The organism is Actinocrispum sp. NPDC049592, from assembly GCF_040675465.1.
Classification (GTDB): Bacteria; Actinomycetota; Actinomycetes; order Mycobacteriales; family Pseudonocardiaceae; genus Kibdelosporangium.
The window spans coordinates 114,927-170,969 of sequence record NZ_JBFAPA010000012.1 but is presented as its reverse complement, the minus strand read 5'-3'; the positions used below and the strand labels follow the sequence as shown (position 1 = coordinate 170,969).

The window sequence follows — 56,043 nt, the reverse complement described above, 5'->3', positions numbered from 1 at the left end:
GCAATTAGTCCATTGCCTGAACCAATTAACGGCACGTGGGAGCACGCGTCAAGAGTTGCCCCGAAGTTTCCTCCGGGTTGCCGATTTCGTTCAGCAGCTGAACAAAGTCAGTCCTGAGTGGACTCGAAGGTGCGCAGCGCGGCGCCGGTCGCGGCGGCCACGGTGACCTCGAAGATGGCGTCCTCGCTGTGCCCGGCCTCGCGCAGGGCCTCGACGTCGGCGTCGGTCACCCGGTAGGAGGCGTCGCGAACGGTCTTCGCGTAGCCGCCCCAGACATCGCCGGTGGCCGCGGTTCGTCGCGTTGTCAGATCGGTGACGCCGGGGCCTTCGAAGACCGAGTACCTGAGATCGGCGATCGGGTCGCCCGTCCTGCGGCCGCCTTCGGCGAGCAGGAAGGCGGGGAACCGGTAGCCGAATCGATGCAGGTTCTTCGTGCCGGTCTCCAGCTGGCCCGGCCGCAGCTGGAATCCGAACGCGTTGGCCAGCCGGTTCACGATGCCCCAGACCAGGTTCACCCGCAGCGCCTGCTGAACCGCTTCCGCTGGCAGGTCGGTGTCGGCGTGCCTGCCCTGGTTGCGTTCGCTGAGGAACTTCGCGATGGCCAGGACCTCGGGCCGCTGCCGGTCGAGGCCGATCTCGCCCCGCGAGGCGAGGCCGACCAGGTGAGCGTGCGTGTCGACGCAGAACGGGCACTCGTGGGTACGGGCGATCGACATCGCCAGGAACTCGCGTTCACCCGCGGTCCAGAACGACGGGCCGCGCATCGCGGGCGCGGTCAGGTCCAGCAGCGGGCGGGTCATGAACCCGGGGCGGTACAACAACGTCCGCACGATGTCCGGCGTGTCCACCCGAGACATCGCGGCGGTGGCGCCCATGAACAGCTTCGCCCGCAGCCGGTGCCCGTGGTCGAGGATCTCCAGCCTCATGCGCTGTGCTCGGCGAGGCCGGGGATGCCGGCGACCGGGCGGACCTCGATCGACCCGACCTCGGCCAGCGGACACATCCCCGCGAGTTCCACCGCCTCCTCGAACGTCTCGCAGTCGAGCAGGTAGTAGCCGCCGAGGTGCTCGTGTGTCTCGGTGAACGGTCCATCGGTGACCAACGTCCGCCCCTCGCGGACCGTGACCGTGCGGGCCGTGCGCTCGGCCTCCAACGGGTGCCCGGACACAAACACTCCGCGCCGCCGCAGCTCGTCGGCGTACGAGTTCACCCGCTTGAGCGCCTCCTCGAACCCGGGCTCCCCGGGCTTGGGCGGCTCACAGTTGTAGATCAGCAGCATGTAGTACACGCCAAACCTCCATCCACCAGTACCGGTCGACAGAATGACGATCAGCATCCCACCAACTCGACATCCCGGCTGGAGAAGTCTCACGCCAGGAAGGCGGCGACGGTCTTGTCGGTGAGGCGGTCGAGGTAGCCGGCCGGCAGGGGGGTGTGGATGGCGGTGAGGCGCCAGTAGAGGGGGCCGGCCAGGAAGTCCAGGCAGAGGTCGATGTCGGTGTCGTCGGGGAGTTCGCCGCGGGCGATGGCGCGGTGCAGGAGCTCGGCGGCCTTGGCGCGGCGGGGGTCGCGGACGGCGGAGAGCAGGGCTTCGGCCAGGTCGCCGGCTCGGTTGGCCTCGGCCAGCAGGTCCGGGACGATCTTGGCGACGAGGGGGTGCTGCAGGGCCGCGCGGGCGTTGGCCAGGTACTCGCGGACGTCGCCGCGCAGTGAACCGGTGTCGGGCAGGTCGATGGCGGCGATCGCGACGGCGGAGATCAGCTCGACGGCCATCCGGTCCTTGGAGTTCCAGCGGCGGTAGATGGCCGCCTTGCCCACGCCCGCGCGGCGGGCGACGGCGTCGACGGACAGCCGGCCATAGCCGTTGTCCGCGAGTTCTTCGAAGAACGCGCCTGCGATGGCCTCGGTGACGTCGTCCTGCAGCACCGCGTTGCCCGCCGGCTGTCGTCGAGAGGTCATGAGGCGAGCGTAACAGGGGAACGGAACGGTTGCGTCTCGCCGTCCACCCGCGCTATCGTAAGGACGATACGGTTCCGTTCCATCGCAACAAGTGAGGTCACCATGAAGTTCCTGTTCGACGACGAGTCCTTCTCGTTCGAAACCCTGCGGGCCGCCGGGTTCGCCAACTACGGCGGCGCGGACCTCGGCGAGGTCGTGGCCACCGCCGGGCGCATCCCGGAGGGCGACGAGACCGCCTGGCACCGCGAGTGGAAGGCGACGGCCGGGCGCGCCGAGGCGGCCGGCCGGGATTCGCTCCACAATGGACACTCGGTGAGCGCTCGTGAGGCCCTGCTCAGGGCCTCGAACTACTACCGCACGGCCGAGTTCTACCGCCGGGACGACCCGTTCAACGACCCCGAAGTGGCCGAACTGTCCGGCAAGTCGCGCGAGACCTTCGTGACCGCCGCCGGCCTGTTCGGCTTCGGCTTCGAGGAGATCGAGATCCCTTACGAGGACACGACTCTGCCTGGCTACCTCTACCTCGTGGACGACCAGCCGCGGCCGACCGTGATCTACAACAGCGGCTACGACTCGACCCTGGAGGAGTCCTACTTCGCCATCGCCGCCGCCGCGCTCGCCCGCGGCTACCACGTGCTCGCGTTCGACGGCCCAGGTCAGGGGGCCGCGCTGCGCAAGCAACGCCTGGTGTTCCGGCCCGACTGGGAGGCCGTGATCACACCGGTGCTCGACTACACGCAGACCCGCCCGGAGATCGGCGAGACGGCGTTGTTCGGCTACAGCCTCGGCGGTTACCTCGTCGCGCGGGCCGCCGCGTTCGACCAGAGGCCTGCCGCGGTGATCCTGGACGACGGCATCTTCGACTTCCACGCCGCCATCCGCGACTCCGTGCCGCCTTTCGTGGCCCAGTGGATGAACGAGGGCCGCGACGACGTCACCCTGCCGGTGCTGCAGTTCTTCATGTCGGTCAACACCCAGATCCGGTGGGCGATGCGCAACGGCGTGTGGGCCATGGGAGTGGACACCTACGCCGATCTGGAGCGCGCGTTCAAACTGTACACATTGGACGGTGTGGCCGACCGGATCACCGCGCCGGCCCTGGTCCTCGACGCCGAGAACGACCAGTTCTTCAAGGGACAGCCGGAGAAGGCCGCCGAGGCGATGACCAGCGCCAAGACCACCTTGGTCCGGCTGAAGGAGGCCGACGGCGCGGGCGAACACTGCCACATGGGCGCGATGTCCCGAGCGCACCAGATCATCTTCGACTGGCTGGACGAGACCCTGGCTACTGGTCGACGGTGAAGATCACGGCCCGTCCGGTGCCGGCCACCTGCTCGAAGAACCTTCGCAGATCGACGAAGTTGGTCCAGACGTACTGCAGGTCCTCGGTGAGGTCCAGCGTGACGAGCCGTTGCCAGAACCACTGCTCGGTGAGCGGGCCGAGGGCATGCGCGACGTCCCCGACCTGCTCGGGCGTCAGGTAGCCGACGAAGTAGTCGTCCCCGGCGTCCACCTGCATCCCGCCGAGAATCGCATGGGACAACGGGTAGTCGCCGCCGGTGGTGTTCAGTGTGCCGTCCGACAGGCACCGGTGGATGGTGTCCCAGGCCTTGTCGGTGTCCATCAGGTCGGCCTCCGCCGCACCCTCCTCGATCCGCGCGACCACGTCGAGGACCTCGTCCGGGTCAGCGGCGTCGAGCAACGCGTCCTCCTGCTCGACGGTCAGCGCGAAGTGGACGCCAAGGCTCGTCATGCGCCTATCTTCACCCGCCACAGGCCGATCGGACGATAGACGCGGCATCACATGCACATGCTGAACCGGGACCGTTGTGTTGAGCAGCGGTCCGGCCGGCGACCCGCCAGGGGTTGACGGCTGGAGTTGGCTGGGTGCATGGGTGTCTATCGGCGGGTGGTCCGGCCGGTGCTGTTCCGGGCGGATCCGGAGTGGATCCACGACCGGTCGATCCGGCTGGCGGGCTGGGCGGGTTTCGCTGCCCGCGCGATGGCTCCCTGTTTCGCCACGGATGATGACCGTCTGAAAGTGACAGTCGGCGACCTGCGGTTCAGCTCCCCGTTGGGGCTGGCCGCGGGCTTCGACAAGAGCGCCCGCGCGGTGCCTTTCCTGGCGGCGCTGGGGTTCAGCCACGTCGAGGTCGGCTCGGTCTCGGCCCGGCCCTCGGCGGGCAACCCCAGGCCGCGGTTGTTCCGGTTACCGGCACAGCAAGGGATCATCGTGAACTACGGCCTGCCCAACGACGGCGCCGACCAGGTGGCCACCCGTCTTGCCAAGTCGACGGCACCCGTAGGGGTCAACGTGGTGAACACCAACTACGGTCCCGACGCCCCAGAAGCATCCGACGACGAGATCCTCGACGACTACGTGCACACCGTCACTCGCCTACAGGACCTGGCGGGCTATTTGTGCCTCAACCTGAGTTGCCCGAACACCAGGGATGGCCGAGGGTTCTTCCAGGACCAGGGCCGTCTGCGGGCGCTGCTCGACCGGCTCGCCGATCTCGGTGTGCGCAAGCCGCTGTTCCTCAAGGTCGCCGCCAATGCCGACTTCGACCCCTTGCTCGCCACCGCAACGGAGTTCGGCTTCGTCACCGGCTTCGCCGTCAACCTCGCACCCGGCAAACCGCAGGGTGTCCGCTCCGGCCACCCCGGCGCGGTCTCCGGAAAACCCGCCGAACCCGCTGCCGACAAAGCGATCCGCGACCTCTACCGCCGGATCGACCCCGCCCGCCACACGATCATCGGTTCCGGCGGGGTCTTCACCGCGGCGGACGCCTACCGCAAGCTCCGCCTCGGCGCGACCCTCGTCCAGTTGCTCACATCACTCGTCTACGAAGGCCCGGGGATCGCGCGATCCATTACGAGAGGCCTGCCGGACTTGTTGGCACGGGACGGTTTTCAGCGTGTCTCCGAGGTGGTCGGTGTCGATGCCTGAGCCGCGGCTACGGTGACGCACGGAGTTTCGTTGACGCGCAACGTGAACACGTCGGGCCGGGCGTAGTGGCCGACCGGGTCGAAGTCGAACCGGGCGCGGGCCAGGTCGTCCAGGTCGGCCTCGGCGGTGAGGATGCCTTCGCGGTCGCGTAGTGGTCCGGCGAGGACCTCGCCGAGGGGTGACACGATGACCGAACCCCCGTTGATCAGCACCTCCTCGGGACCGGTGTCCCCGCGCAGGTCGGCGGGGAGGGCGTCGCGGCGCATGAACTGGGTGGCGCCGAGCACGAAACAGCGGCCCTCCAAGGCGATGTGCCGCATGGTGGCCTGCCAGGAGTCGCGATCGTCCACTGTGGGCGCACACCAGAGGTCGACACCCTTGGCGTACATGGCGGTCCGGAACAACGGCATGTAGTTCTCCCAGCACACGGCCGCGCCGATCCGGGCCTTGCCGGTGGAGATCACCGGCATGGTGGACCCATCGCCCTGGCCCCACAGGTAACGCTCGGCGGCGGTCGGCATCAGCTTGCGGTGCAGGCCCTCGTACCCGTTGGGGCCGAAGAACAACGCCACGCAGTACAGCGAGCCGCCGGACCGCTCGACCGCGCCGACCACCGCGTGACAGCCGATCTCACGGGTGACCTCGGCGAGCCGAGCCACCTCAGGCCCGGGAACCTCGATGGCCGCCTCGAAGTACCGGCGGAACAGGTCGCGGCCTTCGGGCGTGCGGTTGCCGACCGTGATCCCGAAGTCCTGGCCCTTCGGATAACCGCCGATGAACGCCTCGGGCAGCACGACCACCTCGGCCGAGGCCGTGCGGATCAAGTCCTCGGCGCGGTCGACGGCGGTTTCGGTGTCGAACAGCGGGGCAGCGGCCTGGACGACGGCGACGGTCACGGTGGTCATGGGAGAAGGCTAGAAATCCCGGCCATCATCCAGCAAACTGAACTTCGCGATGATCGACATCTATGAGACCGAATTCCGGAAGGCCGACCTGAACCTGCTGGTCGTCTTCGCGGCGCTGTTCCGCGAGCGCAGCGTGACCAGGGCGGCCGCGGCGCTGCACCTGAGCCAGGGCGCGACCAGCGCGGCGCTCGGCCGGCTGCGAAAGCTGTTCGACGACGAGCTGTTCACCCGCACGAGGACCGGCATCGAACCCACCCGCCGCGCCATCGACCTGGCCAGACGCATCGAACCGGCACTCGGGATGATCCACGGCGCGGTGACCGCCCAGGAGGGTTTCACCCCGGAGAACGGCCGGTTGTTCACCCTCGGCATGTCCGACGACCTGGAGGCCGCGCTCCTGCCACGGCTGCTCGCCGCGACCGCGGAACTGCCGGGGATCCGCCTCGCGGTCCGGCAGGCCAACCGCAACACGGTCGCCGACATGCTCGACCAGGGCGAGATCGACCTCGGCATCGCCGCCGCGCCCGCGCACGGCCCGGACCACCGCACGCGGACCCTGTTCACCTCCGGTTACAGCTGCCTGTTCAACCCGCGCCTGCTGCCGTTGCCAGTGCCGCTCAGCCTGGACGACTACCTGGCCCACCCGCATCTGCTGATCTCGTTCGACGGCCGTCGCGGCATCGTCGACGACGTGCTCGACCCACGCGGCCTGACCAGGCGGATCATCGGCTCGACCACGCATTTCGCCGGCGCCGCGATCCACCTGTCGTGCCTGCCCGCGCTGGCGACGCTGCCGACCCACGCGGCCGAGGTCTTCGCCGAGGCCATGAACCTGACCGTCGCCGACCCGCCGATCCCGATGCCGGAATACACGGTCTCAACGATCTGGCACGCCAGCGCCTCGCACGACCCCGCGAACACCTGGCTGCGCGAACTGGTTCAGTCGATCCACTGATACTCGTGCTCGGGCCGCCCGGTGGTGCCGTAGCGCAGGGTCATCGTGGCGCGGCCGTCCTGGGCGAGCCCGGTGAGGTAGCGCTGGGCGGTGGCGCGGGCGATGCCCAGCTTGGCCGCGATCTCCGCTGCTGAGGCCGGGTTTCGGTGCTCGCGGAGTTCCTCGGCGACCAGCCTGGCTGTTGCGGACGACCTGCCTTTCGGGGTTTCCTTGCGGTCACGCTCATGCAGCAGGCGAACGGCGCGGTCGATGTCGGCCTGGGTGGCCGTTCGGTCGCTTGAGGACAGTTGAGCGTGGTAGCGGGCGTAGGCGTGCAGCCGTTCTGCCAGATCCTCCGCGTCGAACGGTTTGACCAGGTAGTTCAGCGCGCCCGCGGCGAAGGCGGCGCGGACGGTCGGCACGTCCGAGACCGCCGTCAGCATGATCACGTCCACAGTGGTGTCCCGGAGGAACAGCAGGCCGGACTCGCCGGGCAGATAGTTGTCCAGCAGCACCAGATCGGGCCGGACCTCGTCGAGCAGCGTCCTGGCCTTGGCGGCGGTGTGGGCCATGCCGACCACCCGGAACCCCGGCACCCGGCGGACGAACTCGGCGTGCAGGTTGGCCACGCGGATGTCGTCCTCGACGATCAGCACCCGGATCGTCACAGCCCCTCCTTGACGGCCATCGCCGGTTCGAGCACGTGTGGCAGCTGGGCCAGGAACAACGCGCCCCGGCCGTTCCCGCCCGGGTCGGCGAGCCGGACGTCCCCGCCGAGGCTGCGGGCGGCCTGCAGGGTCAACGCCAGACCCAGCCCACCGTCATCCTTTGTGGACACACCCTCGGTGAACACGGTGTCCTGCAGGCCCTCCGGTACGCCATCGCCGGTATCGGTCACGGCGACGTGCAGGGTGGTGTCGTCGGCGAGCAGGTCGACCTCCACTTCGGCTGGACGCCGTTCGCCGCGCCGGGCGGCTTCGAGGGCGTTGTCGACGAGGTTACCGACCACTGTGGTCACTTCGACCGGAGCGACCACTTTGGACGGTACCCAGCTGCCGCCGCCGACCTTGAGCCGCACGCCCAGCCCGGCGGCGGTGGTCGTCTTCGCACACAGGAACGCCTGCAGGTACGGATCGTTGATCAGGTCACCGGCCGGGCCGAGCATGGTGATCGTGCCCGCGGACATCGCCTTGAGGTAGTCGTCGGCCTCGGTGTAGTGCCTGGTCTGGATCAGGCCGGACAACGTGTGCATGCGGTTGGCGAACTCATGTCGTTGCGCCCTCAGGGCATCGGTGAGCTCACGGGTGGAGTCCAGTTCGCGGGTCAGGGTTTCCAGGTCGGTGCGGTCTCGCAGGGTCAGCACGCCACCCAGGTCGATGCCGTCCTTGCGGACCTCGCGGTAGTTGGCCACCAGCACCCGATCCCCGGCGACCGTGACGAGATTGTCCACGCGCTCACCGGATTCCAGGGCCGCGCGCAGCCTCGGCGGCAGCTGCAGCTCCGCCAGGGGAGTGCCGGCCGCGGCGTCGAGATCCAGCAGGCGGCGGGCCTCGGAGTTGCACACCGAGACGCGGCCCTCGGTGTCGAGGGCGAGCACGCCTTCGCCGATCCCGTGCAGCACGGCCTGGTGCTCCTGCATGAGTTCGGCCAGCTCATGGGGTTCCAAGCCGAGGGTCCGGCGCTTGAGCAGCCGGATCAGCAGCAACGCGCCGCCGACGCCGAGCAGCAGCGCGACCCCGCTGAACCCGATGCCCAGCCACAACTGCTTGCTCTGCGCCGCGTCGATCTCGGCCGCGTCGATGCCCAGGCTGACCTCGCCGACGATCTTGCCGGTGTGGTCGCGCAGCGGGACCTTGCCGCGGGCGGACAGTCCGAGCGTGCCGCGCTCGATGTTGGTGACCTCCTGCCCGGCCAGCGCCGCAGTCGGGTCGGTGCTCACCAGCTGGCCGATCTGGTCCGGGTTGGGGTGCGCGAGCCGGATCCCCTTCTCGTCGGTGACCACGACGAACAGCGCTCCGGTCGCCAGCCGCGCCCGTTCGGCCTTGTCCTGCACCAGCGGCTGCCGGTCGGCGGCCACCGCGTCGCCCAGGTCCACATCGGAGGCGACCACCCGGGCCATGCCCAGCGCCCGCTGCTCGTACTGGCTGCTCAGCTGGCTGCTCTCCAGCCAGACCGCCAGCACCGTGCCCACGCACAACACCAGCGCCAGCAGGCCGATCTGCAGGACCAGCACCTGGCGTAAGAACGGCATCCTTGCCCGCGCCATGGCCAAGACGGTACGGCCTTGCCCGGCCGAACCCAAGATGAGCAAAACGCGCAAAACGAGGAAAACATTCGTTGCGCGAACAACGCGGCAAAGCATTGGGAAGTGACCGGCCGCACATACGGTTCTCGGCCAAGTACCCGTGTCCGCAACCTTACACAACAATGGAGTTGGCCGATGGCACAGGAAACTCCCCTGATCGAGCTGCGGGAGGCGACCAAGCGCTTCCCGACCGGGTCGGGCGGGACGCACACCGCCGTCCGTGATCTCACCCTCAGCCTGCGGCGGGGGGAGTTCGTCGCGGTGGTCGGCCCGACCGGGTGCGGCAAGTCGACCATGCTGTCGCTGGTGTCCGGCCTGGAGCCGGCGTCCGCGGGCCGGGTCCTGGTGGACGGCAAGGATGTCCGGGGCATCCCGGACGGAATCGGTTACATGTTCCAGAACGACGCCGTGCTGCCGTGGCGGTCGGTGCTGGACAACGTCGCCGCCGGGCCGCGCTACCGCGGCGTGGCCAAGTCGGCCGCGCGTGAGAAGGCCCGGGACTGGGTCCGCCGGGTGGGTCTCGGCGGGTTCGAGAACTACTACCCGCACCAGCTGTCCGGCGGTATGCGCAAACGCGTTGCCCTGGCACAGACTCTGGTGAACGAGCCGTCGATCCTGTTGATGGACGAGCCTTTCAGCGCCCTGGACGTGCAGACCCGCGCGTTGATGCAGGACGAGTTGCTGCGGCTGTGGTCCGGCACTGGTGCCGCGGTCGTGTTCGTCACGCACGACCTGGAGGAGTCGGTGGCGCTGGCCGACCGGGTGGTGGTGATGACCAGCAGCCCGGCCACGGTCAAGGCGTCGTTCGACGTGCCGCTGGAACGGCCGCGCCAGGTCGAGGAAGTGCGCCTGACCCGTCAGTTCCTGGACATCTACCGGGAGATCTGGGAGTCGCTGCGCGAAGAGGTCGAGAAGGCAAGGGAGAGCCAGGTGCGCCATGTCGCATGAGGTCGTGGAACAGACGGCGATAACGTCCACAAAGGACGCCGAGGAGCCGGTCGGCCGCACCGCGCGGCAGGCGTGGCGGCGGCGCCGCTGGGCGGTGTGGGCGATCCGGGTCGCGCTGATCGTGGCCTGGCTGGTCAGCTGGGAGCTGACGGCGACCTACCTCATCGACCCGTTCTTCTACTCCAAGCCCAGCGCGGTGTGGAACCGGCTGGTCGAGTGGTTCTCGGTCGGCACGAGCCAGGGCACCATCTGGGACCAGATCGTGGTGACCCTGCAGGAGGCCGTGCTCGGGTTCCTGCTCGGCGCCTTGGCCGGCGTCGTGCTCGGGATCCTGCTGGGACGCAGCCGGTTGCTGGCCGACATCTGCGCGCCGTTCATCAAGGCGGCCAACGCGGTGCCGCGCATCGTGCTGGCCTCGCTGTTCGTGATCTGGTTCGGGCTGGGCATGTCGTCCAAGGTCGCCACCGCGTTCGTGCTGGTGTTCTTCGCGGTGTTCTTCAACGCCTTCCAGGGTGCCCGCGAGGTTGACCGCAACCTGATCAACAACGCCCGGATCCTGGGCGCGGGCCGGTTGCAGGTGCTGACCTCGATCGTCGTGCCGAGCGCGACCTCGTGGATCCTCGCCTCGCTGCACTCGGCGTTCGGGTTCGCCCTGATCGGTGCGGTGGTCGGTGAGTTCACCGGCGCCGACCGCGGCCTGGGCCTGTTGATCAACCGTTCGCAGGGCACGTTCGACGCGGCGGGCATCTACGCGGGGATGATCGTGATCACGGTGATCGCCCTGCTCGCCGAATGGCTGCTCACGTTGGCGGAGAACCGCCTGCTCAAGTGGCGGCCGCCGGCAGCGAGCGCCGAAGTCCAGATCTGACACCAGGAGTTGTGCACATGAGGACACAGACACGAGCGATCATCGTCCTGGCGGCCGCGGTGGCCCTGGGTGTGACGGGCTGCCGTTCGTCGGCTGGTGGCGGGACTGGCGCCCCGGCGTCGAGCGGTGGCGTGACCGACGTGAAGATCATGGTCGGCGGCGTGGAGAAGGTCATCTACCTGCCCGCCAAGCTGACCGACCAGCTGGGCTACTTCAAGGAGCAGGGCCTCAACGTCCAGATCCTGACCGAACCGGCGGGCGCCACGGCGGAGAACTCCCTGATCTCCGGCGACGTGCACGGCGTGGTCGGCTTCTACGACCACACGATCGACCTGCAGGCCAAGGGAAAGTGCATCACCAGCGTGGTGCAGATGGCCGATGTCCCCGGCGAGGCGGAAGTCGTTGCCACCAAACAGGCTTCGACGATCAAGAGCGCGGCGGACTTCAAGGGCAAGAAGCTCGGCTTCACCAGCCCGGGTTCCTCGACCGACTTCCTGACCCAGTACCTCGCGACGAAGAGCGGCGTGGCCACCAGCGAGTACACCGGCGTGAAGGCGGGCGCGGGCCAGACGTTCATCGCGGCCATCGACAACGGCGGCATCGACGCGGGTATGACGACCGATCCGACCATCGCCCAGCTGGTGGACTCCGGCAAGGCGAAGGTCATGCTGGACATGCGAACCGAGGACGGCACCAAGGCGGCCCTCGGCGGCCTCTACCCGGCGAGCTCGCTCTACATGGACTGCGCGTTCGTGGAGAAGAACAAGGAGACGGTCCAGAAACTGGCGAACGCACTGGTGAAGACCCTCGGCTTCATCAACTCGCACACCGCCGCCGAGATCGCCGCGAAGATGCCGCCGGACTTCGCGGGCGGCAACCCGGCCCTGTACGAGAAGAGCATCAACGACACCAAGGGCATGTTCAACCGGGACGGCAAGATGAAGGCCGAGGGCGCCAAGAACGTCCTCGAGGTGCTGGCCCAGTTCTCGCCGAGTGTGAAGCCCAAGAAGGACTCCATCGACCTGACGAGGACCTACACCACCGAGTTCGTCGGCAAGGCGGCCCAGTAGTCCCTTTGCCTGCGCGGTGATCGAGGCCCCGGCCCTCGGTCACCGCGCACCCCTGTCCTGGTTACAACGTGGACAGAGTCAGGCCATAGGTGGAGAGGATCTCGTTGACCGGCTGGAACCAGGTCTGGCCGCCGGAGGAGCAGTTGCCCCAGCCGCCCGAGGTGACGCCCTGGGCCTGGTCACCGGTGATGAACGAGCCACCGGAGTCGCCGGGTTCGGCGCACACGCTGGTCTTCGTGGCCCCGTAGAACGCCCCTTGCTGGTAGTTCACGGTCTCGTTCTTCGCCTGGATCTGGCCGCAGTGCCAGTGGGTGGTCGAGCCGGACCGGCAGACCGAGCTGCCCACCGGCGCCTCCCACGAGCCGCGCACGAGCTGGTCGGGCACCTGGCCCCAGCCCAGCACGACGCCGACGTTCCACCAGCCCCAGCCGGTCCGGATGTAGGAGTAGTCGTTGCCGGGGAAGGACGAACCGGCGAACGTGCCCATCTGCGAGCCGTCCCAGCCGACGACGTTGCTGCCCACACCACCGCAGTGGCCGGCGCTGACGAACCCGCCGACGACCGAGAAACCGATGGAGCAGCGGACGTTTCCGTTGATGTAGTAGGGATCGCCGCCGACCGTCCCGGCCGCGAACGTCTGCGGCCTCGGTGCGGTGGTGGTCTGGACTGTCACCGGCCCAGCGGCCCTGGCTTGCGCGATGAACGTGTCCACATCGGACGAACGGCTGTCGACGGTGACCACGACGCTGCCGGTCCGCGGGTCGGCGTACCAGCTGTGCACCGCCGCGGGCGCCTTTTGCTTGTCTATCTTGGCTTTCACCGAGTCCAGCTGGGCGGCGGACAGCGCGACCGGGACCGTGTCCGCGCCGGTCGCCTGGACCGCGGCCGCCTTGGACTGGTCGGTCAGGCCGACCACCAGGCGGCCGCGGGTCCGGTCGAACCAGTTGCCGCCGAACGCCGCCCCGGCCGCCTGTTCGGCCGTCGGGGCGACGCGTGCGGCAGTGGCTTCCTGTCCGATCAGGGTGCGCGCCTGCTGGGCGGTCAAGCCCAGGTCGTGGACCATCGCGTCGACCAGGCCGGGGGAGTAGTCGCGAGCCACGGCAGGCGGTGTCGCCGCGGCGAGCACGGCGGCGGCGCCGGCGAGCAGCGCCATTGTCTTGCGGAGCCTCATCATCGTCCTCATTCCGTGCAGGGGTGCGGATTGGCAATGATGGTGAGAGCGCTCTCGCTAGCGAGGGTCGGGCACCGTTGAGCGGGAGGTCAAGAACCTGACCGAAAATGATCGGGCGCCGGCCGGGTTCCGATCAGAAATGGCCCGCCGCCCAGCAGGCCGGCCCGCTGTGGCAGTTGATCAACTTGCTCAGACCCGTGTGCAGCTGGCTGAGCCGGTCCGGGCCGAGCGTGCCGGCGATGTTGTTCAGCTCGTGCGGATCGCGGACGAGGTCGTAGTACTCGCGCGATCCGTCCACGTATTCGACGTAGGTGAACGTGTTCGTGCGCATGGCCTCGTAGCTGGGCGGGTTGCCGCTGTTGGGGGCGGGCAGGTCCGGGTCGTCGGCCTGGGTGTCCGGGCCGTGGTGCTCGACCAGGTTCGCGGTCCGCCAGCCGGACCCGCCGTGCAGCAACGGAACCAGGCTGTGACCGTCCACAGTGTCGGATATCGGCGCGTCGCCGAGGTGCTGGAACGTCGGCGCCAGGTCGATGTTGGCGACCGCGGCGTCGCTGGTCGACTTGGCCGCCACCCCAGGTCCGCTGACGATAAGCGGGACCCGGATGTCGGTGTCGAACGCGGTCATCTTGCCGGGGTTCAACCGGTATTGGCCCATGTGGTAGCCGTTGTCGGAGCTGAACACGATGTAGGTGTCACCGGCCACGCCCGCCTTGGCCACCGCCGAGCGGACGGTCGCGATGAGATCGTCGACCGCTTGAACGGCCTGGGCGCGCTTGCGGAACGCGGTGTCGATGTTCTGCTTCTCGGTTGCTGTCAACGGAGTGCGGCTGACCAACCAGGGCGGCGCGTTGGCTGGCAAGGTGTCGAACGCCGGGCCGCGAGGTGCGGTCAGACCGGGGAAGGCGTCGGCGTCCCGGGGCGCGGGCGTGTACGGCGCGTGCGGCGCGAACGTGGCCAGCTCCAGCAGGAACGGAGTGTTGGCCTGCGCCGACCTGGTGATGAAGTCCGCGCCTTTGCGGGCGATCACGTCGGTGAGGTAGTCCTCAGGCGCGTCGCCATAGGGCACGATCTTGTGGTTCTCGTTGAGGTTGTAACCGAACTCGGGATAGCCGTTGCCTGCCACGTCCCACTCCGACCAGCCCGGCGGGACGTACGGCTGCGGACCGCCCTGATGGTCGGCCGGCTGGTAGCCGTTGAGGTACTTGCCCATCATCGCGGTCCGGTATCCCTTGGCCTGCAAGGCGGTCGCGAACGTCGCCGACTCCTCGCCGTGGCCGTGGAAGTAGCCGAACCCGCCGTCGTCACCGCCGTTGGTGAACACGCCGGTGTCGTGCGGGAACCGGCCGGTGAAGATGGACGAGCGGGACGGGCAGCACAGCGAGTCGGTGACCACGTAGTCGTTGAAGGTCATCCCCTCGGCCTGCAGCTTCTGCACCTGCGGCAGGTACTGCACGAGGTTCCAGGACAGGTCGTCGGTCAGGACGAACACGATGTTCGGCGGCTTGGCGGCCACTGCGGTGCCGGCTCCGGCGAGTCCGGCCACGAGGGCGAGACTCAGGCCGACCGAGGACAACGCTAACCGGGTGGAAAGTCTCATGCGGGCCACCGTGGCGGTCGCGCGTTGGCGCCGCGTTCGGGCAATGTTCGGGTTCGGTCAAGAACCCCACCGCATGCTGATGTGCCCGTCCGGCCGGACCAGAAGGGTCGGATGGTCGGACGGGACGGTCTCGATGCGCAACGGCCACGGCGTGTCGTAGTGCGCCCAGCGGGCCCGGTCCGGGGTGAGCAGGGTGAACCATTCGCCGAGGGCGTCGAGGGTGGACCGCCCATCTTTCAACCAAAAGTGTGGCATTCGGTGACCGGGCTCGGCGGTCGGGACGTAGTCCGTGCTGGTCTCGGTGGTGCCCGGCGGGTAGGCCACGCCCAGAACCAGACCCAATTGGGCGAAGTACTCCTCGGACCACGGCAGTTCGACATGCGCTGTGTCGCCCGTCTCGAGCTGCTGACGGCGCAGGACCTGGGCCTCGTTCATGAGCTTGGAGTTGGCCACTGCCTGGCGCAGCATGCGGTGGGCGACGGGGTGACGTTCGGTCTCGTAGCTGTCCAGCAGGCCCGGCCCGGCCCAGCCGCGCAGCACGCCCGCCAGCTTCCAGCACAGGTTGTGCACGTCGCCGATCCCGACGTTCATGCCCAGCCCACCCGCGGGCGGGATCGCGTGGGCGGCATCGCCGGCGAGCAGGATCCGGCCGTGGCGGAGGGTTTCGGCGATGAACGCGTTCACCGCCCAGTGCTGGACCCGATCCACCCGCACGTTCATGCCGAGGACATCGCGGAGCCGTGCGGGCCAGTCGGCGTCCTCGGCGGTGGGAACGATCCAGGCCCAGCCGCCCTCGGGGTAGATCGGTGCGAACGTGCCGTTCGCGGTGACATATACGCCCGCGGGGTCGGAGCTGATGTCGGCGTCGAACACCACCGTCGTGGCGTGTCCGATGACTCCAGGGCCTTCGGTGCCGATCCCCAGTTTCTGGCGGACAGTGGAGTTCGCGCCGTCCGCGGCCAGGACGTACGTGGCATGGACGCGGATCTCTTCGCCGTCTTCGAGGAGGGTGGCGACGACGCTTTCGTCCTCTTCGACTTCGACGAGGTCGATCAGCTCGGCACCGAACCGCACCGGCCCGTCCGCCGCGCTCAACAGCGTCGGTTCGAGCCGGTCCTGCGACGTGACGACACCCATGACCGGGCTCTGCGGGATCGGCGCGTTGACGCCCACCATGCCCGCGCTGGCGAAGTCCGGGCTGGTCATGGTGTCGCGGAAGCGGATCCGGCCGTACTCCGGAGCGAACGCAAGTCTTGCGATATCCGTGTCGAGCCCCAGCTGCCGGAAGATCTCCATCGTGCGCACGTTGACCAGGCGCGACCGCGGGAACGGCGACAGCTCCCGGTACCGCTCCACGACCAGCGTCCGCACACCCCACCGCGCCAGCAACGCCCGGGCCGTGAGCCCCACCGGCCCGCCGCCGACGATCAGCACCGCCACGTCGTCCACGCCCGTCATGAGATCAACTATCCGCGCCACCCGCGCGCCGGACACGCCCTCCAGGGCAGCGGAACAGGCATTCGCCGAGGGGTGGTCGGCGGCAACGGTTGGACGCGGCGGCGCGCGAATCTTCACACCCTTCACACGTCGGGCCGCCGGAGCTTGTGACTGACGGGTAACCGCGCGGAGAGACGAGTCGCACACCCCGGACCGTGGCATTACGGGGGTCTGCCGGGCTCGCGCGCGAGACCGGTGTTTGCCGAGTTCACCGCCGCCGCGGTGAGGCGGTGGCGCCATCGGCACTTGGCGGTTGTCCACAACTTGAGGACCGAACCATGCTCGCTTTCGAGCATTCTCCTACGATCGATTACTGGTAAGGCTGTGCTGGCGCGTCGGGCGCCACACGCATCCGCGCACAGCCAACAGGAGGGTTCGGTCGAGTGTTCAGTCGTGTCGCCATTGTGAACCGTGGTGAGGCCGCCATGCGGCTCATCCACGCCGTCCGGGATCTTGCCGCGGAGAACGGGACACGGATCGAGACCGTTGCTCTGCACACCGATGTCGACCGCACGGCCACGTTCGTGCGCGAGGCCGACATCACCTATGACCTGGGTCCGGCGGCCAACCGGCCGTACCTGGACCTGAAGGTGCTGGAGCGCGCGCTGGTCGAGACCAAGGCCGACGCCGCGTGGGTCGGCTGGGGCTTCGTCGCGGAGGACCCCGCGTTCGCCGAGCTGTGCGAGCGGATCGGGGTCACGTTCGTCGGGCCGAGCGCGGACGCGATGCGTCAGCTCGGCGACAAGATCGGCGCCAAGCTGATCGCCGAGGAGGTCGGTGTCCCGGTCGCGCCGTGGAGCCGTGGCGCGGTGGAGACGCTCGAGGCGGCCAAGCAGTCCGCGGCCGAGGTCGGCTACCCGTTGATGCTCAAGGCGACCGCGGGTGGCGGTGGCCGGGGCATCCGGGTGATCACGAACGAGGACGAGCTGGTCGACGCCTACGAGCGCACCAGCCAGGAGGCCGCGCGGGCGTTCGGCAGCGGCATCGTGTTCCTGGAGCGCCTGGTCACCGGCGCGCGGCACGTCGAGGTCCAGGTGATCGCCGACGGCGAGACCGCGTGGGCGCTGGGCGTGCGCGACTGCTCGGTGCAGCGGCGCAACCAGAAGGTGATCGAGGAGTCGGCCTCGCCGGTGCTCAGCCCGGAGCAGACGGCCGACCTCAAGGGGTCGGCGGAGCGGCTGGCGGTCCGGGTCGGCTACCGCGGCGCGGCCACCGTCGAGTTCCTCTACCACCCGGGCGACAAGCTGTTCGCGTTCCTCGAGGTGAACACCCGCCTGCAGGTCGAGCACCCGATCACCGAGTCGACCACCGGGTTCGACCTGGTCAAGGCCCAGCTGCACGTCGCGTCCGGCGGCAGGCTGACCGGTGAGCCGCCCGCCGAGCGCGGGCACGCCATCGAGGCCCGGCTCAACGCCGAGGACCCGGACCGTGACTTCGCGCCCTCGCCGGGTCGGATCGCGCGGCTGGACCTGCCCGCCGGGCCGGGCATCCGGGTGGACACCGGGGTCAGCGAGGGCGACACCATCCCGGCCGACTTCGACTCGATGATCGCCAAGATCATCGCCTACGGCCGCGACCGCGACGAGGCACTGGGCCGGCTGCGCCGAGCGATGACCGAGACCACGGTGATCATCGAGGGCGGCGCCACCAACAAGAGCTTCGTGCTGGACCTGCTGGACCAGCCCGAGGTGATCGACGCCAGCGCGGACACCGGCTGGATCGACCGCGTCCGCGCCGAGGGCAGGCTCGTCTCGCACCGGCACTCCGCCGTCGCGCTGGCGGCCGCCGCGATCGAGGCGTACGAGGACGAGGAGCGGGTCGAGCGGCAGCGGCTGCTGTCGACCGCGTTCGGCGGGCGCCCGCAGGTGCAGCACGAGAGCGGCCGTCCGCTGGACCTCAAGCTGCGCGGCGCGGGCTACCGCGTGCGGGTGGCGCGCGTCGGTGCGCACCTGTACCGGGTGAGCATCGAGGCGGGCGACGAGGTGCGCACCGCCGATGTCGAGCTGGAGCGGTTCGACAAGGACACCGGGCGGATCACCGTCAACGGCTCGCACTACCGCCTGCTCACCGCCACCCACGGGCCGGTTCACCTGGTCGAGGTGGACGGCGTGACGCACCGGGTCAGCCGGGACGAGGGCGGCGTCGTCCGTTCGCCCGCGCCCGCGCTGGTGGTCGCCACTCCCGTCCAGGTCGGCGCCGAGGTCGAGGCGGGCGCGCCGGTGCTGGTGCTGGAGAGCATGAAGATGGAGACCGTGCTGCGGTCGCCGTTCAAGGCACGGCTGAAGGAATGCGTCGTGTCGGTCGGCAGCCAGGTCGGCACCGGCGCCCCGTTGCTGCGGCTGGAGCCGCTCGGCGACGCCGACGACGAGGACACCGGCGTCGAGGAGTCCGTCGAACTGGACCTGCCGGAGAACGGCGCCGTTCCGCTGAAGCAGCGCGCCGCTCGTGGCCAGGAAGCGTTGCGGGGTCTGCTGCTGGGCTACGACGCGGACCCGCTCGACGAGCGCCGCGTGCTCGACGACTACCTCGCCGCGCGCCGGGAGCTGATCGCGGACGGGCAGCGGCCGCTGGCCGAGGAGCTCGACCTGATCGGCGTGTTCGCCGACCTCGCCGAGCTGAGCCGTAACCGTCCGGCGGGTGAGGAGTCGGGCGGCGACACCCAGGTGCACAGCGCCCGCGAGTACTTCCACAACTACCTGCAGAGTCTGGATGTCGAGCGGGCGGGCCTGCCGGAGTCGTTCCAGGACAAGCTCGCCAAGGCGCTGCGCAACTACGGCGTCACCGAGCTGGACCGCACGCCCGAGCTCGAGGCGGCGGTGTTCCGGATCTTCCTCGCCCAGCAGCGTGCGTCCGCCGACGCCGCCGTGATCACGACGTTGCTGCGGGCCTGGCTGCAGGAGCCGCCGCCGGACGAGACGCTCCGTGAGCCGACCGGTCTGGCCATCGAGCGGCTGGTGGAGGCGACCCAGATCCGCTTCCCGGTGGTCTCCGACCTCGCCCGTGGCGTGGTGTTCGCCTGGCTCGGCCAGCCGCTGCTGCGCCGCAACCGGGCCCGTGTGTACGCCAATGTCCGCAAGCACTTGCGGCACCTCGACGCGTTCCCGCAGTCGCCGGACCGCGCCGAGCGGATCGCCGAGATGGTGCGCAGCACCGAGCCCTTGGTGCGGCTGCTCAGCCACCGCCTGCTTCGGGACAACCTCGACAACACGGTGATGCTGGAAGTGCTGACCCGGCGCTACTACGGCAACAAGGGCCTGACCAGCGTGCGCACCAACGAGGTCGCGGGCTGCAAGTTCGTGGTCGCCGAGCGCGCCGGTTCCGCGGTGGTCTCGGCCGCCGTGGGCTTCGCCGAGCTGGGCAACGCCTTGAGCGGGCTGGCCGAGCTGGCGGGCGGCGGGAACACGGTCGACGCGGACATCTACCTTGCCTGGCCCGAGCAGCCGGCCGACTCGGACGAGATGGTCGCCGCGCTGCAGGAGATCGTCAGCGAACACCCGCTGCCGCAACAGGTTCGACGGCTCACCACCACCATCGCGGGCCGTGGCGGAGCGGTCATGCACCACCACGTGACGTTCCGCCCGTCGACCACGGGGATGACCGAGGAGCGGCTGATTCGCGGCCTGCACCCGTACATCGCGCAGCGGATGCAGCTGGAGCGGCTGAGCAAGTTCGACCTGACCCGGCTGCCCTCGTCGGACGAGGAGGTCTACCTCTTCCAGTGCGTGGCGAGGGAGAACCCGTCGGACGACCGGCTCGTCGCGCTGGCCCAGGTCCGCGACCTGACCGAGCTGCGTGAGCACGACGGCCGCCTGGTCGCGTTGCCGACCGCCGAGGACATCATCGCCACCTGTCTCGACTCGATCCGCCGCGCGCAGTCCCGGCGGCCGTCGAACAAACGGTTCAACACCAACCGGATCGTGGTCTACATCTGGCCGCCGAGCGACATCACCCGCGCCGAGCTGGAGATGATCGTCAAGCGCGTGCTGCCGACGACCGCGGGTGCCGGGCTGGAGGAGATCCTGTTCATCGCGCGGCAGCGGGACCGGGCGACCGGCGAGCTGACCAAGAGCTCGGTGCGGATCTCGTTCGACGCCACCGGCGGCACCGCGCTCACCGTCGGCGAACCGCCGTCGGACCTGGTTGAGCCGCTGGACGACTACCGCCTGAAGGTGCTGCGCGCGAGCAGCCGCAACACGGTCTACCCGTACGAGCTGACCGGTCTGCTCGGCGACTTCGTCGAGCACGACCTCGACGAGAACAACGCGTTGGTACCGGTCGACCGGCCGAAGGGCCGCAACACCGCCGCGATGGTCGCCGGTGTGGTCACCACGAAGACCCGGCGGCACCGCGAAGGCGTCACCCGGGTCGTGCTGCTCGGTGATCCGACGAAGTCGCTCGGCGCGTTGTCCGAGCCGGAGTGCCGCCGCGTGATCGCCGCGCTCGACCTCGCCGAGCGGATGCGGGTTCCGGTCGAGTGGTACGCGCTGTCCGCCGGCGCCCGGATCTCGATGGAGTCGGGCACGGAGAACATGGACTGGGTGGCCGCGGCGCTCAAGCGGATCGTCGAGTTCACCCAGGACGGCGGCGAGATCAACATCGTGGTCGCGGGCATCAACGTCGGCGCGCAGCCGTACTGGAACGCCGAGGCGACGATGCTCATGCACACCAGGGGCATCCTGGTGATGACACCGGACTCGGCGATGGTGCTCACCGGCAAGCAGGCGCTGGACTTCTCCGGTGGCGTGTCGGCCGAGGACAACTTCGGCATCGGCGGCTACGACCGGGTGATGGGCCCGAACGGCCAGGCGCAGTACTGGGCGCCGAACCTGCCCGCCGCCCGTGACGTGCTGATGTCGTACTACGACCACACGTACGTCGCTCCCGGCGAGGACGCGCCGCGGCGGGCGAAGACCAACGACCCGGTCGACCGCGATGTGTCGGACTACCCGCATGTGGTCGCGGGCAGCGACTTCACCACGGTCGGCGAGATCTTCTCGGCCACCGCGAACCCGGACCGCAAGAAGCCGTTCGACATCCGCACGGTGATGCGGGCACTGTCCGATCAGGACCATCCGGTGCTGGAGCGCTGGGCGGGCATGGCGGACGCGGAGACCGCGGCGGTGCAGGACGTGCACCTCGGCGGCATCCCGGTGTGCCTGCTCGGGATCGAGTCCCGGTCGGTGCCGCGCCGCGGCTTCCCGCCCACCGACGGCCCGGACACCTACACGGCCGGCACGCTGTTCCCGCGGTCGTCCAAGAAGGCCGCGCGGGCGATCAACGCGGCCAGCGGCAACCGGCCGCTGGTGGTGCTGGCCAACCTGTCCGGGTTCGACGGGTCGCCGGAGTCGATGCGCAAGCTGCAGCTGGAGTACGGCGCGGAGATCGGCCGCGCGATCGTGAACTTCAAGGGCCCCATCGTGTTCTGCGTGATCTCGCGGTACCACGGTGGCGCGTTCGTGGTGTTCTCGAAGGCGCTGAACCCGAACATGACCGTGCTCGCGCTGGAGGGCTCGTTCGCCTCCGTGCTCGGTGGCGCGCCCGCCGCCGCGGCCGTGTTCGCCGGTGACGTCAACGCCCGCACGGCCAACGACCCCCGCGTGCGTGAGCTGGAGGCCCGCGTCGCGGCCGCCTCCGGCACCGACCGGGCCAAGCTGACCGCCGAGCTCGACGAGCTCCGGGCCTCCGTCCGCGCCGAGAAGCTGGGTGAGGTCGCCGCCGAGTTCGACCGCGTGCACAGCATCCAGCGTGCCGTCGAGGTCGGCTCCGTCGACGCCGTCATCCGCGCCGCCGAACTCCGCCCCCGCATCATCGAAGCCATCGAGTCCCACCTCCCCTAACACCCACACAACCGAGCGAAGGCTGTGCGCGCAGGACACCCTGTACGCACAGCCTTCGCCCATCCCCCCACCCTGATCTCCACCTGCGCCCCGGCTTTACGTCAACGTCGCTCTGCCCAGCGCCGCACCACTTCCGCCACGGCGTCCCACCCGGGCCGCACCACTTGCCACATCCATCCTTTGTGCTGCCCTACGCCTACGCGCACCACCTCAACCCGCCGACGCCGTCACGGCTCTGCGCGCCTACCGTGGCCCGTCCGCGATGGTCTGCGTCTCCGGGGTCGCCGCAGCGGACACGGATGAGCACGCCGAGCGGCTGGCCAGCTCAACTCGCCTCAAGGCGCTCAGCCGGACACACAACCGCCGCATCCCGCTACCGAACCCGGAAGAGATCGCCTACCCGCACAGCGCCGCGCTGACCGAGCTGCCGGTGCCGACTGCGTCGGGCCGTGCCGCACCGACTGCGCCGTGCCGCGCTGGCTGCGTCGCGCTGACCGCGCTGGCGGTGCCGACCGCGCTGGCGGTGTCGGCTGCGTCGGGCCGTGCTGCGCCGACCGCGCAGGCCGCGTCGTGCTGCGCTGACCGCGGTGGCTGCGCTGACTGGGCTGTGCTGCGCCGACCGCGCTGACCGCGTCGTGCTGCGCTGGTTGCGCCGCGCCGACCGCGTCGTGCTGCCCTGACCGCGCTGGCTGCGCTGACTGGGCTGTGCCGCGCTGACCGCGCCGCGACGGTGACATCGTGGTGGGTTCACCTGGATGTGTCCGGGAGCAGCTTCAGGCCATCCTCGACGCCACCGGGGCGGTCAGGACGCCGACCCATGACCACAGCGCACGGCGCCAGTCCTGTGAACTGGTGGGGAGGTCGCACCCCTGCCGCGTCCAGCCGCGCGACCAGGCTGAATTGCCTGGGGGGCTTGACAGAAGGTGCAGAATAAAAGATTGGCGCGTCCTCCATGAACCCGTGGAGAACCCGCCGAACTACTGCCAGATTAGCCGCTGTGAGGGGCATGTGTCAACTCAGGGGTACGAAGAGGAATTGCGGTCCGAGCGGGACTACGTGGCCGGGCTCTACGCGCGCCTCGACGCCGAGCGCGCGCGAGTGAAGGGGGAGTACACCGCGGCACTGGGCGGAAACGGCGGCTCACCGATGGAACGGGACGTCGAGGTCCGCGACCGGGCCAGGGAGATGAAACGGCTGAACGTGGCCGACAACGGGTTGTGTTTCGGCCGGTTGGACACGGTTTCGGGCGAGCATTCCCACATTGGCCGGATCGGCCTTTTCGATGAGCGGAACGGCTACGAACCGGTGCTGCTCGACTGGCGGGCGCCCGCGGCGCGCCCGTTCTACACGGCCACCGGTGCGAATCCGGAGAACATGCGCCGGCGCCGCCAGTTCCTCACCCGCGGCCGTCAGGTGCTCGATTTCACCGACGAGGTGTTCGGCCGCCCCGGCGAGGACGAGCGCGGCGACGCGGCCCTGCTCGCGGCGGTCAACGCGCCGCGCGGTGAGGGCATGCGCGACATCGTGGCGACCATCCAGGCCGAGCAGGACGAGATCATCCGCCTCGACCACCCGGGTGTCCTGGTGATCGAGGGCGGTCCCGGCACCGGCAAGACCGTGGTGGCGCTGCACCGCGTCGCCTACCTGCTCTACACCCAGCGGGAACGGATGGAACGCCACGGTGTGCTCGTGGTCGGGCCGAACCCCGCGTTCCTCACCCACATCGGTCAGGTGCTGCCGTCGCTGGGTGAGTCCGACGTGGTGTTCGTGACTCCGGGTGATCTCGTGCCCGGTCTGCACGTCACCGCTGAGGACCCGCCGGAGGCCGCGCGGCTCAAGGGATCGCTGAAGATCCTGGACGTGCTCAAGGCCGCGGTCGCCGACCGCGAACGGGTGCCGGCCGAGCCGATCCAGATCGAGCTGCGGGACGTCAAGGCCCGGATCGACGCCGAGACCGCGACGTGGGCCAGGGAGGAGGCGCGCGCGACCGGTCTGCCGCACAACGAGGCCCGCGAGACGTTCGTCGAGATCATCACGTATGTCCTCACCGAACGCGCGATCGCCCGGATCGGCAAGGGCTGGCTGACCCGGTCGGACCGCGAGGCGTGGGAGGAGATGCGAGCCGACCTGGTCAAGGAGCTCGCGGAGGACCCGGTGTTCACCAGCGCGATCGAGGACCTCTGGCCGGTTCTCACGCCGGAGACGCTGCTGTCCTCGCTGTACTCGTCCGAGGAACGGCTGCGTGCGGCAGGCGCCGACCGCGCGTTGTGGCGCGCCGACGGCGAGGCCTGGACGGTGTCGGACGTGCCGTTGCTCGACGAGCTGGTCGACATGCTGGGCCGGGACAAGGCGGCGGACCGGGCCGCGGAGCAGGCCATCGCACGGGAACGGCAAGCCGAGGCCGAGTACGCCGCGGGTGTCATGGACATCATGAAGCTGGACCGCGAGGAGCTGGACGAGGACATCGGGCTGGTCGCGGCGAACCTGATCTTCGCCGACGAGCTGGCGGACCGGTTCGTCGAGCATGACACCCGTGAGCTCGTCGAACGTGCCGCCGCCGACCGCGACTGGACCTACCGCCATGTCGTGGTCGACGAGGCCCAGGAACTGTCCGAAATGGACTGGCGAGTGCTGATGCGGCGCTGCCCCAACCGGTCCTTCACCGTCGTCGGCGACCTCGCCCAGCGCCGTTCACCCGCGGGCGCGACATCGTGGGGCACCATGCTGGAGCCGTACGTGCCCGGCCGCTGGGTCTACCGGTCGTTGACGGTGAACTACCGCACGCCCGCGGAGATCATGACCATCGCCGCCGCGCTGCTGGCCGAGTTCGCCCCCGGGGTGCAGCCCCCGGAGTCGGTCCGCGCGAACGGTGTCCGGCCGTGGTCGAGGCTGGTCACGGCGGGAGACATGGCCGCCGCCATCGAGGAGTTCGTCCGGGACGAGGCCGGGCGCGAGGGGACGAGCATCGTGATCGGGCCGCCGGGCGTGCCGGGCACGGTGCCGGCGTCGGAGACCAAGGGCCTCGAGTTCGACGCGGTTCTGGTCGTCGACCCCGAGCGGATCATCAACGACGGGCCCCGCGGCGCGGCCGAGCTCTACGTCGCGCTCACCCGCGCCACCCAGCGCCTCGGCGTCCTGCACGAAGGCCCGTTGCCCCGAGCCCTGTCCGGCCTGACCGAGATCGAGACGCTGGCGACCGCCGACTAACACTCGTGAGCGCTCAACGGGGAGCGGTCACCGACAAGCCACTTGTGCCCGAACGGGTCGACGAAACCACCCTGGCGGTGCGGGCCCCAGGGCATCTGGTGGTCCCGGATCTCGTCGACGCTGCCGTCGGCCCCGGCCTGAACCGCCCGCGCGATGAAGGCGTCCGGGTCGTCCACGAACACCTCGACCCGGACCGTCCGGGTCCCGGCCGTCCGGGGATCGTCCCAGCCGTTGTTCTCGGGTTGCCCCAGGAAGATCGGAGCTCCACCGACCGACAACCCGATGACACTGCCGAGGTTCCACAGCTCGGTGGCGCCCAAGGCCTCGGCGTACCACTTCGCCGCGGCACCGGCATCGGGCACGGCGAGCATCAACGAGATCACGGGATCGGATGACATCGGGCCATCTCCTGGGGCTGGACGGTTTCGCGCGAACCATCCTGGCCCAAGAACCAGCCCGCTGCTATGGGAACGAGGTGGCGCCGCCGGCGCTGGTGGCGGCGCCACCTCACGTCAGTAAGGCCAGCCTGGGACGTTCAGCCGGACGCTGTACAACCCGAAGTTGCCGGTGTTCCCGCCGGAGGAAGGGGTTCCGGAGGTGATGTACAGGGTCGTGCGGTCCGCGCCACCGAAGGCGACGTTGGTGGCGTTGCGACCGGCGGAGATCGTGCCGAGGGACTGCCCGGACGGCGAGTACACGTGCACCTTCCCGTCGCCATAGGTGACCTGGTAGACGTTGCCCGCGCAGTCGATGGTGCCGCCGTCGGTCCCGCCCAGCGACACGAAGTCGCTGCGGGGGCCGGTGCTGCCGTCCGCGTTGACCGGGTACCTGTAGACCTTGCCGCTGGCGTTTCCGCCGACGTACAAGGTCTTTCCGTCGGGCGACAGCTCGATTCCGTTGGGTTCGCGGATGGTGTCGTCGATGAGGGTGACGACCCCGTTGGTGACCCGGAAGACGCTGGTCCTGCCGGACATCTGGTCCGGCCGGTTGGCGCGCTGGAAGTCCGGGTCGGTGAAGTACACGGTTCCGTTGGCGCCCACGGTCACATCGTTGGGCGAGTTGAACAGGTGCCCTTGGTAGTTGGCCGCGATCGTCGTTCGTTGTTTGGTGGCAAGGTTGTACGCGGACAGGCTGCGCTGGTCGTGGGTCGCCGCGTAGATCGTCGTGCCGTCGCGGCTGATGGCCAGGCCGTTGCTGCCTGCGTTCGGAATGAACGTCGTGAACGCCCCGGTCGACGGGGTGTACCGCAGGATGTCCGAAGGCTGGACGTTCTGAGAGCCGGTACCGTCGTACATGTTGGTCAGCAGCAACGTCTGGCTGGCCGCGTCCCAGGTCGGGCCTTCCAGGAAGTTGAAGCCGTCCCTGATCTTCGTGGCGGTCAGGTTCGGCGAGGGCATGGGATTGCCGAACGGCCCCTGCGGGCAAAGGCCCGGGCCGCCGGAGGAAGCGGGCAGGGTCCACTGCTGGTTCGTGCCCGAGGAACACGACCAGAGCTGGAGTTTCGTGCCGTCCGCGCTGGAGACTCCCGTTGCGTCGAGGCACTTCTGGGCGGCCGCGTTGAGCAGCCGCCCCGACGAAGCCGTCCACTGTTGTGCGGTGGAACCGTTGCAGTCAAAGATCTGCACGGCCGCGCCGTTGGCGGTTCCTGCCGCGTTGAGGCATCTGCCCAGGGCCGCGATCGATCCGTCGTCTCGAACGGTCCACTGCTGCGCCGCACCACCGTTGCACGTCCACAGCTGGATGCGCGTCCCGTTGGCCGGGGAACCGTTCGTGACGTCGGCGCACTTGCCGCCGATGCCGGTGATCTGGCCGCTGGCCGCGGCCGAGGCGCCGGTGACGGCGACCCCGGTCACGGCCAGGACGATTGTGGCTACTGCCAGGAACTTCACGCGGGCACCATCCATTTCTGGTTGGACGCGCCCGTACAAGTCCAGATCTGCAGTTTAGCGCCATCAGCGGTACTGCGGTCCTTCACATCAAGACATTTCTGGCTGCCGACGTTGACCAGGTCGCCGGCCGCCGAGTATGTCCACTGCTGGTTCCCGCCACCGAAACAGTCCCATAGCTGGACAGCGGTGCCGTCCGCGGTCCCATTGCCGGTCACATCAAGGCATTTGCCGAGACCGCGGATCGTGCCGTCGGTGGAGATGGTCCACTGCTGGTTCGGGCCAGAGGTGCACGACCACATCTGCGGCTGGTTGCCGTTGGTGGTCGAACCACCGGTGACGTCCAGGCATTTGCCGCCCAGGCCGGTGATCGCGCCGGTCCGGCCGGTCGGTGGAGTGCTGCCGCCGGACCCCGGCCAGGTGAACGTGGCCATCGCGCCGCCCGGGAGCTGGTAGCCGAACGACTGGCCGCCATACGAGACCTGGAAGTTCTGCGTGCCACCGGTGTTGATGGCCACGAGCGCGATCGTGCCGTCCGGGTTGCGGAAGGCGACGTTCTGGATGCCGCCCTCGCCGAAACCGGTCGAGTCGATCCGCACCGCCCCGGGCTTGACGAACTTGCTCAAGTGCCCCAGCACGTAGTACTCGGCGTTGTAGGTGACGCTGTTGCCATTCGTTGTGACGACACCCATGCAGTTGCCGCAGCTGCCGATCACCGGGCCATGGCTGGCGTTCAGCGCCATGTTCCAGATCGTCACGGTCCGCGCCCAGTTGCGGGTGGCGCCGATGGCGAGGTTCATTCCCTGCCACCGCAACGTGTCCCGGAACGTGCTGGCGTCGTCGGCGGAGGCCGTACCGGAGCACTCGGTGAAGAAGATCTCCTTGCCCGGCTGCGCGTTGTGCACTGTGGACTGTCCACTTGGGTTACCGCCGTAGCAGTGCCACGCCGAACCGACCACATTGGACCCGGCGCCGCTGTTCACCGTCTGCGGGTAGCTGGTGTCGTCCCAGTTGTGGTCGTAGCCGAGCAGTTTCGTGCCCAGTCCGGCCGAGCGCAGCTTCGGCGCCAGGTTGTTGATGATGTTCACCTGCTGGCCGGCGGACATCCGCATTCCCGGATAGGCCGGTGGCGAGAAGTTCGGCTCGTTCTGCACGCTCATGTACGAGACCGGCGCGCCCGCGGCACCATAGGCCTGCGCGAACTTGACCAGATAGTCCGCATACACCCCGACCTGGCTGTCGTTGAGCGACCCGCCGACCAGGTTGTTGTTGTTCTTCATCCACGCGGGCGCGCTCCACGGAGTGGCCATGATGGACAGCGCCGGGTTCAGCGACTTCGCCTGCCGCACCAACGGCAGGATGTACGCGTCGTCGTGCGCGACGGAGAACCGGGACAGGCTCGGATCGGCGGCGCCGTCGTCGTAGGTGTAGAAGCTGCGTGAGAAGTCCGTCGCCCCAATGGGTTGGCGCAGCCAGCTGAGACCGACCCCGCTCGACGGGTTGAACAGCGCGTTCATGATCCCGTCGCGCTGCGGCGAGTTCCAGATGTTCCATGCGGCCGCGTCGGTGAGCGACGCGCCGAAGCCCACCATCGACTGGAAGGTGGCGTTCGGGTTCACGGTGATCACGGGTCCGCTGCCGCCGGTCCCGAACGTGACGTTCCCCTGTTGCCGCAACAGGTTGGACCGATCAGCAGTGGTGAGCCACACACTCGCGGTGGTCGCCGCGAGCGCGGGCGTGGCCAGGTACGTTCCGACTAGCACGGTCGCGGCAGCGGCTATGCGCCACCGCACGGTCGTTGATCGCATGACGCTCCTTGCAGGGTAGGGAGCAATCTCCGCACGATCGTGAAACAAAGTGAAACTTAGTTTCCTCGTGTGGCTCATGACACAACGCCCAAACACCATTCGTCAAGGCTGAACTTGCCTACATATGAAACAAGAAGTGAAACAACGAGGTCGCTCGGCACCCGTCGCGGCAACGAGAACGGGCCCGGTCGAAGTGACCGGGTCCATACCAGCGATCAGCAACTACAGCTGAGCGATCAGGTCGAACCGCTCCGCGGTACTGGCTGCGGTACTGCTCGCGATCAATGCGTTGGTGGCGTTGACATATCGGCCGTTGGCGCGGGACCGCAGGCTGACTGTCCCGGTTGGACCCGGGGCGCCGCCGTTGGGTTGTGCCGGCCGGTTGGGCGTCAAGGCCGGCTGTCCCTTGAGCATCCGGCCGCCGTCCGCGGTGAGCCGCAGGTAGTAGTCATCGGCCTCTCGTGAGGGTCTTAGGCGGGTTTGCGGGCCGCGAGGCGTTCCACGGTGCCGGCTTTGAGGCGTTGCGACTGTTCGATGACGAACCCGGCCTCCTGCACCAGCGGCAGCGGCCGACGCGTCTGGTAGTCGCCGAGCATCCGCACGGTCATCCTCTCCAGCAGCCGCTGACCCCACCAGATCAGTTTGTGGTGGCTGCCAACGTGATCGAGCAGCAACAGCCGCCCGCCCGGCCGCAGCACCCGCCGCATCTCCGCGATCGCCACCCGCTCATCCGGAAAACCGCACATCCCCAGCGTGCACACCACCGTGTCGAACGAACCATCGGCGAATGGCAACGCCTGCACATCCGCCCGCATCAGAACGACATCCCGGCCGAGCTCCGCGGCGCGCTTGCGGGCCAGCTCAAGCATGGCGGGACTGAAGTCGATCCCCGTCACCCGCGCTTCCGGCGGGTAGTGCGCCAGGTTCAACCCCGTCCCGACCGCGACCTCCAGCACCTCCCCACTCGCCTGCCCGCAGACCCATTCGCGCCCGCCGCGGAACTGCACCCGCTCGAAGAACCCGATATCCCGGTCATACCTCGGCGCGTACTGATCCCAGCCCCGTCGCAGCCGATCACCCTGATCCATACCCTCATTGTGGTGAAAAGCAGCTGCCATGCCCCATGCGGGGATACCTGCCGGTGATCGGCCAACGGATCCTGGCATCCCACTTCGAGTGGCGATCAGCCGACGGTTGGGCGGTACAGGGCGCTTTGGACGTACTGCATCGCGGCCAGGAACTTCTCGTCGGTCATCCGCCGGTTCATCTCGGCCTCGTCGACGGTCTCGATGCGGGTCTGCAGCCAGTAGAGGTTGCCGAACGGGTCGTGCACGCGGGCGACGAGATCGCCCCAGAACAGGTGGGTCGGCTCGGTGACGATGGTGGCGCCCGTGGCGACGGCCTTCTTCACCGACTGGTGCACGTCGGGGACGTAGAACCGCAGGAAAGCGGGGGTGTGCGGCCAGTCGGGCTTGTCGAACATCATCACGATGGAGTCGCCGATGCGCATCTCGGCGTGCCCGATGTGGCCGTGCTCGTCGACCACGCGCCCGCCGAGGTCCTCGGCGTCGAACGCGGCGGCGAGGAAGTCCATCAGCCCGGCGGTGTCGTGGCCGATGATCCAGGGGGTCACGGTGTGGTAGCCGTCGGGGATCGCGTTCATGTCCAGCTCCTTCGTCGTTGGTTAGACCAAGGTAGAAGCCATGTAGGTCGGATCGTGTCCTAGTTCTGTGGCAATCTTCGAACCATGACGCGCCTGCTCAGACTGCTGTCCCTGCTGCAGACCCCACGCGAATGGCCGGGCAGTGAACTGGCCGAGCGCCTGGAGGTCAGCCCGCGCACGGTCCGGCGGGACATCGACCGGTTGCGCGACCTCGGCTACCCGGTGGAGGCCACGATGGGCGCCACCGGCGGCTACCGGCTGGGCGCGGGCGCCGCGATGCCGCCGCTCCTGCTCGAAGACGACGAGGCGGTGGCGATCGCGGTCGGGCTGCGGGCCGCGGCGGGCCAGGCGATCGCGGGGATCGAGGAAGCGTCGGTGCGGGCGTTGACCAAGCTGGAGCAGGTCCTGCCGTCCCGGTTGCGCTACCGCGTCAGCACGATCAGCGGATCCACCGAGGCATTGGTTCTGCCGCCCGCGTTGTCCGGTCACGCGGCCGCCCCGGTCGATCCCGATCATCTGACGCTGCTCGGCGCGGCGGTGGCCAACCGCGAGCGCGTCCGGTTCTCCTACGCGAGCCACTCGGGGGCGGCCTCCCGCCGGCACGTCGACCCGCATCGCCTTGTCGCCCAGGGCCGTCGCTGGTACCTGGTCGGGTTCGACAACGACCGCGCCGACTGGCGGACCTTTCGCGTCGACCGGATCACCTCACCGGTCGCGACCGGCGCCCGCATCGTGCCGCGCGCACTTCCCGCGGACGACGCGGCTTCCTATGTCCGCGAGTCCATGTTCTCGTCCGCTCCGACGTACCGCGCGGTCGTCACCCTCCACCTCCCGGTGGCCGAAGCGACCCGACGCCTTGGCGCGATCGGGGACATCACCGCGGCCGGCGACGAAACGTCCCGTGTGGACCTTGCCGCCGACACTCTCGAGTGGACGGCCATCCGGCTGCTCCTGCTGGACGTGCCCTTCGAAGTCCAGTCGCCGCCCGAACTCCGCGACCAGCTGAGGAAACTCCAGGCGAGGCTCGCTTCGGCCATCCGGTAAACAAAACGTCAATGTTCCCGGCCCGGCCGTCAAGATCACGCCCGACCGGTCCGAGATAAAGCACTGTGGGACGCACAGTGAATGACGTGTCAGGTCTGACGGTGCTGGTCACCGGTGCGACTGAAGGTGTGGGGTACGAGACAGCCCGGCTGATGGCCACGGGCGAGCGGACCGTGATCGTGCACGCCCGGACCGAGCGGCGCGGTGAGGAGACCCTGGCGCGGCTCGTCTCAGCGGGAGTCGATCCGGCGAGGTTGCGGTTGGCGGTGGCGGACTTCACGAGCCTGACCGAGGTCGCGACCATGGCCAAGCTGGTCGCCGACGAACATCCCCGCGTCGACGTGCTGATCAACAACGCCTGCACGGCAGGGGAGAACCTCCGGGTCCTGACCGAGGACGGCCACGAGGCGACGTTCCAGGTCAACTACCTCGCGCACTACCTGCTCACCGCGATGCTCGAGGAACAGCTCAGCCACCGCGCCCGGATCGTCAACGTTTCGTCCACAATGCACAGAGGTGCGAACCTCCACTGGCTCGACCTCGGCCGTTCCCAGCGGTACAGCCAAAGCGCCGCCTACGCACAGTCCAAACTGGCCTTGACGATGTTCACCAGCGCGCTGCCCGAGTTCGGGCCGCCCGGAGTGACCGCGGTGAGCGTGCAGCCAGGCTCGCACGTCTACTGCGCCGAGGGCAGGCCGTTGCGGGAGTGCGCCGCGGTGATGGCCGGGATCTGCACGAAGGACGTCGTCAACGGCGGGTACTACAACGAACGCCTTCGGGAGACCCAGCCGGCCCCGGCCGTGGTCGACCGGCGGTCGGTGGAACGCCTGTGGCGGATGAGCAGTGAGCTGGCCGGGCTGGGCGCGACAATGTGAGCCATGACTGACGAGTGGCACCAGCCGTTGCGGCACATCCGGGGCGGCGAGCTGACCGGGGACACCAACCAGACGACCGGGATGACGAGGCTGGAAGCGTTGTCCGGCAAGACGGTCGGGTCCTCGAAGATCTGGATGGGCGAGACGCACGTCGCCCCGGCGACGAACTCCGGCGACCACCACCACGGCGAGGCGGAGACGGCGATCTTCGTGAAGTCCGGGCATCCGGTGTTCGTCTTCGCCGAGGGCGACCAGGAGGTCCGGCTGGAGACCGAGCCGGGTGACTACATCTTCGTCCCGCCGTACGTCCCGCACCGCGAGGAGAACCCGACCGGCGAGCCCGCCGTGGTGATCATCGCCCGCAGCAGCCAGGAAGGCATCGTGGTCAACCTGCCGAGCCTGTGGGCGCCGGTTGAGCGAGGGCTTTGAGGGTCAGGTCCAGCTGCTCGACGTGCGGGAAGTGCGCCGCGTCGGGGATGAGTTCGAAGCTGCCCCGAGGGAAGGCGGCGGCGTAGTCGCGGCCGTAGTCCGCGGACACGACGCCGTCGTACTCGCCCCACAGGACCAGCGCGGGAACCGTGACGTGGGCGAGGCGGCGGCGCAGCTTCGGGTCGTGCATGTAGGGCGTGCCCGCGTAGATGGCCAGGGTCTGCTGGTTGGCGGCGATGTTCTCACTGGGCCGGAGGGCCAGGGCCGGGTTGTGGAACGCCAGCGCGGTGATCTCGGCCGGGGGCAGGCCGGCCAGGTTCGTGATCTCGCCCGCGATGCCGACCGCGTTGAGCAGGGCGATCCGGCCGATCCGGCCGCGGGTGTCGCGCAGGGCCATCTCGGCGGCGATCCAGCCGCCGACCGAGTTGCCGATGACCAGCACGTCTCGCAGGTCCTGAGCGTCGAGCAGGTCGAGGTAGGCGACGGCGAGATCCGCGATGGTGTCCATCCAGCCGGGCCGGGGCTCGCCCTCGAAACCCGGGTGGGTCGGGGTGATCACGTGCGAGTGCGCGGCCAGGGCGTCGGCGAGCCCGGCGACGGACTGCGGGCCGCCACCGCCGTGCAGTATCAACACGTGGCTGCCGGTGCCTTGCTCGGTTGCCGTGATGGTGAGCCCGTCGCCCAGGTCGAACGTGGTCATGACGCCCCTTCGTAAGAGTTGACTCTCACGAACGTAGCCACCGGGTTCGTGCAAGTCAACTCTCACGATGAGGGTGTGACCGCGCAACGGGTGAGGGTCGTGGCGGTGTGCACGGCGCTGGCGATGGCGGCTTCGCGGTCGAGTCCGCACAGGTCGGTCAGGATGAACAGGGCTTCGGCGCTCACCGCGACGGCGAGGTCGAGCTTGAGCTGCTCGCAGACGTGCTCCATGGGCTCAAGGGCGAAGTCGATCACGTCGAACCGCAGGCCAGGGCGGATATCGGCGGTGTGCGTGATCGCGGCGGCCATCGTGGCCCGGACCGCGGACTCGTAGGTCAGTATGTGCCGCAGCAGGTACTCGGTCGCGATGGCGATGCGCTCGACCGGGTCTCTCGAGCTGGTGAGCTCCTCGAGGTCGTTGCGCACGTCCGGGAGCCGCTCGGCCATCACCTTCTGCAGCAACGTGGCCAGGTCGGGGAAGTACCGGTATGCCGTCGCCTCCGACACCAGTGCCGCCTTGGCGACCGCCGGCATCGTGATCTCGCGGCCCTGTCTGACCAGGGCGTCCGCGGCCTGCAGGATCGCGGTGTAGGTGCGTTTCTTCTGGTTGACGCGGCCGGCCGTGCTGTCCATGCGGCCGAGGATAACCCCTCATAACGAGAGTGCACTTGCATAACGCTGTAGGCTCGGTCGTGAGAGTGAACTCTTACGAAGGGGTAACCGTGAACGAGGTGTCCATCACCGGGCCGGACGACGGCGAGGTCATCGAGCTGGGACCGGCCCGGATGCGGATCATGGAGGACGGCGGCACCACCGCGCACCGGCTCGGCATCGGCGAGATCACCCTCGCCCCGCACAGCGCCGGCCCGCCGCAGCACCGCCACGCCGAACACGACGAGGGCTTCTACGTCGTGTCCGGAACCGTCCGCTTCACCGTGGGACAGACCGACTACGAGGCACCCAAGGGCACCCTCGTTATGGTCCCGCCCGGCGTCCCGCACACCTTCGCCAACCACGGCGACGAACCCGCGGTCATGCTCAACACCTTCACGCCCGACCTCTACGTCCAGTACTTCCGGGACCTGCGCACCGCCATCGACAACGGCCAGGAGCTGACCCCGCAGGTCACGGCCAAGGTCATGAGCCGCTACGCCACCGAGATCGCCTAACCGGCTGGAACGCGATCGGGTGGCGTATGTCGTTGCCGGTCGGTGCTGCGCGCGAACAGGACGCCGATCACGGCGAGGGCGAGGACGACGATCGGGACGATCAAAGTCGTGCGCATCGCCGGGATGTAGGCCTCGTGGAACGTTTTCAGGGCCACTTGCTCGATCGCGGGCCGCACCGACTCCGGCAGGTCGGCGGGGAGGTGCGCGCCGGTCTGGCCGGCGCCGACTTCGAGGCCTTTGATGGTGGCGGCGGCTTTCTCGAACCCGTCGAGGACCCAGTGGCGGAAGGATTCGGGCAGGGCCTGGACGTTCTCCCGTGCCGCGGGGCCGAGTCCGGTGGCGAGCCGGGCCTGCAGGAGCGCGCCGGTGATCGCGGAACCGAACAACGCGCCGAACTGGCGCGCGGTGTTCATCAAACCCGCTGCGGCCCCGGCGGTCTGGTCGGTGACGTCGCGCATGGCGATGCTCTGCAACGGTGCGAACGTCATTCCCAGGCCCAGCCCGGACACGACCAGGCCGATGATCAGTTGTGTGCGTGCGTCGTAGATGCTCGTCGCCCACAGCACGACCGCGATGCCACCGGCCCACAACACCAGACCGGTGATGAGGATGTCCTTGCCGCCGTTGCGATCCGCCAGCCGGCCCGCGAACGGGGCGCTGGCGACGGACGCCAGCGACATCGGCGCGAGGATGAGCCCGGCTTGGACCGCGCTGAGCGACAGCACCGACTGCAGGAAGATCACCAGTGGCAGGAACAATCCCAGCATGCCGAACGAGATCGCCGCGACCACGCCGCTCATCACGGCGAAGTTCCGGTTCGCGTAGATCCCTGACGGGACAAGCGGTGCGGGGTTGCGGCGGGCGCGTTGCCACCAAGCGAATCCTATGAGGACAGCGAGACCGGCGCCGAGGATCACCGGGATCGTGACCGGTCCGGACACCGTGCCCCAGCGGTGCGACGGCCCCTCGATCAGGCCGAAGCTGAGCAGGAACAAACCCAGTGACGCAAGCACGGTTCCGCGCCAGTCCAGTTTGGCCGGACGGCGGTCATCGAGGCCGGGCAGGTACAGCCAGGCGAGGGTGAGCGCGGCGAGGCCGATCGGCAGGTTGACGTAGAAGACCCAGCGCCAGTTCAGGCTCGTCACCAGCAAGCCGCCGAACACCGGCCCGGCGATGGTGGCAGACCGGCCACGCCGCCCCAGATGCCGTACGCGGCGCCGCGCCGGTTCTCGGGGAACGTCACGGTGATGATCGCGAGCGTCTGCGGGGTGAGGAGCGCCCCGCCGATCCCTTGGGCCGCACGGGCGGCGATCAGCTGGGCGGGGGACTGGGCGGCGCCGCAGATCGCTGACGCCGCGGTGAAAAGCACGAGGCCGATGAGGAAAAGCCGCTTCGTGCCGTACATGTCGCCGAGCCGCCCGCCGGTGACGAGCAACGTGGCGTAGGTCAGGGTGTACGCGTTGACGATCCACAGGACCTGGTCGAGTGTCGCAGTGAGACCGACGGTGATCTGCGGCAGGGCGATGTTCACGATCGTGGTGTCCAGCAGGACCATGAAGAAACCGAGGCATAGCACGGAAAGTACGAGCCACGGGCGCGTTTGCGTGCCGGAAGTCATGACGTGGCCTCCCGAGGGCAGGGCAATGCTGGTGCCGCGGTGAACGCGGCACCAGCACTGTGTTGCTTGGTTGCTAGGCGGTGGAACGGCGCCGGTGCAACTGCCGGGCACCCGGGTAGAGGCCGGTGATGGCCGGTGGAGTCGCCTGCTTGGCAGGCAAGGGTGTGCGTGAGTCGTGGCGGGTCAGGGTACTGGTGCTCGCCGCGACGGTAGGCTCCGGCTGGGCGGCGACGGCCTCGGCCGCCTCCACCGCGTCGACCGGGCCCGCGCCGGCGTTGGGCGCGCCGGGGATGCGGAACACGTTGGCCGGCAACTGGTTCGCCGGGATGTCGGTGTTGGCCGCGATCACCTGCGCCAGGGTGCGGCGCGAGTCGATGCCGAAGTTGCTGCGGATGTAGCTCTGCAGCGGGTCGTTGAGGTAGAAGAACCGGTCGCCGTCACGCGCGGCACCGAACTGGTCCTTCCAGGCGGCGAGCTGCAGCTCGCCCATTTCCGTGCCGGACACGTGCTTCTCGGCCATCATCCCGGTGAAAGCGTCTATGTTGGACACTGAACCGTAGAGGGCCTTGAGCCGCGCGGCCACTGTGCACCGCCGGACGACGCGGGTCGCGTTGTCGGCCTCAACGGTCGTCGGGTTTCCGTTGATGTCGAACAAGGCGATGACGTCAAGGCAGTTAGGGGCGTTGATCTCGTTGCCAGGAGTCAGCAACGGGTCACGCGGGAACGCATCCGTTGACTCGCCGGTGATCGCCGTGAACGACGTCTTCGACGACAGGCCGTAGGCGTTGCGCATCTGGTTGTACGACGGCATTCCGTGGTCGCGGCCGCGCTGCAGGTCGATCGCGCCCAGGTCCACCACGCCGCTGAAGCACTCGGGCAGGGTGGGGCCGTCCAGGCAGTCCGGGTTGCTGGAGGTGGGGATCCGGAACAGGATGCTGCGCAGCTGGTTGTCGATCGTCTCGTCGTTGCGGTAACCCGACTCGCCGGTGATACCGGCCATGATCGGGCCCAGCTGGATCTGCTCGACCAGGTCCGGGTTGAAGAACAGCAGGTTGTCCGGAACGGCGATGGTCACGTCGGCGCCGTCCTGTTCGACCTCGGCGCCCATCTTGCGCAGCGCGTCGAGAGTGGCCTGCGAGTAACGGCTGATGTTGGTGTCGGTCTCCATCTCACCGTGGATGATGCTGTGCGCGCGGTAGGCGACGGTCGCGAACTCGTGCGCCGTCGAGGGGTCCACGCCGGGATCGTAGCCACGGTAGGCGGGCAGCGAGACGCCCATCGCCGGGAGGAACTCGTTGTACGTGATGTACTGGATCTCCGCGATCACCACCGCGCGGGCGATCTGGAACTTGTCCTGCTGCGACACACTGCTCGGCAGCGCGGCGACGATCCTGTTGTGCTCACGGGCGAACAGCGTCTGCACCGAGGTCAGCAGCGCCTGCTCGTTGGCTCGGACGTCGCCTGCCACGACGGCCTTGCCCGGGGTGGCCAGCAGCCGCCCGTCCACTGCCATGACCGGGGCCGCCGACGGGTTGCCGCGTTGCGTCGCCCGGGGCAGATAGTTGTTGGGCAGCAACAGGGATCCGGAGTTGTTGTCCGGGTTGCCGTCCAGCGAGCCGGAGCGCAGCCAGTCCAGCCGCGCGTCGCTCGTCCCGTACACCGCTTCGGCGTCCAGGAAAGAGTTCTCGGTGTTGAGGTGCTGCCTGGCGTTGTTCACACCCGTGCCCGGCGCGGGGACCGAGCGGTTGAACGGGACCACACCGAGGGTGTTGCGGAACGACTCCATCGGGTCGTTGGCGTTGAACGGAATGTCCGCCGCGGTCCCGGCCTCGTCGCGGTGACCGATGTTGTGGTCCACGAACTGGCCCCACACGTTGCCCCACTGGGTGACACCGCGCTCGGAGAACACGTTGATGTTGATGTCGTTGAAGATCCGGTTGGACACGGCCCGGGCGTTCGGTCCGGAGACCATCTGGCTCGCACCGTCGGCGTACCGGGCCGAGCCGATCCGCAGGTACCGGGTGCCGGCACTGCCCGCGGCCGAGCTGAAGGGGTTGTTGTTGACACCGTTGAGGCTTTGCGCCTCCCAGATGCCGAGGATCGGCGGATCGGAGACGCCACCGTCATCCGCCTGGGCGGAGTTGGCGGTGGCGACAACGGCGATCGCGGTTGACGCGGCGAGGGCGGCTAAGAGGGATCGCCTCAGTCCGGCCCGGCGCAAGGTGAATCGCATTGCTCGCTCCCGTGTGGATGATCAATGCAGGGATTCGGGAGGCTTTTCGGCCGTCGCGTCCGGCCGAAAAACAGCAGACGAATAGGGCCCAGCCGGCGCGGCAGGGCTCTTGTCACTCCAAGAGAAGGCGGTCGGTAAAGGCAGGGTCAACCGGTAGTGCCGGGCAATAATGAAACCGGTTATAGTCCCTGGTCAACTTCCCGATGACAAGATTGTCTTAGGACTCGCGCGCCAGTTGGGCCGTTCGGCCGCCACACCCCTCGGCGAGAGCCCGAACCCCCACGCGTGCAAGTACCAACCCACCCCCACACCCGGCCGCTTACCGGACGGTACGGGAAGAGTTTGCCGCCCCGGCGGTGCCGCCCGGGAGCGTTCCCGGCCGCCCAGGACCACAGTCCCTTTCGGACAGGAACCCCCGCGGCGAGGATACCCCCATGCGAACCAGAACCGCCCTCGCCGCCGCGGCCCTGACGGCCGGCACGATCCTCGGCCTGAACGCCGACTACCCCTGCACCGGCGGCGGATGCGCCACCACCGACCAGCAACTGACCCACCCATGCAACGGCGGCGACTGCCTCACTGCCCACCCTTGCAATGGCGCCGAATGCCGCAAACCCAACGAACCCGCGTCCCGTCTGTCGTGACATCCCATGTTGTTCGCCGATCCACGTTGAGCAGGCGACGCCACCGAGGCGATTGCTGGTCACCGGGCGGCCCGGCCCGGCCCGGGCCGAGCATGAAGACCAACCTCGCGGTGTGTGTTGCCGATGCGGATGGCTCGGTGTGCTGGGGTCCGGCGCCACCCTGGACGGGTTTGGGCAGTGGGTGGCGCCGGAGGCTGGGTCACGCCTTTGATTCGCGAGCCAGCCAATCCCCCAGGGTCGTGGTGGCGAGGGTGACGCCGGGGCCGGGCAGGAGGTCGTTCTCGCTTGGCACCGCACCGAAGTACGGCGCGTTCGGATCCGTGACCACCTCGCGGGGGTCGGACCGGGCGACCAGCACCGTGCGGATCCAGCTGTCCAGGCCGAACACCTCGGGCCCGCCGACCTCCCGGATGCCGTTCACCGGTTCACCCGCCGCGGTCCGCCCGACGGCGGCGGCCACGTCGTCGGCGGCCATTGGCTGCACGCCCGCACCGGGGAGGTGCACCGCTCCGTCCACCATGGAGGAGTCCGCGACGCCGCCGGCGAACTCGAAGAACTGGGTGGCGCGCACGATCGAGTAGGGCAGGCCGGACTCGCGGATCAGCCGTTCCTGCTCCACCTTGGCCCGGAAGTAGCCGACCTCGGGCTGCCGGTCGACGCCGACCACCGACAGCGCGACGTAGTGCCCGACGCCCGCGTTCTCCGCGGCGGAGATGAGGTTGGTGGTCGCGGTCCTGAAGAAGTTCATCGCGTCGTCGTCGGCGAACGACGGCGAGTTCGACACATCGACCAGGACGTTCGCGCCCACCAGCACTTCCTTGACGCCTTCACCCGTCAGGGTGTTCACCCCGGTGTTGGGGGAGGCGGGCACCGCCTCGTGACCGTGCTCGGTCAACCGCGCCACGAGCTTGGTACCGATCAGGCCGGTCCCGCCGATGACGACGACCTTCATCGTTCACTCCATTCCGGTAGATGGGCGCTGCACATCCGGCTAAGACAAGGCAGCGGTGTGGTTTGTGACAGCCGGGTCGCCACCCGACACGAACGCGTCACGTGGGTGCTCCACCGAGGCGAGCGACACGATGTCGCGGCCGAACAGGAACGCGGTGATCCACACGGCCGCCACGCGGACCTTGCGTTCCCAGGTCGGCACGGCGAGCACGTGGTACCCGCGGTGCATCAGCCACGCCAGCAGGCCCCTGATGGTGAGCTTGCGGTACTGGAAGATCCCGCGGCCGTAGCCCAGCGTCGCCACGGCTCCGAGGCTGTGGTGCACGTACGCCTTGGTCTTGCGCCCGTGCAGGCTCGCCGCGATGTTCCGGGCGAGGTGATTGCCTTGCCGGACCGCGTGTTGCGCGTTCGGCACGGTGTGCCCGCCGGTCACGAGGTCCGGGACCGCCGCGTCGTCGCCTGCCGCCCACGCGTCCGGCACGGGCTCGGTTTCGGTGCCGACCCGCAGGTCCGGCCGCACCACGATCAGCCCGCGCTCGGTCACTGGGAGGTCGGTGTGCTTGCGCACCACCGGGTTCGAGTCGTTGCCCGCGGTCCACACGATCAGCCCGGAGTCGAACTCCGCGCCGTCCGACAACACCACCAGACCGTCCACAGCGGACTCGACCACGGTCTTCAGGTGCACCTGGGCGCCTCGGCGCTGGAGCGACCGCACGACCCACTCACCCTGGTCGCGCGACACCTCGGGCAGCACCCGGTCGCTCGCCTCGACCAGGTGGAACCGCAGCTCACTCCGGTCCAGCTCGGGGTACTTCCTCAGCAGGCTGGTCGCCAGCGACAGCAGCTCGCCGAGCCCCTCGACGCCACTGAACCCGCCGCCGACGAACGTGATCGTGAGCAGCTTGCGCCGCAACCGTCCGGGCGGAAGCACCGCGGCGCGGTCGAAGGAGGTCAGCAGCCGGTCGCGGATGGCCACCGCCTCTTCGACGTTCTTCAGCCCGATGGCCTGCTCGGCGATCCCGGGCACGGGGAACTTGCGGGTGACCGCGCCCGCGGTGACCACGATGATGTCGTAACCGAGCGTGAACTCCTCGCCGTCCACCGGCTGCACCGTTACCGACTTGTGCGCGTGGTCCACTTCGCGCACCCACCCGGCCAGCACACGCGTCCGGTGCAGGTGCCTGCGCAGCGACACCGCCGCGTGCCGCGCCTCGATCGACCCGGCGAGCACTTCGGGCAGGAACGGCTGGTAGGTCATGTACGGCCGCGGGTCGACCACTGTGAGCTCGGCCTCGTCCGGCCGGAGCCGCTTCTCGAGCTTCCAGGCGGTGTAGAAACCCGCGTAGCCACCGCCGACGATCAGGATCCGCTTCACGACGTGCCCCGTTCTTCTTGGTCCACTCACTCGACAGGGCAACCCCTGGTTTTGTGACAGCCCGCGAAAGTTCGTCCGGAACTGTCACATCCCGGCTCGCTGTCCTGTCCTGTCTGGTGAGGACGAACAACCGCCAGGAGGACGCAGTGAGCACCACGGACCATGCCCACAGCCTTGCGAACCCGTACGCCGACGGGCCACCGCCACAGATCGACGTGGTGTCGACCGTGGCGGGCGCGCCGCAGATCCACGAGCAGGCCGAGGCGATGACGATCCTGGTCACCCTTCCGCCCGGCAGCCCGGGTGCGCCGCCGCACCGCCACTCCGGTCCGGCCTACGGCTACGTGGTCAAGGGCGAGATCAACTTCGAGCTGGAGGGCGAGCCCGCGCGGGTGGTCAGGGCGGGCGAGGCGTTCTGGGAGCCGGGCGGTGACGTCATCCACTACCAGGACGGCAACCACCTCACCGACGCCGAGTCCCAGTTCGTGGTGACCATGTTCTGCGTGCCCGGCCAGCCGATGCTGGTCCCGGTGAGCGCCGAGGAGCTGGAGCAGCGGCGCGACCGGAGGGCCCCGCGGCCATGACGGGCGGGCCCAGGACCGGGTTGACCAGCATGGCGCGTCAGCAGCTGGAGCTGGCGCGTGCCGCGTCGAGCCGCCGCAGCGCGGCGACGGTGTTCGGCGGCCACGAGCACTCGCTCCGGCAGACCGTGATGGCGTTGCTGGAGAACGAGCACCTGCACGAACAAGAGCACGAGCACGAGACGACCGTGCTGTTGCTGGACGGCCGGGTGCGGCTGGTCGCCGGCCCGGAGTCGTGGGAGGCCGGTCCGGGCGACCTGCTGGTGCTGCCGGGCAGGCGGCACCGGATCGAGGCCGTGGAGGACTCGGTGTTCTTGTTCACCAACGTGGTCTCGCGCTGAGCGAAAAGGGGTGCCAGGGCTGATGGGTTTCACCTCATCGGATGACTCACGACCCGGCCGTCCGGGCGGGCCGGAGTTAGGATCCGCCACGCCCGGACGCGCACCACGTCGAAAGGTAACCATGGAGGACACCGCGCTGGACGAGGCGGCCGAGGTCTTCGCTCAGGTCCGTCCGCGGCTGTTCGGGATCGCGTACCGCATGTTGGGCAGTGTGAGCGACGCCGAGGACCTCCTGCAGGAAGTGTGGCTGCGCTGGCAGACCGCCGATCGTGCGGCGGTGCAGAACCCGAGCGCCTACCTGGCCACGGCGACGACAAGGCTCGCCATCAACGCGACCAAGACCGCCTACGCGCGCCACGAGACGTACACCGGGCCGTGGCTGCCGGAGCCCGTCGACACCTCGGCGGACCCCCAGCTGGGCGCCGAACGCGCGGCCGCGCTGGAACTCGCGGTGTTGCTGCTGCTGGAGAAACTGCCGCCGACCGAACGTGCCGCGTACGTGCTGCGAGAGGCGTTCGACTACCCGTACAACCAGATCGCCGAGATCGTGCAGACCTCCGAGGTCACCGCCCGCCAGTACGTCAGCCGCGCCCGCAAGCACCTCGCCGCCGAACGACGGACCCCAGTGGCCCCAGCCGAGCAACGACGGCTACTGGATGCGTTCATCGCCGCCGCCCAAGCAGGTGACTTGTCCGCGCTGGAGCGGCTGTTCGCCGACGACGTCGTCAGCTACGCAGACGGCGGCGGCGTGACCCGCCAGGCCGCGCGCGTGCCGCTGCACGGGGCGACGACCGTCGCGAAGGTCATCAAGGCGTTCGCCGCCAACTTCTGGACGGACATGAAGGCGCGGCCGACGGTGATCAACGGGCAGTACGCGGTGCGGCTCGAGCAGGACGGCGGGCTGTTCGGCGTGGTCGCCATCGAAGCGTCGGCCACCGGCATCAACCAGATCATGTGGATGGTGAACCCCCACAAACTCACGGCAGTTGCCTGACCCCTGCTGGCCATGTCCGCGGCGCGCAAGCCATGGCCGCCGTGGCGCTGTCCTGTGCATGGGACGTCGGGCTGCGTGGTCGCGCGCATGCGCCAAATGCCGCATCCCGCAAACGCGCCTTGCCGTGAGTTTCCAGCCCCCACCCTCCACTGGGGGGCACCCCTGCGGCCAGTCTATCGAGGTGGGAGGGGTGGGCCGAGGGTTTGGGCGTGCGAGTGGACCGTTCGCTCGGGGTTCACATCTTCGGGTGATCTGCGCCGAGCGGGAGTTTGCCGGAAGTGGTGGACGTGGCCGAGATCAATCCGTAACCTGTCCGTGATTTTGCGTTCGACAGGTCGGAGGAGAGATCACGATGCCCTCGTCGCGGTTAAGCCGGGTGTTCGTGGTTTCCGCTGTGTTGGCGGCGGTCTGCGGCTTACCCCAGGTGTCGGCGGCGCAGCCGGCCACCCAGGCCGATGCGGTGGAGCAGTACCGCAAGCTCAACGTCGAGGCCGAGCAGGTGCACCAGGACTTCCTGCAGGCCACTGAGGACAAGAAGGCCAAGCAGGCCGAGCTGGACAAGGCGAACGCCGAGCTCGGCGACGCCCAGCGGGCCGAGGTGCAGGCGCGGGCCACTCAGGCGGAGTTCCGCGGCCAGGTCGACGAGCTGAGCAGCGCCCGGTTCCGCGGCGCCCGGTTCGACAAGATGTCGGCGTTCCTCACTGGCACTTCGCAGCGTGACTTCCTGGACCGCTCGACGGCGTTGTCGGTGCTGGCCGCCGAGAGCAACAAGACGATGGCCACGATGGCCAACGCGGTGCTGGCCGCGGCCGAGGCGCAGCGAAAGGCGGCGCAGGCGCAGCAGAAGGCGAGCGAGGCCAGGGACGCGGCGGCCCGGTTGACCGACCAGATCGCGGGCAAGCAGAAGGAGCTCGACGCCAAGATCGCGACCGTCAAGGCGGATCTGGACCGGCTCACCGCGGCGCAGAAGGCACAGCTCGCCGGGCCACCGGACGCACCACCTGCTCCGCCGCCGCCCCCGAAGCCCAACAACCCCACGACGAAGGCCCCGCCTCCGCCTCCGCCACCCGGCGGTGGTGACGGTGGCGGCGCAGCGGATGCCGCGCAGCGAGCGGTGAACGCGGCGCTGAGCAGGCGAGGCGACGCGTATGTGTGGGGCGGGACCGCGCCGGGTGGGTTCGACTGTTCGGGGCTGACGATGTGGGCGTACGGGCAGGCGGGGGTCAAGCTGCCGCGCACGAGCCGCGCCCAGTTCGGGGTCGGCCGCTCAGTGCCCAAGGACCAGCTGAAGCCCGGCGACCTGCTGTTCTACGGCGGCAGCGCGTCCTCGATCCACCACGTCGCCATGTACATCGGCAACGGCAACATCGTGCACGCCTCCACGTACGGCGTACCGGTGAAGTCCGCGCCGCTGTCCAACGGCGGCTCGGACTACTACGGCGCCAAACGGATCGTGGGCTAGGAGGGCGCCGACTCGCGCAGGGCGGGCAGGCCGGTGGCCATCGCCAGCAGAGTGCGCCGCAGGGTCGGGACGAACGGCAGACGGGCCGCGGCGATGGCCGGCTCCTGCGCGTAAAGCTGTTGCAGCACCGGGGCGGGGGTGGCCATCTGGTAAAGCAGGCCGGCCAGCAACGCCGCCGCGCCCGCGAGTTCGGCGCCTTCGCTCTCGGTCAGCAACGGGTGCGCCCGGGCGATCGCCGCGCCCAGCCCGGCGGTGGCGCCGATCGTGTCGAGCTTGAAACCGCGCGCCACGTCCAGGGAGATGTTGCGCTCCAGGGTGGTCGTGCACTCGCTGATCAGGTCGCAGAACAACGGGCGCGCGGCCAGGGTGTCGACGATCGCCTCGACGACGCCTTCCAGGCCGCTGGTGCGCTCCAGGCGGGCGCGGACCTCCTGCTCGAAGTCCCGCAGCTCCTCGGCGGTCAGCTCGAGGTAGATCTCCTCGCGGGTGCCGAAGTACCGCACCACATTGGACTTCGCCAGGCCGACCTCGCCGGCGATGTCGCCCAGGCTGACGTTGCGCACCCCGTCCCGCACGGCGAGCCCCCTGGCCGCGTTCAGGATCGCGGTACGCCGCTCCAGTTTCTGTTCCGGTCGCCGTGCGCGGCGAAAACTTGACTGAGACATCCCTCAGACATCATACGGCCGAGGTTTACAGAACGGCAGACTCTTAATAAAGTGACGTCGTTCTCTTAACTGACCGCTGCCGGAGGAGACAGGGTGGTCGAGGTAACCATCAGAGTCAACGGGCAAGACCGGGCTCTGGACATCCCGCCGCAGGTCAGCCTGCTCGACGCGCTACGCGAGCGGCTGGGGCTGACCGGCCCCAAGAAGGGCTGCGACCAGGGCGCCTGCGGCGCGTGCACGGTGCTGGCGGACGGCGAGCGGATCAACTCGTGCCTGGCGCTGGCCGTGCAGTACGACGGCCGCGAGATCACCACGATCGAGGGCGTCGACGACCCGCTGCAGGCGGCGTTCGTCCGCAACGACGGGTTCCAGTGCGGCTACTGCACTCCCGGCCAGATCTGCTCGGCGCTCGGCATGCTGGCCGAACACAAGGACGGCGCGCCGAGCGCGGTGACCGAGCCCGACGCCGAACCGGGCGAGCTGACCGAGGAGGAGATCCGCGAACGGATGAGCGGCAACCTGTGCCGCTGCGGCGCCTACAACGGCATCGTCCGCGCCATCCAGGAAGTGGCCGAGCCGGAGACCGAGGAGGTCTCCTCATGAAGTCGTTCGCCTACGTCAGCGCGCCGGACGTGCGGACCGCGGTCAGCGCGATCGCCAGTGCGCCCAACGCGAAGTTCCTCGGCGGCGGGACCAACCTCGTCGACCTGATGCGCGGGAACATCGAGCAGCCCGACACCGTCGTCGACATCACCCGCCTGCCGCTGACCGGCGTGGATCTGCTGCCGGACGGTGGTGTGCGAATCGGGGCGCTGGTGCGCAACAGCCACCTGGCCGCACATCCGCTGATCAGGTCGCGGTATCCGGTGCTGTCCCAGGCCTTGCTGATGGGCGCCTCGGCCCAGCTGCGCAACATGGCCACCGTCGGCGGGAACCTGTTGCAGCGCACGCGTTGCCTGTACTTCTACGATCGCGCGTCCGCGTGCAACAAGCGGGTCCCGGGCAGCGGATGCGACGCCATCGGCGGGTTCAACCGCAACCACGCCATTCTGGGCGTCAGCGATGGCTGTATCGCGACGAACCCTTCGGACATGTGCGTGGCGCTCGCGATGCTGGACGCCGTCGTCGAAGTGGAGAGCACACGCGGGATTCGCCGGATCCCGATGGCAGACTTCCACTTGCTGCCAGGGGAGACCCCGCACAAGGAGACCTCCGTCGCGGCGGACGAACTGATCACCGCGGTGGAGTTGCCGCCGTTGCCGATCGCGGCGAACTCGCGCTACCGCAAGGTCCGCGACCGTGCCTCGTATGCGTTCGCTCTTGTTTCGGTCGGTGCTGCCGTGGAAGTGAACGGTGGGACTGTGACGCAGGCGCGGCTCGCGCTTGGCGGGGTGTCCGCGAAGCCTTGGCGGGCAAGCAAAGCGGAAGAGGTCCTGGTGGGCGCGCCGGCCACTGAGGAGACCTTCCGGCGCGCCGCCGCGGCCGAGCTCGCGGCCGCCACAGCGCGGCCGGACAACGAGTTCAAGATCGGGCTCGCCGAGCGCACCATCGTTGCCGTGCTCCGGCAGCTCGCCAGCAAGGGGGACGCGGCATGACCGCCGTTGAGCAGCGCGGCAAAGCCGTCGGCGCGCCCGTCGACCGAGTCGATGGTGTGGCCAAAACGACTGGCACTGCCCAGTTCTCGGCAGAACACGCCTATCCCGGGCTGGCTTATGCCGTTGTGGTGCACTCGTCCATCAGCCGTGGGCAGATCGCGGCCATCGACACGGCCGAGGCGTCGGCGATCCCCGGTGTGCTGAAGGTGATCACGCACGAGAACGCCCCGCCGATGAAGCCCGCGCCCAAGCAGAGCATGGTGAACCTGAGCACGATCGTGTCCGCGAGCTCGGTGAACTACCTGCAGACCAACGAGATCCACTGGGATGGGCAGCCCGTCGCGGTCGTCGTCGCGCAGACCTCGGACGCCGCCAAGGAAGCCGCCGCGCTGGTCGACGTGTCGTACCGGCCCGCTGAGTCCTTTGTGGACTTCGCGGCCGGTGTTCCGTCGGCGCCCCTGGTGAAGGGGAACGCGTTCATTCCCACCGGCGGGAAGAAGGGTGACGCCGAGGCCGCGCTGGCCGCCGCGGCGGTCAAGGTGGAGGCGCGATACACGACTCCGCCGTACAACCACAACGCGATCGAGCCGCATTCGACCACCGCCGTGTGGGACGGGGACCGGCTCACGGTCCATGACGCCACCCAGGGCATCGACTGGTTCCGCACGCACATCGCGATGCGGTTCGGGGTTCCGGCGGCCAATGTCCGGGTGATCGCGCCTTACGTCGGCGGTGGCTTTGGTGGCAAGGGTTTTGTCTGGCCTGGCACCTTGCTCGCCGTTTTGGCGGCCCGGGCTGTCGGCCGGCCGGTGCGGCTGACGTTGACGCGCGAAGGGGTGTACCGGACCGTCGGTGGCCGGACGCCCTCGGTTCAACAGGTCGCACTTGGGTCTACTGTGGACGGAAAGCTGACCGCGCTGGTGCACAAGAGTGTTGCGCGGGTGGGCCGGACCGGTGGGCAGTCCGAGCCGATCACGTCACAGTCCCGGCACCTCTACGCCGCCGAGAACATGCTGCTGGAGCAGCGTGCGGTCGAGCAGGACATCCTGCCGACCTCCTCGATGCGGGCGCCGGGTGAGTCGATCGGGTCGTTCGCCCTGGAGTCGGCCGTCGACGAGCTGGCCGTGTCGCTGGGCATGGATCCGATCGAGCTGCGGATGCTGAACGAGCCGGAGCGGGACCCGTTGGAGGGCAAGCCTTTCGCCCACCGGATGCTGCGCGAGGCGTACGCCGAGGGGGCCCGGCGGTTCGGGTGGTCCGCGCGGTCGCCGGAGCCCCGGTCCACGAAGGACGGCCGGTGGCTGGTCGGGACGGGTGTGGCTTCGGCGTTTCACCCGTTGATGTTGTTCAGCGCGAACGTCACGGTCCGGGTCTCGGCGGACGGCAGCGTGCTGGTGCGGTGCGCGATGCAGGAGATGGGAATGGGCTCCGCGACCGTGCAGGCCCAGATCGCGGCCGACGCGTTGGGCGTGCCGGTCGAGTCCGTGCGGGTCGAGTACGGCGATTCTGCTTTGCCCGCAGCGCCTTTGGCGGGTGGGTCGCTGCAGACCGCCAGTGTGGCAGCGAGTGTGCTGGAGGTGTGTGCGAAGGCGCGGGCCTCGCTGGAGTCGTTGGCCAAGAAGGCCGGGGCTGCGACGGGATCCTCACCGCAGGAGGTGCTGGCGAAGGCCGGTGTGCCGTTCGTCGAGGCCGCCGTGGGGTCGGATACCCGGTTCGGCAAGGTCGCCGGGCAGCTCAAGATGATGCGCCGGCTGCTGCGGGACCGGCGGTACGTCCGGGCCGCCACCGGCGCGCACTTCTGCGAGGTCCGGGTCGACCAGGACACCGGTGAGACCCGGGTTTCGCGCTGGACCAGCGTGTTCGACGTCGGACGGGTGATCAACCCCAAGACCGCCGGGAGCCAGCTGCGCGGCGGCATCATCATGGGCATCGGCATGGCCCTCGCCGAGGAGACCCTGTTCGACCCCCGCACCGGCCGGATCATGAACGCCGGCCTGGGCGAGTACCACGTCCCCGTGCACGCCGACATCCCACCGATCGACGTCAGCTGGATCGGCGACCCGGATCCCACCATGCCGTTGGGGCTGCTGGGCGTCGGCGAGGTCGGCATCACCGGCGTCGCCGCGGCCGTCGCGAACGCCGTTTTCCACGCGACCGGGAAGCGGGTCCGCGACCTGCCGATCACACTGGACAAACTCGTGCCCTGATCAGCGCTTCACCCCGCCATCAGCGCCTTGCTGTCGCCGGTGGCGGGGTGCGCGTGTGTCCACAGAGGTCAGAGGCGGAACTGGCGGGTGTGGGTGCGGATCTCCCCGGCGGCGCGGCTGTGCACCTGCGGGAAGAACCGGTCGTTCTCGAGCACGCGGGTGCGGGCGAGCGGGCGCTTCGGCTTGTTCTGGAACACCGATATGCGGTCGTGAAGTCGGGACCACCCCAGGGGACGAGCTCCTGGAGCACGCAGGTCATCCCCGCGGACTGGCAGCGCTCGCGGAACTTCGCCGCGGACATGCTGCCCGCCCGCCAGCGGCCGGGTCCTTGTTCTCCTGAACGCTCGGCATCGTCGCTCGCTCACTGGCGTGGGATCCGGCAAACCGAGCAAACGATACGCACCGGACGCGCCGCGCCCAAGGGATGTTCGTTGCCAGTTCAGGGTTTGTAGGCCACTCCGCCGAGGATGAGCCGCTGCATCGCGCCGGGCGGACCAGTCCTCGGCGCCTCCGGCCGCCAGTCGCCGACCGGCACCAGGCCCGGCTCCAGCCAGTGCAGTTTGGGCAGCAGGTCGCGGATCCGCTCGGCACTGCGCGGCCAGCCGGTGCCCAGCTCGGCCCGGTACACCTGGCCGATACGCCCGATCGTGTCCGACAGCTCGCTGCCCGGCCCGGGGTCGAGCATGTGGGCGATCATCGCGAACGAGCCGGGCGCGAGGGCGTCGATGTAGCGCTCCATCGTCAGCCACGGGTCGTCGTGGTCCGGGATGTGGTGCAGCGTCACCAGGTGCAGCAGCCCCATCGGCCGGTTGAAGTCCAGGTGCGCGCGGACCACGGGGTCGGCCAGCACGCGGTCCGCGTGACTGATGTTCACATCCGTGACATGGGCGTAGTCGTTGCGGGCCAGCTGGTTCTGGCCCTCCTTGAGGATGAACGGATCGATCGTCGGGTACACCACCGCGCAGTCCGGGACGATCTGCTGCGCCACGACGTGCGAGTTGTAGGCGATCGGCAGGAACAGGCCGCAGTCCAGCAGCTGCGTGATCCGGCCCTCGCGGACCAGCAACCGCACCGCCCGGGCCAGGAACGCCCGGACATCCTTGGCGGCAGCGGGAAACTCGGGGTCGATGGCGACCAGCCGATCGCGGACCGCCCGGTCGGCCGCGAAGTTCTCCGTGCCACCCAGGAGCGCGTCGTGCACCCGGGTGATGCTCGCCTTGTTCATGTCCATCGCGCCCCGAATCTACGGGATGTGTCAAAACCCACCACTCGTGTTGGCGTTCGCATGTGTTCGCGCCACGATGTGTTCCGGCAGCAGGGACCGACAGAGGAGTGAGATGCCTGAGTCCGGAGTGGATCTGGCGCAGGCCGCGGCGGTGTTCACCGAACTGCGGCCCCGCCTGTTCGGGATCGCCTACCGGATGCTCAGCAGCGCCGCCGAGGCCGAGGACCTGCTCCAGGAGGTCTGGCTGCGCTGGCAGGCCACCGACCGTGCCGCGGTGCACAACCCGGCGGCGTTCCTGACCACGATGACGACCCGGCTGGCCATCAACGAGCTGCAGTCCGCCCGGGTCCGGCGGGAGACCTACATCGGGCCGTGGCTGCCCGAACCGGTGGACACCAGTGCGGATCCCTACCTGGGCGCCGAACGCGGTGAGGCCCTGGAGTTCGCGGCCCTGCTGCTGATGGAGAAGCTCACCCCCAACGAACGCGCGGCGTACGTCCTGCGCGAGGCCTTCGACTACGCCTATGCCCACATCGCGGAGATCCTGCAGACCACCGAACCGGCAGTGCGGCAACTGGTCAGCCGGGCCCGCAAACACATGGCCGGTGAACGGCGTACACCAGCGACCCCTACCGAGCAACGGGAGCTGCTGACCACCTTCCTCGCCGCCGCCCGCTCCGGCGACATGGCCGCGTTGGAGCGCCTCTTCACGCCGGACGTCACCAGCATGTCGGACGGCAACGGCGCGGTGCGGGTGTCGCGGCGGCCGGTGGTGGGCACCCTCCGGGTGGCGAAGTTCCTGGCAGCGGTAGCGGACTGGTTCTGGGACGGCACCGACATCCAGTGGGCCACCACCAACGGTCAGACCTCCGCGGTGATCCGGCGGGACGGGTCGCTGGTCGCCGTGGTCACGGTCACCGCCACGGCGGACGGCATCGACCAGGTGCTGTGGATGTTCAACCCGGCGAAGCTCACCGCGTTGCCAGGTGGTGCCTGACGTCACAAATCGGCGCCCTGTCAGGTCATGTGTGGCGATGGGGCGAGAGCAGAGGCAGCATGTTCGACCGGCATGACCAGGTGGTGCGCAGGTTCGCCGACGCGTGCGGATTGGGCGCGGTCGGTGGCCTGCGCGCGGCCCTGCACACCGACGCCGTGGCCGTGTGCGACAGCGGCGGCCAGGTCTCCACCGCGATGGGCGTCGTCTCCGGCGCCGACGACGTAGCGCACCTCGCCGTTGTCCTGCTGTGCGGCCAACCGGACACCGAACTGTCGATCGAGGCGATCAACGGCCGCTCCGGGCTCGCACTGCGCCGCGCCGGCCAGGCCATCGCCGTGGTCGGCGTCGACACAATCGGCGCTCGGGTGGCCGCGCTGTGGATCGTGCTCAACCCGGCGAAGCTCCGGGGCTGGCATCGGTCTTGAGGTGTCGCCCGGGGCGTGGTGCGCGTGCTCGGCCTGGCGGGGGTTTCCGGCTGGCGGTCCTGATGTGTTGCAGCGGCGGGCGGCCGTACTGCCGATGGCGCTCGGCAGGTGCGGTTCCGGAGGTGGCGCGGGTCCAGAGGTGCCGGGCAGCCGACCCCGGGAGCTTCGCCAGGCTGGGCACATCCAACTCACCGCCACGCGGCACGCAGGGCACCTCAGGGGGCAGGCGCCCCTCGAACCCGGCCAAGCCGAACGCCACCCCCACGGCATCGTGCGGTGACGGGGCGACCGCGGTGCGGATGGTGCTCAGCCAGGCGACGTTTCGCGGCTGGGGTGTGGGGGTGTCACAGATTGGAGGGCTGTTTGGTCTGAGCTGGCGTCCGTTCACGGTTATCGGGTCTGGGTCTGGAGCAGTATGAGCACCCCCACTGGTGACAGCGCCTTCCTGCATGAGCTGGAGGACAACGTTCGCGTCGAGCTGGCCGAGGCCGAGACCAGCCGGGCGGACGAGGCGGAGCTCGACCGGTGGCTGTACGACCCGGTGGATGTGCAGCGGCAGGAGGCGGGGCTGCGCAGCCTGCTCGGCGCCGTCGAGGCCAAGGAACGCAGCGCTGAGCCGCCCGACTACGCCCACATGTTCCCGGGAATGGACCCGCTGGACACCGAGCCGCGGCTGTTGATGCACATGGGTGGGCACGGTGGGATCTGCGACTCCGCGCCCGTCCTCGACCAGCTCAACGGTCAGGGTGAGGACGCCGCTGAAGCTGCGGGGTGGCCGTTTTTCGGGCAGTTGATCGCCCACGACACCACCGCCGACCGGTCAGCGATCAGCGACGGCGTGCACCCGAAGCGGCTGCGCAACGCCCGCACCCCCGAGCTGAACCTGGAGATGCTCTACTCGGACGGCCAGATCGGTTCTCCCTTCCTGTTCGACCTCGACGATCCCGCGAAGTTCCTGCTCAGCCCGGACGGCAACGACGTGCCGCGCAACCAGCAGGGCGTGGCCCTGATCGGCGACCCGCGCAACGACTCCCACCTGTTCGCGCTCACCCTGCACGTGGCCTTGCTCAAGGCGCACAACCACATCGTCGACCGGCTGCGCGCCAAGGGCGTGCCCGAGCAGGACGTCTTCGAGCAGGCGCGGACCACCCTCACCTGGCACTACCAGTGGGTCGTCGCGCACGACTTCCTGCCCAGGGTCGTCGGCGCCGACCTGGTCGGCCGGGTGCTCGCCGAAGGCGGCCGGTGGTTCGCGCCGGCACCGTCGCAGGCCTACATCCCGCTCGAGTTCTCGCACGCGGCCTTCCGCTACGGCCACGGCCAGATCCGGCACAGCTACCGGCTCGTCGAGGACGGGCCGGCGGTGCCGCTGTTCCCGGACCTGGTCGGGTTCCGCCCGATGGACCGCCGCCTGGACCTCGCGCAGATCTTCGACATGCCGGGACGGCCGCCCGCGCAGCGCGCCAAGCGGATCGACGGACGGCTCGCCGCCAGCCTGATCGGCCTGCCCGAGCAGATCACCGGCGCCGTGACCGTTGCCGCGTACCGTTCGCTGGCCGTGCGCGACCTACTGCGTGGCGACAGCACCAAGCTGCCGAGCGGCGAGGCGATCGCCGCGCTGTTCGGCGTGCCACCGCTGACCGCGGCCGAACTGGACCACCCCTGGCCGGACGGCACTCCCTTGTGGTTCTACATCCTCAAGGAGGCGGAGCACCGCGGCCACGGCGACCTGCTCGGTCCGGTCGGCGGCCGGATCGTGGCGGAGGTCCTCATCGGACTGCTGGGTGCCGACCCCACGAGCTATCTGAACCTGCACCCAGACTGGACACCTACCCTTCCCGCGGCCGGACCGCGCTTCGGTCTGACCGACCTGATCACCCTCGGCCGGGCGTGACTCATCGACGCCCGCCGAACTCGAAGTCGTGCACCTCGATCACGTCATACCCATCGGCGGTGAGGACGGCGCGTGCGGCGTCCGCGCCGGGCGCCCTGAGCAGCACCGCCGTACCCAGCCAGGCGGCACCGTCGTCGGATAACAACGGCCCGTACGCGACCAGCTCGTCGGTGTCCGCGGGCAGGTCGAGATCGACCGGTTGCCCCTCACCAAGCCCCAGCACGAGGTACCGGTTGCCGCCCTCCCGGCCACCGGGGAACTCCCACATGGTGCGCCCCAGCAGGTTGCGCCACCGCCTCAACAACACATCCCGGTACACACCCGCCTGATAGTTGGGTTCGTCGAAGGCGAACGCGCGCGCGGCCGCGGCGTCCGGCAGGTCGACGATGTGCACACTGCCGGTCGCCGTGTCGCCGTCCAACGTCGGCCCACGCGCGATCAGCTCTTCGACGAACCCGTCCATGTAGGACCAGTGCCGTTCGACCAGCTCGTCCCGCAGCTTCGCCGACCCGGTCCGGTCCCGGTGGTAGCAGAAGAATTCCACGTGCCACAGTCTGCACCACCCCACCGACAATTCTGGTGTTTTCACTGGTCGGGACCCAGAAAGATAGCCGCGTGAAGCCATCGGCGCTGCCCCGGATGACCCACCGGCACGAGGGCGGGCTGGTGGTGTTCATGATCGGGATGACGCTGAACAGGTGGTGGCGGCCGGACCTCTGGCTGCCGACGTTCCTGTCGGTGAAGCCGATGATCGACGAGCTGAACGCCGAGCGGGACAAGGGAATGCTCGGCTACCGCCTGCTGGTCGGCCCGGGCGGCCCGATGATCCTGCAGTACTGGGAGTCCCTGGACAAGTTGCTGGCCTACGCCACGAACCCGGACGCCAGCCACCGGCCCCGATGGGCGAAGTTCTACCGCGGCAGGGGGTTCGCCAGTAAAGCGGTGGGCATCTGGCACGAGACCTACCTGATCGGCAAGGCCGAGTCCCTCTACGTCGGCACCCCCGAAATGGGCCTCCCGCGCGCCACAACAGTCGTACCAGTCCCCAAGAACTCCCTCCGTGACCGCCTCGGCACGCCCCCCTCCGGCGAGGCCCCTAGAGCCCCGGAAGCTCATCCCCAGGAGAGAACACCGGAGCATCAACAGACACTGTCGACGGATACTTGATCCCAGCCCCGGTGTTCAGCACGACAACGGAATCAGCGGCCGAGATCCACCCGTCCGCACGAAGTGACCGCACCGCCCGGAAAGCAGCAGCGCCCTCAGGGCAGACGAAAGCCCCTTCCAGCCGAGCGCATCGAGCCTGCTCCGCGAGGGTCTCCTCGTCGTCCACCGCCACCGCGGTCCCGCCCGTGTCGTACAAGGCGTCCAGGATCAGGAAGTCTCCCAACGGCTTCGGTACGGTGAGTCCAAAAGCGATGGTCACCGGATCGGTCCAGGCCTCGGCTTCCCGCGCCCCAGCGGCAAAAGCACGAACAACAGGCGCACATCCCGAGGACTGCACCGCCACCAACCGTGGCATAGGCCCCGACAACCAGCCGAGCGCGAGCATCTCCCGCAAAGCCTTGTGAATCCCGATCAACCCGACCCCGCCACCAGTGGGATACACGATCACGTCGGGACACCGCCACCCCAGCTGCTCGGCGATCTCGTACATCATCGTCTTCTTGCCCTCGATGCGGTACGGCTCCTTCAGGGTCGACGCATCCATCAACTTCCCGGAAGAACGCGCGATAAGGTCGGCGACCATCCGGCCGGCATCCCCGATGTGCCCGCGCACCAAGTAAAGCGAGCCCCCGCTCACCACGCACTCGGCGCCCGTGATCGAAGGCGCGTCCACCGGCATGGCAACGACGGTCCGGATCCCGGCTCGCGCACCGTACAAAGCCCAAGCGGCACCGGCATTCCCGTTGCTCGGCATGGCAATGCCGGTCACACCGAGCTCAGCCGCCCGCGACACCCCCACAGCGGCCCCGCGAGCCTTGAAAGAACCACTCGGGATGAGCCCGTCGTCC

General features: G+C 69.0%; 50 protein-coding genes and 1 pseudogene (1 of these 51 cut by a window edge). 25 read left to right on the top strand and 26 right to left on the bottom strand.

Features of this window, described 5'->3' with window-relative positions; genetic code table 11:
* Positions 1–107: 107 nt before the first annotated feature.
* From AB0J95_RS28485 to AB0J95_RS28475, 3 genes are all read right to left on the bottom strand, one after another.
* Positions 108–926 (bottom strand): hypothetical protein, encoded by an 819-nt coding sequence (locus AB0J95_RS28485; protein ID WP_364764190.1) that lies wholly within the window; start codon positions 924–926, stop codon positions 108–110.
* Positions 923–1,279: a YciI family protein gene (locus AB0J95_RS28480; protein WP_364764624.1), complete on the bottom strand. Its 357-nt coding sequence runs from the start codon at positions 1,277–1,279 to the stop codon at positions 923–925. Before AB0J95_RS28480 ends, AB0J95_RS28485 begins: the two co-directional genes overlap by 4 nt.
* An 89-nt stretch (positions 1,280–1,368) precedes the next feature.
* Positions 1,369–1,959: a TetR/AcrR family transcriptional regulator gene (locus tag AB0J95_RS28475; RefSeq protein ID WP_364764187.1), complete on the bottom strand. Its 591-nt coding sequence runs from the start codon at positions 1,957–1,959 to the stop codon at positions 1,369–1,371.
* 102 nt (positions 1,960–2,061) lie between these two features.
* Here AB0J95_RS28475 and AB0J95_RS28470 point away from each other — a divergent pair, with 102 nt between their 5' ends.
* Positions 2,062–3,261 (top strand): alpha/beta fold hydrolase, encoded by a 1,200-nt coding sequence (locus AB0J95_RS28470; protein ID WP_364764184.1) that lies wholly within the window; start codon positions 2,062–2,064, stop codon positions 3,259–3,261.
* Here AB0J95_RS28470 and AB0J95_RS28465 read toward each other — a convergent pair.
* Complete coding sequence (locus tag AB0J95_RS28465; protein WP_364764181.1) at positions 3,245–3,712, bottom strand: YfbM family protein; 468 nt, start codon at positions 3,710–3,712, stop codon at positions 3,245–3,247. The genes AB0J95_RS28470 and AB0J95_RS28465 overlap by 17 nt on opposite strands.
* Positions 3,713–3,850: 138 nt before the next feature.
* On the opposite strand from AB0J95_RS28465, the gene AB0J95_RS28460 reads away from it, so the two are divergent.
* Complete coding sequence (locus tag AB0J95_RS28460; protein ID WP_364764179.1) at positions 3,851–4,909, top strand: quinone-dependent dihydroorotate dehydrogenase; 1,059 nt, start codon at positions 3,851–3,853, stop codon at positions 4,907–4,909.
* On the opposite strand, the gene AB0J95_RS28455 is transcribed toward AB0J95_RS28460, so the two are convergent.
* On the bottom strand, positions 4,873–5,814 hold the full coding sequence (locus AB0J95_RS28455; protein WP_364764176.1) for a nitrilase-related carbon-nitrogen hydrolase: 942 nt from the start codon (positions 5,812–5,814) through the stop codon (positions 4,873–4,875). The genes AB0J95_RS28460 and AB0J95_RS28455 overlap by 37 nt on opposite strands.
* Positions 5,815–5,863: 49 nt before the next feature.
* Here AB0J95_RS28455 and AB0J95_RS28450 point away from each other — a divergent pair, with 49 nt between their 5' ends.
* A complete protein-coding gene (locus AB0J95_RS28450) occupies positions 5,864–6,769 on the top strand; it encodes a LysR family transcriptional regulator (protein ID WP_364764173.1) in 906 nt (301 codons plus the stop codon).
* On the opposite strand, the gene AB0J95_RS28445 is transcribed toward AB0J95_RS28450, so the two are convergent.
* The gene (locus AB0J95_RS28445) at positions 6,754–7,416 is read right to left on the bottom strand and encodes a response regulator (RefSeq protein WP_364764170.1); all 663 of its coding nucleotides are present in this window, start codon (positions 7,414–7,416) and stop codon (positions 6,754–6,756) included. The two genes, AB0J95_RS28450 and AB0J95_RS28445, sit on opposite strands and share 16 nt — an antisense overlap.
* Positions 7,413–9,014 carry a sensor histidine kinase gene (locus tag AB0J95_RS28440; protein WP_364764167.1) on the bottom strand — a complete coding sequence of 534 codons (1,602 nt, stop codon included), beginning with the start codon at positions 9,012–9,014 and terminating at the stop codon, positions 7,413–7,415. Before AB0J95_RS28440 ends, AB0J95_RS28445 begins: the two co-directional genes overlap by 4 nt.
* 174 nt (positions 9,015–9,188) lie before the next feature.
* On the opposite strand from AB0J95_RS28440, the gene AB0J95_RS28435 reads away from it, so the two are divergent.
* From AB0J95_RS28435 to AB0J95_RS28425, 3 genes are read left to right on the top strand one after another with little or no spacing between them, the layout of a single operon-like run.
* The gene (locus tag AB0J95_RS28435; protein WP_364764164.1) at positions 9,189–10,001 is read left to right on the top strand and encodes an ABC transporter ATP-binding protein; all 813 of its coding nucleotides are present in this window, start codon (positions 9,189–9,191) and stop codon (positions 9,999–10,001) included.
* Positions 9,991–10,869 (top strand): ABC transporter permease, encoded by an 879-nt coding sequence (locus AB0J95_RS28430; protein ID WP_364764162.1) that lies wholly within the window; start codon positions 9,991–9,993, stop codon positions 10,867–10,869. Before AB0J95_RS28435 ends, AB0J95_RS28430 begins: the two co-directional genes overlap by 11 nt.
* A gap of 17 nt (positions 10,870–10,886) precedes the next feature.
* A complete protein-coding gene (locus tag AB0J95_RS28425) occupies positions 10,887–11,939 on the top strand; it encodes an ABC transporter substrate-binding protein (RefSeq protein WP_364764159.1) in 1,053 nt (350 codons plus the stop codon).
* Positions 11,940–12,000: 61 nt separating this feature from the next.
* Here the strand turns inward: AB0J95_RS28425 and AB0J95_RS28420 are convergent, their stop codons facing one another.
* From AB0J95_RS28420 to AB0J95_RS28410, 3 genes are all read right to left on the bottom strand, one after another.
* A complete protein-coding gene (locus tag AB0J95_RS28420) occupies positions 12,001–13,110 on the bottom strand; it encodes a S1 family peptidase (RefSeq protein ID WP_364764156.1) in 1,110 nt (369 codons plus the stop codon).
* Positions 13,111–13,243: 133 nt separating this feature from the next.
* Positions 13,244–14,707 (bottom strand): sulfatase, encoded by a 1,464-nt coding sequence (locus AB0J95_RS28415; protein ID WP_364764154.1) that lies wholly within the window; start codon positions 14,705–14,707, stop codon positions 13,244–13,246.
* Positions 14,708–14,764: 57 nt separating this feature from the next.
* Entirely contained in the window at positions 14,765–16,165 is a 1,401-nt protein-coding gene (locus tag AB0J95_RS28410) for an FAD-dependent monooxygenase (RefSeq protein WP_364764151.1), read from the bottom strand.
* Positions 16,166–16,587: 422 nt separating this feature from the next.
* Here AB0J95_RS28410 and AB0J95_RS28405 point away from each other — a divergent pair, with 422 nt between their 5' ends.
* The 3 genes from AB0J95_RS28405 to helR all read left to right on the top strand — a co-directional run bounded on the left by AB0J95_RS28405 (position 16,588) and on the right by helR (position 25,248).
* Positions 16,588–22,041, top strand: coding sequence for a carboxyl transferase domain-containing protein (locus tag AB0J95_RS28405; protein WP_364764148.1), 5,454 nt, complete (start codon positions 16,588–16,590; stop codon positions 22,039–22,041).
* 262 nt (positions 22,042–22,303) lie between these two features.
* Positions 22,304–22,669 (top strand): hypothetical protein, encoded by a 366-nt coding sequence (locus AB0J95_RS28400; RefSeq protein WP_364764145.1) that lies wholly within the window; start codon positions 22,304–22,306, stop codon positions 22,667–22,669.
* 380 nt (positions 22,670–23,049) lie between these two features.
* The gene (gene helR, locus AB0J95_RS28395; RefSeq protein WP_364764142.1) at positions 23,050–25,248 is read left to right on the top strand and encodes an RNA polymerase recycling motor ATPase HelR; all 2,199 of its coding nucleotides are present in this window, start codon (positions 23,050–23,052) and stop codon (positions 25,246–25,248) included.
* Here helR and AB0J95_RS28390 read toward each other — a convergent pair.
* From AB0J95_RS28390 to AB0J95_RS28370, 5 genes are all read right to left on the bottom strand, one after another.
* On the bottom strand, positions 25,245–25,646 hold the full coding sequence (locus AB0J95_RS28390) for a VOC family protein (RefSeq protein WP_364764139.1): 402 nt from the start codon (positions 25,644–25,646) through the stop codon (positions 25,245–25,247). The genes helR and AB0J95_RS28390 overlap by 4 nt on opposite strands.
* Positions 25,647–25,760: 114 nt before the next feature.
* Positions 25,761–27,137 (bottom strand): SMP-30/gluconolactonase/LRE family protein, encoded by a 1,377-nt coding sequence (locus AB0J95_RS28385; protein WP_364764136.1) that lies wholly within the window; start codon positions 27,135–27,137, stop codon positions 25,761–25,763.
* Positions 27,134–28,942, bottom strand: coding sequence for a ricin-type beta-trefoil lectin domain protein (locus AB0J95_RS28380; protein WP_364764133.1), 1,809 nt, complete (start codon positions 28,940–28,942; stop codon positions 27,134–27,136). The genes AB0J95_RS28385 and AB0J95_RS28380 overlap by 4 nt, the downstream gene beginning before the upstream one ends.
* Positions 28,943–29,412: 470 nt before the next feature.
* Positions 29,413–30,030, bottom strand: coding sequence for a class I SAM-dependent methyltransferase (locus AB0J95_RS28375; RefSeq protein ID WP_364764130.1), 618 nt, complete (start codon positions 30,028–30,030; stop codon positions 29,413–29,415).
* 95 nt (positions 30,031–30,125) lie between these two features.
* The gene (locus AB0J95_RS28370; RefSeq protein WP_364764127.1) at positions 30,126–30,605 is read right to left on the bottom strand and encodes a VOC family protein; all 480 of its coding nucleotides are present in this window, start codon (positions 30,603–30,605) and stop codon (positions 30,126–30,128) included.
* An 84-nt stretch (positions 30,606–30,689) separates the two neighbouring features.
* On the opposite strand from AB0J95_RS28370, the gene AB0J95_RS28365 reads away from it, so the two are divergent.
* The 3 genes from AB0J95_RS28365 (at position 30,690) to AB0J95_RS28355 (ending at position 32,953) form a co-directional block, all read left to right on the top strand.
* On the top strand, positions 30,690–31,649 hold the full coding sequence (locus tag AB0J95_RS28365; protein ID WP_364764124.1) for a YafY family protein: 960 nt from the start codon (positions 30,690–30,692) through the stop codon (positions 31,647–31,649).
* 86 nt (positions 31,650–31,735) lie between these two features.
* Positions 31,736–32,524 (top strand): SDR family NAD(P)-dependent oxidoreductase, encoded by a 789-nt coding sequence (locus AB0J95_RS28360; protein WP_364764121.1) that lies wholly within the window; start codon positions 31,736–31,738, stop codon positions 32,522–32,524.
* A gap of 3 nt (positions 32,525–32,527) precedes the next feature.
* A complete protein-coding gene (locus AB0J95_RS28355) occupies positions 32,528–32,953 on the top strand; it encodes a cupin domain-containing protein (protein ID WP_364764118.1) in 426 nt (141 codons plus the stop codon).
* Here the strand turns inward: AB0J95_RS28355 and AB0J95_RS28350 are convergent.
* A complete protein-coding gene (locus AB0J95_RS28350; protein ID WP_364764116.1) occupies positions 32,910–33,653 on the bottom strand; it encodes an alpha/beta hydrolase in 744 nt (247 codons plus the stop codon). The two genes, AB0J95_RS28355 and AB0J95_RS28350, sit on opposite strands and share 44 nt — an antisense overlap.
* Positions 33,654–33,715: 62 nt before the next feature.
* Positions 33,716–34,285 carry a TetR/AcrR family transcriptional regulator gene (locus tag AB0J95_RS28345; RefSeq protein ID WP_364764114.1) on the bottom strand — a complete coding sequence of 190 codons (570 nt, stop codon included), beginning with the start codon at positions 34,283–34,285 and terminating at the stop codon, positions 33,716–33,718.
* Positions 34,286–34,374: 89 nt separating this feature from the next.
* Here AB0J95_RS28345 and AB0J95_RS28340 point away from each other — a divergent pair, with 89 nt between their 5' ends.
* Positions 34,375–34,821: a cupin domain-containing protein gene (locus AB0J95_RS28340; protein WP_364764112.1), complete on the top strand. Its 447-nt coding sequence runs from the start codon at positions 34,375–34,377 to the stop codon at positions 34,819–34,821.
* Here AB0J95_RS28340 and AB0J95_RS28335 read toward each other — a convergent pair.
* Positions 34,818–36,376, bottom strand: a pseudogene (locus AB0J95_RS28335) (MFS transporter). The gene AB0J95_RS28340 and the pseudogene AB0J95_RS28335 sit on opposite strands and share 4 nt — an antisense overlap.
* Before the next feature lie 136 nt (positions 36,377–36,512).
* Entirely contained in the window at positions 36,513–38,672 is a 2,160-nt protein-coding gene (locus AB0J95_RS28330; protein WP_364764109.1) for a peroxidase family protein, read from the bottom strand.
* A 434-nt stretch (positions 38,673–39,106) separates the two neighbouring features.
* Between AB0J95_RS28330 and AB0J95_RS28325 the strand changes: the two genes are divergently transcribed.
* A complete protein-coding gene (locus AB0J95_RS28325) occupies positions 39,107–39,316 on the top strand; it encodes a hypothetical protein (RefSeq protein ID WP_364764106.1) in 210 nt (69 codons plus the stop codon).
* Between the two features lie 199 nt (positions 39,317–39,515).
* On the opposite strand, the gene AB0J95_RS28320 is transcribed toward AB0J95_RS28325, so the two are convergent.
* On the bottom strand, positions 39,516–40,268 hold the full coding sequence (locus AB0J95_RS28320) for an SDR family oxidoreductase (RefSeq protein ID WP_364764103.1): 753 nt from the start codon (positions 40,266–40,268) through the stop codon (positions 39,516–39,518).
* Between the two features lie 39 nt (positions 40,269–40,307).
* Positions 40,308–41,642, bottom strand: a complete 1,335-nt coding sequence (locus AB0J95_RS28315) for an FAD-dependent oxidoreductase (protein ID WP_364764100.1) — start codon at positions 41,640–41,642, stop codon at positions 40,308–40,310.
* A 146-nt stretch (positions 41,643–41,788) separates the two neighbouring features.
* Between AB0J95_RS28315 and AB0J95_RS28310 the strand changes: the two genes are divergently transcribed.
* From AB0J95_RS28310 to AB0J95_RS28295, 4 genes are all read left to right on the top strand, one after another.
* Positions 41,789–42,226 carry a cupin domain-containing protein gene (locus AB0J95_RS28310; RefSeq protein WP_364764097.1) on the top strand — a complete coding sequence of 146 codons (438 nt, stop codon included), beginning with the start codon at positions 41,789–41,791 and terminating at the stop codon, positions 42,224–42,226.
* 29 nt (positions 42,227–42,255) lie between these two features.
* Positions 42,256–42,564: a LuxR family transcriptional regulator gene (locus tag AB0J95_RS28305; protein WP_364764094.1), complete on the top strand. Its 309-nt coding sequence runs from the start codon at positions 42,256–42,258 to the stop codon at positions 42,562–42,564.
* Positions 42,565–42,685: 121 nt separating this feature from the next.
* Positions 42,686–43,558 (top strand): RNA polymerase sigma-70 factor, encoded by an 873-nt coding sequence (locus tag AB0J95_RS28300; protein WP_364764091.1) that lies wholly within the window; start codon positions 42,686–42,688, stop codon positions 43,556–43,558.
* A gap of 352 nt (positions 43,559–43,910) precedes the next feature.
* Positions 43,911–45,020 carry an NlpC/P60 family protein gene (locus AB0J95_RS28295; protein WP_364764088.1) on the top strand — a complete coding sequence of 370 codons (1,110 nt, stop codon included), beginning with the start codon at positions 43,911–43,913 and terminating at the stop codon, positions 45,018–45,020.
* Here the strand turns inward: AB0J95_RS28295 and AB0J95_RS28290 are convergent.
* Positions 45,017–45,685, bottom strand: a complete 669-nt coding sequence (locus AB0J95_RS28290) for a TetR/AcrR family transcriptional regulator (protein WP_364764085.1) — start codon at positions 45,683–45,685, stop codon at positions 45,017–45,019. The genes AB0J95_RS28295 and AB0J95_RS28290 overlap by 4 nt on opposite strands.
* Positions 45,686–45,778: 93 nt before the next feature.
* Here AB0J95_RS28290 and AB0J95_RS28285 point away from each other — a divergent pair, with 93 nt between their 5' ends.
* Genes AB0J95_RS28285 through AB0J95_RS28275 form a run of 3 tightly spaced genes read left to right on the top strand, consistent with a single transcriptional unit; the run spans position 45,779 to position 49,487 of the window.
* Entirely contained in the window at positions 45,779–46,288 is a 510-nt protein-coding gene (locus tag AB0J95_RS28285; protein ID WP_364764082.1) for a 2Fe-2S iron-sulfur cluster-binding protein, read from the top strand.
* On the top strand, positions 46,285–47,280 hold the full coding sequence (locus tag AB0J95_RS28280; protein WP_364764080.1) for a xanthine dehydrogenase family protein subunit M: 996 nt from the start codon (positions 46,285–46,287) through the stop codon (positions 47,278–47,280). Before AB0J95_RS28285 ends, AB0J95_RS28280 begins: the two co-directional genes overlap by 4 nt.
* Positions 47,277–49,487, top strand: a complete 2,211-nt coding sequence (locus AB0J95_RS28275; protein WP_364764077.1) for a xanthine dehydrogenase family protein molybdopterin-binding subunit — start codon at positions 47,277–47,279, stop codon at positions 49,485–49,487. Before AB0J95_RS28280 ends, AB0J95_RS28275 begins: the two co-directional genes overlap by 4 nt.
* Positions 49,488–49,555: 68 nt before the next feature.
* On the opposite strand, the gene AB0J95_RS28270 is transcribed toward AB0J95_RS28275, so the two are convergent.
* Together AB0J95_RS28270 and AB0J95_RS28265 are read right to left on the bottom strand one after the other, a co-directional pair.
* Positions 49,556–49,684, bottom strand: coding sequence for a hypothetical protein (locus tag AB0J95_RS28270; RefSeq protein WP_364764074.1), 129 nt, complete (start codon positions 49,682–49,684; stop codon positions 49,556–49,558).
* Positions 49,685–49,926: 242 nt separating this feature from the next.
* Positions 49,927–50,718 (bottom strand): SAM-dependent methyltransferase, encoded by a 792-nt coding sequence (locus AB0J95_RS28265; RefSeq protein ID WP_364764071.1) that lies wholly within the window; start codon positions 50,716–50,718, stop codon positions 49,927–49,929.
* Positions 50,719–50,824: 106 nt separating this feature from the next.
* Here AB0J95_RS28265 and AB0J95_RS28260 point away from each other — a divergent pair, with 106 nt between their 5' ends.
* The 3 genes from AB0J95_RS28260 to AB0J95_RS28250 all read left to right on the top strand — a co-directional run bounded on the left by AB0J95_RS28260 (position 50,825) and on the right by AB0J95_RS28250 (position 54,028).
* Positions 50,825–51,709, top strand: coding sequence for an RNA polymerase sigma-70 factor (locus tag AB0J95_RS28260; RefSeq protein WP_364764068.1), 885 nt, complete (start codon positions 50,825–50,827; stop codon positions 51,707–51,709).
* 59 nt (positions 51,710–51,768) lie between these two features.
* Positions 51,769–52,134, top strand: a complete 366-nt coding sequence (locus tag AB0J95_RS28255) for a hypothetical protein (RefSeq protein WP_364764065.1) — start codon at positions 51,769–51,771, stop codon at positions 52,132–52,134.
* Positions 52,135–52,549: 415 nt separating this feature from the next.
* On the top strand, positions 52,550–54,028 hold the full coding sequence (locus AB0J95_RS28250) for a peroxidase family protein (RefSeq protein ID WP_364764062.1): 1,479 nt from the start codon (positions 52,550–52,552) through the stop codon (positions 54,026–54,028).
* A 1-nt stretch (position 54,029) separates the two neighbouring features.
* Here the strand turns inward: AB0J95_RS28250 and AB0J95_RS28245 are convergent, their stop codons facing one another.
* Complete coding sequence (locus AB0J95_RS28245; RefSeq protein WP_364764059.1) at positions 54,030–54,572, bottom strand: YciI family protein; 543 nt, start codon at positions 54,570–54,572, stop codon at positions 54,030–54,032.
* A 71-nt stretch (positions 54,573–54,643) separates the two neighbouring features.
* Here AB0J95_RS28245 and AB0J95_RS28240 point away from each other — a divergent pair, with 71 nt between their 5' ends.
* Positions 54,644–55,195 (top strand): DUF4188 domain-containing protein, encoded by a 552-nt coding sequence (locus AB0J95_RS28240; RefSeq protein WP_364764056.1) that lies wholly within the window; start codon positions 54,644–54,646, stop codon positions 55,193–55,195.
* Here AB0J95_RS28240 and AB0J95_RS28235 read toward each other — a convergent pair.
* Positions 55,125–56,043, bottom strand: the 3' portion of a protein-coding gene (locus tag AB0J95_RS28235; protein ID WP_364764053.1) for a threonine synthase. 296 nt of this gene lie beyond the right edge of the window; 919 of the gene's 1,215 nt are visible here — the last part of the coding sequence; the start codon falls outside the window, past its right edge; its stop codon occupies positions 55,125–55,127. The genes AB0J95_RS28240 and AB0J95_RS28235 overlap by 71 nt on opposite strands.

What these genes read in the sequence shown, in the direction of transcription:
- AB0J95_RS28485 (WP_364764190.1), bottom strand. Translation starts at nt 926, where the DNA reads ATGAGGCTGGAGATCCTCGACCACGGGCACCGGCTGCGGGCGAAGCTG.
- AB0J95_RS28480 (WP_364764624.1), bottom strand. Translation starts at nt 1,279, where the DNA reads ATGCTGCTGATCTACAACTGTGAGCCGCCCAAGCCCGGGGAGCCCGGG.
- AB0J95_RS28475 (WP_364764187.1), bottom strand. Translation starts at nt 1,959, where the DNA reads ATGACCTCTCGACGACAGCCGGCGGGCAACGCGGTGCTGCAGGACGAC.
- AB0J95_RS28470 (WP_364764184.1), top strand. Translation starts at nt 2,062, where the DNA reads ATGAAGTTCCTGTTCGACGACGAGTCCTTCTCGTTCGAAACCCTGCGG.
- AB0J95_RS28465 (WP_364764181.1), bottom strand. Translation starts at nt 3,712, where the DNA reads ATGACGAGCCTTGGCGTCCACTTCGCGCTGACCGTCGAGCAGGAGGAC.
- AB0J95_RS28460 (WP_364764179.1), top strand. Translation starts at nt 3,851, where the DNA reads ATGGGTGTCTATCGGCGGGTGGTCCGGCCGGTGCTGTTCCGGGCGGAT.
- AB0J95_RS28455 (WP_364764176.1), bottom strand. Translation starts at nt 5,814, where the DNA reads ATGACCACCGTGACCGTCGCCGTCGTCCAGGCCGCTGCCCCGCTGTTC.
- AB0J95_RS28450 (WP_364764173.1), top strand. Translation starts at nt 5,864, where the DNA reads ATGATCGACATCTATGAGACCGAATTCCGGAAGGCCGACCTGAACCTG.
- AB0J95_RS28440 (WP_364764167.1), bottom strand. Translation starts at nt 9,014, where the DNA reads ATGGCGCGGGCAAGGATGCCGTTCTTACGCCAGGTGCTGGTCCTGCAG.
- AB0J95_RS28435 (WP_364764164.1), top strand. Translation starts at nt 9,189, where the DNA reads ATGGCACAGGAAACTCCCCTGATCGAGCTGCGGGAGGCGACCAAGCGC.
- AB0J95_RS28430 (WP_364764162.1), top strand. Translation starts at nt 9,991, where the DNA reads ATGTCGCATGAGGTCGTGGAACAGACGGCGATAACGTCCACAAAGGAC.
- AB0J95_RS28425 (WP_364764159.1), top strand. Translation starts at nt 10,887, where the DNA reads ATGAGGACACAGACACGAGCGATCATCGTCCTGGCGGCCGCGGTGGCC.
- AB0J95_RS28420 (WP_364764156.1), bottom strand. Translation starts at nt 13,110, where the DNA reads ATGAGGCTCCGCAAGACAATGGCGCTGCTCGCCGGCGCCGCCGCCGTG.
- AB0J95_RS28415 (WP_364764154.1), bottom strand. Translation starts at nt 14,707, where the DNA reads ATGAGACTTTCCACCCGGTTAGCGTTGTCCTCGGTCGGCCTGAGTCTC.
- AB0J95_RS28410 (WP_364764151.1), bottom strand. Translation starts at nt 16,165, where the DNA reads ATGACGGGCGTGGACGACGTGGCGGTGCTGATCGTCGGCGGCGGGCCG.
- AB0J95_RS28400 (WP_364764145.1), top strand. Translation starts at nt 22,304, where the DNA reads ATGGTCTGCGTCTCCGGGGTCGCCGCAGCGGACACGGATGAGCACGCC.
- AB0J95_RS28390 (WP_364764139.1), bottom strand. Translation starts at nt 25,646, where the DNA reads ATGTCATCCGATCCCGTGATCTCGTTGATGCTCGCCGTGCCCGATGCC.
- AB0J95_RS28380 (WP_364764133.1), bottom strand. Translation starts at nt 28,942, where the DNA reads ATGCGATCAACGACCGTGCGGTGGCGCATAGCCGCTGCCGCGACCGTG.
- AB0J95_RS28375 (WP_364764130.1), bottom strand. Translation starts at nt 30,030, where the DNA reads ATGGATCAGGGTGATCGGCTGCGACGGGGCTGGGATCAGTACGCGCCG.
- AB0J95_RS28370 (WP_364764127.1), bottom strand. Translation starts at nt 30,605, where the DNA reads ATGAACGCGATCCCCGACGGCTACCACACCGTGACCCCCTGGATCATC.
- AB0J95_RS28365 (WP_364764124.1), top strand. Translation starts at nt 30,690, where the DNA reads ATGACGCGCCTGCTCAGACTGCTGTCCCTGCTGCAGACCCCACGCGAA.
- AB0J95_RS28355 (WP_364764118.1), top strand. Translation starts at nt 32,528, where the DNA reads ATGACTGACGAGTGGCACCAGCCGTTGCGGCACATCCGGGGCGGCGAG.
- AB0J95_RS28350 (WP_364764116.1), bottom strand. Translation starts at nt 33,653, where the DNA reads ATGACCACGTTCGACCTGGGCGACGGGCTCACCATCACGGCAACCGAG.
- AB0J95_RS28345 (WP_364764114.1), bottom strand. Translation starts at nt 34,285, where the DNA reads ATGGACAGCACGGCCGGCCGCGTCAACCAGAAGAAACGCACCTACACC.
- AB0J95_RS28330 (WP_364764109.1), bottom strand. Translation starts at nt 38,672, where the DNA reads ATGCGATTCACCTTGCGCCGGGCCGGACTGAGGCGATCCCTCTTAGCC.
- AB0J95_RS28325 (WP_364764106.1), top strand. Translation starts at nt 39,107, where the DNA reads ATGCGAACCAGAACCGCCCTCGCCGCCGCGGCCCTGACGGCCGGCACG.
- AB0J95_RS28320 (WP_364764103.1), bottom strand. Translation starts at nt 40,268, where the DNA reads ATGAAGGTCGTCGTCATCGGCGGGACCGGCCTGATCGGTACCAAGCTC.
- AB0J95_RS28305 (WP_364764094.1), top strand. Translation starts at nt 42,256, where the DNA reads ATGGCGCGTCAGCAGCTGGAGCTGGCGCGTGCCGCGTCGAGCCGCCGC.
- AB0J95_RS28300 (WP_364764091.1), top strand. Translation starts at nt 42,686, where the DNA reads ATGGAGGACACCGCGCTGGACGAGGCGGCCGAGGTCTTCGCTCAGGTC.
- AB0J95_RS28295 (WP_364764088.1), top strand. Translation starts at nt 43,911, where the DNA reads ATGCCCTCGTCGCGGTTAAGCCGGGTGTTCGTGGTTTCCGCTGTGTTG.
- AB0J95_RS28290 (WP_364764085.1), bottom strand. Translation starts at nt 45,685, where the DNA reads ATGTCTCAGTCAAGTTTTCGCCGCGCACGGCGACCGGAACAGAAACTG.
- AB0J95_RS28280 (WP_364764080.1), top strand. Translation starts at nt 46,285, where the DNA reads ATGAAGTCGTTCGCCTACGTCAGCGCGCCGGACGTGCGGACCGCGGTC.
- AB0J95_RS28275 (WP_364764077.1), top strand. Translation starts at nt 47,277, where the DNA reads ATGACCGCCGTTGAGCAGCGCGGCAAAGCCGTCGGCGCGCCCGTCGAC.
- AB0J95_RS28265 (WP_364764071.1), bottom strand. Translation starts at nt 50,718, where the DNA reads ATGGACATGAACAAGGCGAGCATCACCCGGGTGCACGACGCGCTCCTG.
- AB0J95_RS28260 (WP_364764068.1), top strand. Translation starts at nt 50,825, where the DNA reads ATGCCTGAGTCCGGAGTGGATCTGGCGCAGGCCGCGGCGGTGTTCACC.
- AB0J95_RS28255 (WP_364764065.1), top strand. Translation starts at nt 51,769, where the DNA reads ATGTTCGACCGGCATGACCAGGTGGTGCGCAGGTTCGCCGACGCGTGC.
- AB0J95_RS28250 (WP_364764062.1), top strand. Translation starts at nt 52,550, where the DNA reads ATGAGCACCCCCACTGGTGACAGCGCCTTCCTGCATGAGCTGGAGGAC.